At 63.2% G+C, this 45,444-nt stretch carries 45 protein-coding genes, 1 tRNA gene and 1 pseudogene; 25 read left to right on the plus strand and 22 right to left on the minus strand.

Annotated features, from left to right (window positions below; all coding sequences use genetic code 11):
* Positions 1 to 5: 5 nt before the first annotated feature.
* On the plus strand, positions 6 to 104 hold the full coding sequence (locus V7M64_RS14850) for a SnoaL-like domain-containing protein (protein WP_333680165.1): 99 nt from the start codon (positions 6 to 8) through the stop codon (positions 102 to 104).
* A 143-nt stretch (positions 105 to 247) separates the two neighbouring features.
* Here the strand turns inward: V7M64_RS14850 and rpoD are convergent, their stop codons facing one another.
* Complete coding sequence (gene rpoD, locus V7M64_RS14855; protein ID WP_333680106.1) at positions 248 to 2,113, minus strand: RNA polymerase sigma factor RpoD; 1,866 nt, start codon at positions 2,111 to 2,113, stop codon at positions 248 to 250.
* Between the two features lie 163 nt (positions 2,114 to 2,276).
* Entirely contained in the window at positions 2,277 to 2,717 is a 441-nt protein-coding gene (gene dtd, locus V7M64_RS14860; RefSeq protein WP_333680108.1) for a D-aminoacyl-tRNA deacylase, read from the minus strand.
* A gap of 200 nt (positions 2,718 to 2,917) precedes the next feature.
* Between dtd and V7M64_RS14865 the strand changes: the two genes are divergently transcribed.
* The gene (locus tag V7M64_RS14865; RefSeq protein ID WP_333680109.1) at positions 2,918 to 3,796 is read left to right on the plus strand and encodes a lipid A biosynthesis acyltransferase; all 879 of its coding nucleotides are present in this window, start codon (positions 2,918 to 2,920) and stop codon (positions 3,794 to 3,796) included.
* A 541-nt stretch (positions 3,797 to 4,337) separates the two neighbouring features.
* Here the strand turns inward: V7M64_RS14865 and V7M64_RS14870 are convergent.
* The 4 genes from V7M64_RS14870 to V7M64_RS14885 all read right to left on the minus strand — a co-directional run bounded on the left by V7M64_RS14870 (position 4,338) and on the right by V7M64_RS14885 (position 8,350).
* On the minus strand, positions 4,338 to 4,667 hold the full coding sequence (locus V7M64_RS14870) for a tetratricopeptide repeat protein (RefSeq protein ID WP_333680111.1): 330 nt from the start codon (positions 4,665 to 4,667) through the stop codon (positions 4,338 to 4,340).
* Positions 4,664 to 6,397, minus strand: coding sequence for a glycosyltransferase family 39 protein (locus V7M64_RS14875; protein ID WP_333680113.1), 1,734 nt, complete (start codon positions 6,395 to 6,397; stop codon positions 4,664 to 4,666). Before V7M64_RS14875 ends, V7M64_RS14870 begins: the two co-directional genes overlap by 4 nt.
* 107 nt (positions 6,398 to 6,504) lie before the next feature.
* Complete coding sequence (locus tag V7M64_RS14880) at positions 6,505 to 7,530, minus strand: CDP-glycerol glycerophosphotransferase family protein (protein ID WP_333680114.1); 1,026 nt, start codon at positions 7,528 to 7,530, stop codon at positions 6,505 to 6,507.
* Position 7,531: 1 nt separating this feature from the next.
* Entirely contained in the window at positions 7,532 to 8,350 is an 819-nt protein-coding gene (locus V7M64_RS14885) for a glycosyltransferase family 2 protein (RefSeq protein WP_333680116.1), read from the minus strand.
* A 226-nt stretch (positions 8,351 to 8,576) separates the two neighbouring features.
* Here V7M64_RS14885 and V7M64_RS14890 point away from each other — a divergent pair, with 226 nt between their 5' ends.
* Genes V7M64_RS14890 through V7M64_RS14900 form a run of 3 tightly spaced genes read left to right on the plus strand, consistent with a single transcriptional unit; the run spans position 8,577 to position 11,517 of the window.
* Positions 8,577 to 9,476: a glycosyltransferase family 2 protein gene (locus V7M64_RS14890; protein ID WP_333680118.1), complete on the plus strand. Its 900-nt coding sequence runs from the start codon at positions 8,577 to 8,579 to the stop codon at positions 9,474 to 9,476.
* The gene (locus V7M64_RS14895) at positions 9,473 to 10,681 is read left to right on the plus strand and encodes an O-antigen ligase family protein (RefSeq protein WP_333680119.1); all 1,209 of its coding nucleotides are present in this window, start codon (positions 9,473 to 9,475) and stop codon (positions 10,679 to 10,681) included. Before V7M64_RS14890 ends, V7M64_RS14895 begins: the two co-directional genes overlap by 4 nt.
* On the plus strand, positions 10,678 to 11,517 hold the full coding sequence (locus V7M64_RS14900) for a glycosyltransferase family 2 protein (RefSeq protein WP_333680121.1): 840 nt from the start codon (positions 10,678 to 10,680) through the stop codon (positions 11,515 to 11,517). Before V7M64_RS14895 ends, V7M64_RS14900 begins: the two co-directional genes overlap by 4 nt.
* Before the next feature lie 27 nt (positions 11,518 to 11,544).
* Here V7M64_RS14900 and V7M64_RS14905 read toward each other — a convergent pair whose 3' ends face one another.
* From V7M64_RS14905 to def, 5 genes are all read right to left on the minus strand, one after another.
* Positions 11,545 to 12,507 carry a glycosyltransferase gene (locus V7M64_RS14905; RefSeq protein WP_333680122.1) on the minus strand — a complete coding sequence of 321 codons (963 nt, stop codon included), beginning with the start codon at positions 12,505 to 12,507 and terminating at the stop codon, positions 11,545 to 11,547.
* Positions 12,494 to 14,206 (minus strand): glycosyltransferase family 39 protein, encoded by a 1,713-nt coding sequence (locus V7M64_RS14910; protein ID WP_333680123.1) that lies wholly within the window; start codon positions 14,204 to 14,206, stop codon positions 12,494 to 12,496. The genes V7M64_RS14905 and V7M64_RS14910 overlap by 14 nt, the downstream gene beginning before the upstream one ends.
* Positions 14,207 to 14,382: 176 nt before the next feature.
* On the minus strand, positions 14,383 to 15,678 hold the full coding sequence (gene rsmB / locus V7M64_RS14915) for a 16S rRNA (cytosine(967)-C(5))-methyltransferase RsmB (RefSeq protein ID WP_333680124.1): 1,296 nt from the start codon (positions 15,676 to 15,678) through the stop codon (positions 14,383 to 14,385).
* Entirely contained in the window at positions 15,675 to 16,601 is a 927-nt protein-coding gene (gene fmt / locus V7M64_RS14920; RefSeq protein WP_333680125.1) for a methionyl-tRNA formyltransferase, read from the minus strand. The genes rsmB and fmt overlap by 4 nt, the downstream gene beginning before the upstream one ends.
* Positions 16,598 to 17,107 carry a peptide deformylase gene (gene def / locus V7M64_RS14925; protein WP_333680127.1) on the minus strand — a complete coding sequence of 170 codons (510 nt, stop codon included), beginning with the start codon at positions 17,105 to 17,107 and terminating at the stop codon, positions 16,598 to 16,600. Before def ends, fmt begins: the two co-directional genes overlap by 4 nt.
* Before the next feature lie 189 nt (positions 17,108 to 17,296).
* Here def and V7M64_RS14930 point away from each other — a divergent pair, with 189 nt between their 5' ends.
* The 6 genes from V7M64_RS14930 to purD all read left to right on the plus strand — a co-directional run bounded on the left by V7M64_RS14930 (position 17,297) and on the right by purD (position 25,938).
* Positions 17,297 to 18,445, plus strand: a complete 1,149-nt coding sequence (locus tag V7M64_RS14930) for a LysM peptidoglycan-binding domain-containing protein (RefSeq protein WP_333680129.1) — start codon at positions 17,297 to 17,299, stop codon at positions 18,443 to 18,445.
* Between the two features lie 87 nt (positions 18,446 to 18,532).
* The gene (gene dprA / locus V7M64_RS14935; protein ID WP_333680131.1) at positions 18,533 to 19,678 is read left to right on the plus strand and encodes a DNA-processing protein DprA; all 1,146 of its coding nucleotides are present in this window, start codon (positions 18,533 to 18,535) and stop codon (positions 19,676 to 19,678) included.
* Between the two features lie 136 nt (positions 19,679 to 19,814).
* Positions 19,815 to 22,283 carry a DNA topoisomerase I gene (locus V7M64_RS14940; RefSeq protein ID WP_333680132.1) on the plus strand — a complete coding sequence of 823 codons (2,469 nt, stop codon included), beginning with the start codon at positions 19,815 to 19,817 and terminating at the stop codon, positions 22,281 to 22,283.
* Positions 22,284 to 22,452: 169 nt separating this feature from the next.
* Positions 22,453 to 23,025, plus strand: coding sequence for a Sua5/YciO/YrdC/YwlC family protein (locus V7M64_RS14945; protein WP_333680134.1), 573 nt, complete (start codon positions 22,453 to 22,455; stop codon positions 23,023 to 23,025).
* A 140-nt stretch (positions 23,026 to 23,165) separates the two neighbouring features.
* The gene (locus V7M64_RS14950) at positions 23,166 to 24,536 is read left to right on the plus strand and encodes an AMP-binding protein (RefSeq protein WP_333680167.1); all 1,371 of its coding nucleotides are present in this window, start codon (positions 23,166 to 23,168) and stop codon (positions 24,534 to 24,536) included.
* Between the two features lie 118 nt (positions 24,537 to 24,654).
* Positions 24,655 to 25,938 carry a phosphoribosylamine--glycine ligase gene (gene purD, locus V7M64_RS14955; RefSeq protein WP_333680136.1) on the plus strand — a complete coding sequence of 428 codons (1,284 nt, stop codon included), beginning with the start codon at positions 24,655 to 24,657 and terminating at the stop codon, positions 25,936 to 25,938.
* Between the two features lie 45 nt (positions 25,939 to 25,983).
* Here the strand turns inward: purD and V7M64_RS14960 are convergent, their stop codons facing one another.
* On the minus strand, positions 25,984 to 26,403 hold the full coding sequence (locus V7M64_RS14960; protein ID WP_333680138.1) for a hypothetical protein: 420 nt from the start codon (positions 26,401 to 26,403) through the stop codon (positions 25,984 to 25,986).
* A gap of 46 nt (positions 26,404 to 26,449) precedes the next feature.
* Positions 26,450 to 26,818 (minus strand): DUF2784 domain-containing protein, encoded by a 369-nt coding sequence (locus V7M64_RS14965; RefSeq protein ID WP_333680139.1) that lies wholly within the window; start codon positions 26,816 to 26,818, stop codon positions 26,450 to 26,452.
* Positions 26,819 to 26,899: 81 nt separating this feature from the next.
* Between V7M64_RS14965 and V7M64_RS14970 the strand changes: the two genes are divergently transcribed.
* Positions 26,900 to 28,774 (plus strand): MFS transporter, encoded by a 1,875-nt coding sequence (locus V7M64_RS14970; protein ID WP_333680140.1) that lies wholly within the window; start codon positions 26,900 to 26,902, stop codon positions 28,772 to 28,774.
* Positions 28,775 to 28,837: 63 nt separating this feature from the next.
* Here V7M64_RS14970 and V7M64_RS14975 read toward each other — a convergent pair whose 3' ends face one another.
* The 8 genes from V7M64_RS14975 to V7M64_RS15010 form a co-directional block, all read right to left on the minus strand.
* The gene (locus tag V7M64_RS14975; protein ID WP_333680141.1) at positions 28,838 to 29,707 is read right to left on the minus strand and encodes a beta-lactamase induction protein; all 870 of its coding nucleotides are present in this window, start codon (positions 29,705 to 29,707) and stop codon (positions 28,838 to 28,840) included.
* 74 nt (positions 29,708 to 29,781) lie between these two features.
* Positions 29,782 to 30,735, minus strand: a complete 954-nt coding sequence (gene nudC, locus V7M64_RS14980; protein ID WP_333680143.1) for an NAD(+) diphosphatase — start codon at positions 30,733 to 30,735, stop codon at positions 29,782 to 29,784.
* Positions 30,736 to 30,755: 20 nt separating this feature from the next.
* Positions 30,756 to 31,124 carry an iron-sulfur cluster insertion protein ErpA gene (gene erpA, locus V7M64_RS14985; RefSeq protein ID WP_333680145.1) on the minus strand — a complete coding sequence of 123 codons (369 nt, stop codon included), beginning with the start codon at positions 31,122 to 31,124 and terminating at the stop codon, positions 30,756 to 30,758.
* Between the two features lie 74 nt (positions 31,125 to 31,198).
* The gene (locus tag V7M64_RS14990) at positions 31,199 to 31,630 is read right to left on the minus strand and encodes a polymer-forming cytoskeletal protein (RefSeq protein ID WP_333680147.1); all 432 of its coding nucleotides are present in this window, start codon (positions 31,628 to 31,630) and stop codon (positions 31,199 to 31,201) included.
* Positions 31,617 to 32,378 (minus strand): DUF6776 family protein, encoded by a 762-nt coding sequence (locus tag V7M64_RS14995; protein ID WP_333680148.1) that lies wholly within the window; start codon positions 32,376 to 32,378, stop codon positions 31,617 to 31,619. The genes V7M64_RS14990 and V7M64_RS14995 overlap by 14 nt, the downstream gene beginning before the upstream one ends.
* 232 nt (positions 32,379 to 32,610) lie before the next feature.
* Positions 32,611 to 33,081: a bacterioferritin gene (gene bfr / locus V7M64_RS15000; RefSeq protein WP_333680149.1), complete on the minus strand. Its 471-nt coding sequence runs from the start codon at positions 33,079 to 33,081 to the stop codon at positions 32,611 to 32,613.
* 137 nt (positions 33,082 to 33,218) lie between these two features.
* The gene (locus V7M64_RS15005) at positions 33,219 to 33,419 is read right to left on the minus strand and encodes a (2Fe-2S)-binding protein (protein WP_333680168.1); all 201 of its coding nucleotides are present in this window, start codon (positions 33,417 to 33,419) and stop codon (positions 33,219 to 33,221) included.
* Between the two features lie 67 nt (positions 33,420 to 33,486).
* The gene (locus V7M64_RS15010) at positions 33,487 to 34,029 is read right to left on the minus strand and encodes an RNA pyrophosphohydrolase (protein WP_333680150.1); all 543 of its coding nucleotides are present in this window, start codon (positions 34,027 to 34,029) and stop codon (positions 33,487 to 33,489) included.
* 186 nt (positions 34,030 to 34,215) lie between these two features.
* On the opposite strand from V7M64_RS15010, the gene V7M64_RS15015 reads away from it, so the two are divergent.
* Positions 34,216 to 34,292 (plus strand) — tRNA-Met (locus tag V7M64_RS15015).
* 104 nt (positions 34,293 to 34,396) lie between these two features.
* On the opposite strand, the gene V7M64_RS15020 is transcribed toward V7M64_RS15015, so the two are convergent.
* Entirely contained in the window at positions 34,397 to 34,567 is a 171-nt protein-coding gene (locus V7M64_RS15020) for a hypothetical protein (RefSeq protein WP_333680151.1), read from the minus strand.
* Positions 34,568 to 35,219: 652 nt separating this feature from the next.
* Between V7M64_RS15020 and tal the strand changes: the two genes are divergently transcribed.
* From tal to V7M64_RS15080, 12 genes and pseudogenes are all read left to right on the plus strand, one after another.
* Positions 35,220 to 36,293, plus strand: coding sequence for a transaldolase (gene tal / locus V7M64_RS15025; protein WP_333680152.1), 1,074 nt, complete (start codon positions 35,220 to 35,222; stop codon positions 36,291 to 36,293).
* Positions 36,290 to 38,605 carry a glucose-6-phosphate isomerase gene (pgi, locus tag V7M64_RS15030; protein WP_333680153.1) on the plus strand — a complete coding sequence of 772 codons (2,316 nt, stop codon included), beginning with the start codon at positions 36,290 to 36,292 and terminating at the stop codon, positions 38,603 to 38,605. The genes tal and pgi overlap by 4 nt, the downstream gene beginning before the upstream one ends.
* Entirely contained in the window at positions 38,602 to 39,648 is a 1,047-nt protein-coding gene (gene gnd, locus V7M64_RS15035; protein WP_333680154.1) for a phosphogluconate dehydrogenase (NAD(+)-dependent, decarboxylating), read from the plus strand. Before pgi ends, gnd begins: the two co-directional genes overlap by 4 nt.
* A 5-nt stretch (positions 39,649 to 39,653) precedes the next feature.
* Positions 39,654 to 41,090, plus strand: a complete 1,437-nt coding sequence (zwf, locus tag V7M64_RS15040) for a glucose-6-phosphate dehydrogenase (protein ID WP_333680155.1) — start codon at positions 39,654 to 39,656, stop codon at positions 41,088 to 41,090.
* 49 nt (positions 41,091 to 41,139) lie between these two features.
* Entirely contained in the window at positions 41,140 to 41,502 is a 363-nt protein-coding gene (queD, locus tag V7M64_RS15045) for a 6-carboxytetrahydropterin synthase QueD (protein WP_333680156.1), read from the plus strand.
* 155 nt (positions 41,503 to 41,657) lie between these two features.
* Positions 41,658 to 42,053, plus strand: a complete 396-nt coding sequence (locus V7M64_RS15050; RefSeq protein ID WP_333680157.1) for a phasin family protein — start codon at positions 41,658 to 41,660, stop codon at positions 42,051 to 42,053.
* 208 nt (positions 42,054 to 42,261) lie between these two features.
* Complete coding sequence (locus V7M64_RS15055) at positions 42,262 to 42,627, plus strand: hypothetical protein (RefSeq protein WP_333680158.1); 366 nt, start codon at positions 42,262 to 42,264, stop codon at positions 42,625 to 42,627.
* Positions 42,628 to 42,630: 3 nt separating this feature from the next.
* Complete coding sequence (gene atpB, locus V7M64_RS15060; RefSeq protein ID WP_333680160.1) at positions 42,631 to 43,431, plus strand: F0F1 ATP synthase subunit A; 801 nt, start codon at positions 42,631 to 42,633, stop codon at positions 43,429 to 43,431.
* Positions 43,432 to 43,477: 46 nt separating this feature from the next.
* A complete protein-coding gene (gene atpE, locus V7M64_RS15065; protein ID WP_324145793.1) occupies positions 43,478 to 43,771 on the plus strand; it encodes a F0F1 ATP synthase subunit C in 294 nt (97 codons plus the stop codon).
* Positions 43,772 to 43,859: 88 nt separating this feature from the next.
* Positions 43,860 to 44,330 carry a F0F1 ATP synthase subunit B gene (locus V7M64_RS15070; RefSeq protein WP_333680162.1) on the plus strand — a complete coding sequence of 157 codons (471 nt, stop codon included), beginning with the start codon at positions 43,860 to 43,862 and terminating at the stop codon, positions 44,328 to 44,330.
* A gap of 3 nt (positions 44,331 to 44,333) precedes the next feature.
* Complete coding sequence (locus V7M64_RS15075) at positions 44,334 to 44,870, plus strand: F0F1 ATP synthase subunit delta (RefSeq protein ID WP_333680164.1); 537 nt, start codon at positions 44,334 to 44,336, stop codon at positions 44,868 to 44,870.
* Positions 44,871 to 44,894: 24 nt separating this feature from the next.
* A pseudogene (locus V7M64_RS15080) lies at positions 44,895 to 45,444 on the plus strand (F0F1 ATP synthase subunit alpha); the annotation flags it as partial.

Genomic DNA, 45,444 nt, shown 5'->3' on the forward strand with positions numbered 1-45,444 from the left:
CCACGATGAAGGGACGCGGCCGCCAGGATATGCGCGAGATCTGCGTGTATCACGTCAAGGGCGACAAGATTGTGCAGGAGCAATTTTTTTATGACGTGCATTGAGCGCGCGGTGGCGGTTTGATCCGTGCGAGTTTGTTGCGAGGTTGCTTCACCCCACCCAGCCCCCTACTGCACGTAGGGGAGAGGGCGTAATAAAAAAGCCCCGCCAGTGCGGGGCTTTTGGTGTGCTGCTAACAGCGCGCTGCTCAGTCGATATCGAGGAAAGAGCGCAGCTGTTCCGAACGGCTCGGATGGCGCAGCTTGCGTAAGGCCTTGGCTTCGATCTGGCGGATGCGTTCGCGTGTGACGTCGAACTGCTTGCCGACTTCTTCCAGGGTGTGGTCGGTGTTCATGTCGATGCCGAAGCGCATGCGCAGCACCTTGGCTTCGCGCGGGGTCAGGCCCGCCAGCACGTCGCGCACGGTTTCGGTGAGGCCGGTGTCGGTCGCCGATTCCACCGGCGAGCCGGCGTTCTGGTCTTCGATGAAGTCGCCGAGATGCGAATCCTCGTCGTCGCCGATCGGCGTTTCCATCGAGATCGGTTCCTTGGCGATCTTCAGCACCTTGCGGATCTTGTCCTCGGGCATCTCCATCGCGACGGCCAGTTCCTCCGGCGTCGGTTCGCGGCCGTACAACTGCAACATCTGGCGGCTGATGCGGTTCAACTTGTTGATGGTCTCGATCATGTGCACCGGGATGCGGATGGTGCGCGCCTGGTCGGCGATCGAGCGGGTGATCGCCTGCCGGATCCACCAGGTGGCGTAGGTCGAGAACTTGTAGCCGCGGCGGTACTCGAACTTGTCGACCGCCTTCATCAGGCCGATGTTGCCTTCCTGGATCAGGTCGAGGAACTGCAGGCCGCGGTTGGTGTATTTCTTGGCGATGGAGATCACCAGGCGCAGGTTAGCCTCCACCATTTCCTTCTTGGCGCGGCGGGCCTTGGCTTCGCCTACCGACATGCTGCGGTTGATCTCCTTGATGTCGGTGAGCGGCAGGAACAGCTTCTTCTCGATATCCAGCAGCTTCTGCTGCTCGCCGTCGATCTGCTCGCGGTAGGTCTTGATGTTCGGCGACCACTTCTGACGCTTGCGGCCGAGCTCTTCGGCCCAGGCGAGGTTGCCCTCGTTGCTGGGGAAGGCTTTCAGGAATTCGCCCTTGGGCATCTTGACGTGCTTGACGAAGATCTCCATCAGCACGCGCTCGTGATGGCGGATGCGGCCCACCACTTCGCGCAGGCGGCGCACGAAACTGTCGATCAGCGCGGAGGGGAGCTTGAGCTTCAAGAACTCCTCGGCCATCTGGTCGCGCAGCTTGGTCACCTTCTTGTCGTCGATGTCGGTGGCCTTGGCGGCGGCTTTCTGGAATTTGCCGTAGTGGTCGCGCAGCAGTTCCATGCGGCGCTTCACTTCTTCCGGATCGGGACCGCTGGGGCCGGCTTCTTCCTCTTCTCCGTCGCCGGCGGCCGCTTCGTCTTCGTCCTCGTCCACCTCGGCGTCGCTTTCGGCGGCGGCCAGCTCGGCTTCGGCCTGGGCGGCATCGGCGGCTTGTTCAAGGTCGGCAAAGCCGGCCAGGATTTCGCTGAGGCGGCGCTTGCCGTCCAGATGCTGGTCGTATTCCTCCAGCAGCAGTTCGATGGTCAGCGGGAAGCTGGCCAGGGCGGTCTGGACCTGGGTAAGGCCTTCTTCGATGCGCTTGGCGATGGCGATTTCGCCTTCGCGGGTAAGCAGTTCCACCGTGCCCATTTCGCGCATGTACATGCGTACCGGGTCGGTGGTGCGGCCCACTTCGGAATCGACGGCGGAGAGCAGCGCCACGGCTTCTTCGGCGGCGGTTTCGTCGTCGGTGGCGACGCCGGGCGCGTTGTCGGCGAGCGGATCGGCGTCGGGGGCGGCATCGTGTACGTCGATGCCGACGCCTTTGAGCACCGCCATGATGTCTTCGATCTGCTCCGGATCGACGATGTCGTCAGGAAGGTGATCGTTGATTTCGGCGTAAGTCAGATAGCCCTGCTCCAGGCCTTTGGAGATAAGGGCTTTGATTTCCGACTGTTGCTCGTGGGCTTTGTTATTCATACCGTCCGCCGCGGGATAGGAACCAATCAGTATAGCGATGTGATGCTTTTTTGACCAGTTTTCAAGTGAAAGATTCGCTGCCGTTCGCACGCAAAAATCGCGCCAAATCGCGGTTTTTGGCGTAAATGGAAGCATTCATGTAAGTGGCTTGCATGCCTGGCACCTAGCGCACCTCGAGCCAGAAGGTGACGGGGCCATCGTTGATCAGATGTACCTGCATATGGGCACCGAAACGTCCCATTTCCACCGTTGGATGCGCGCCGCGCGCCAAGTCGACCAGCCGTTCAAACCAGGTGCGGCCGTGTTCGGGCGAGGCGGCGCTGGTGAAGCTGGGGCGCATGCCCGAACGCGTGTCAGCGGCCAGGGTGAACTGGCTGACCAGGAGCAAGCCGCCGCCGGTGTCGGTGAGCGAGCGGTTCATCTTGCCGGCATCGTCGGAGAACATGCGGTAGCCAAGCAGCCGTTCCACCATCCGCTTGGCCTGGGCTTCGCCGTCGCCGGGCTGCACGGCCACCAGGGCGAGCAGGCCGGCACCGATGGCACCCACGGTTTCGTTGTCGACGTCGACGCGGGCGCAGAGCACGCGCTGGATAAGGGCGATCATGGATAAAGTCGGGCAGGAAGGAGGCGATAACTCTGCAGGGCGATCGGTGTTGGGTAAAGCGGTGCGTCCCGGCACGGGCGGGCGATGGTTGCCATGGATGGGTTCAACGGCCGGGAGCGCCGGGGCTTGAGGATTTCGGTCGCTCGATGGCGGCTTGCCCTTTACCCTTACGCGTTCGCTCGCCACACGCGCCATTGTCCATGCGTCCTGACATCTACGTCGTCTACCTGTTTCTGCGCCTGTTCGGCTTGCTGCCCTTGCGCTGGCTGCACGGCGTTGGCGCACTGATCGGGCGGCTGGCGTTGCGGCGTGGCGGCAGGATGGCGCGTTATACGTCGGTGAACTTAGGGCTCGTGAAGCCGCAGCTCGATGAACGGGCTCGAGCTTCGTTGGTACGCGAGGCAATGATCGAAGGCGGCAAGTCGATCACCGAGATCGTGAAAATATGGGGCGCGGGCGCCGAGCGCGCACTCGATCTGGTGAGAGAGGTGCGCGGCGAGGCGCTGTTCGATACGGCGCTGGCTTCGGGCAAAGGCGTGATCATCGCCGCGCCGCATTTGGGCTGCTGGGAGCTGCTCAATTACTGGCTATGCCGCAAAACGCCGATGGCGATTCTTTATCGACCGCCGCGCATCGCCGCGGTGGAGGCGCTGTTGCGCAAGGTGCGCGGTGCATTGGCGCCGGAGCAGGTGCGGGCGGAAGGCGCCGGTGTGCGCACCTTGTATAAGCGGCTGGCCGGCGGCGGCACGGTGGGCATCCTGCCGGACCAGAAACCGCGCGCGGGGGAAGGCGAGTTCGCGCCGTTCTTCGGGCGCGAGGCGATGACGATGGTGCTGCTGCCGCGCTTGGCGGCACGCACCGGCGCCACCGTGTTGTTTGCGTTTGCAGAGCGCATGCCGCGTGGCGAGGGATATCGCATCCACTTCCTGCCGGCACCGGAAGGCCTGGATGACGCGGATCTGCCGCGCGCCTGCGCGGCGCTCAATCGTGGGGTGGAGAACTGCGTGGCGCTCGCGTTCGCGCAGTATCAATGGCACTACAAGCGCTATTCGGCGGATAACCGGCCGAGTCCGTATTGAAGGTATCGAGGCGACGCTACTTTTTCCGCTCCATTGCTTCGGCGTCATTCCGGCGAAAGCCCACTGCTGTCCGGCACGTATTTTGCGCTGCTTCGCAGGCAATCCACATGGCCGTCATTCCCGCGAAAGCGGGAATCCATTTTCAGGCATGCACCAGGGCAAGATGGATTCCCGCTTTCGCGGGAATGACGGCCCTAAGGGATACGGCGATTTTGAGTCTTGCCCTCGGTAGATGAACACTAAGCTGCGTCATATCCATGTCTTGCTGCGGATTCGCAAAACCGTGCCGCACACTAAATGCGCTTTCGCGAGAATGACGGCCATAGAGCTGCTGGCGCTTTTCGAGTCGCGGCATCGACAGGCGACGCTAAGTGCTTGTGATCCATCATGTCGCCATGGATTTCGCAAAACGCATGCCGGACAGCAATGAGCGAAAGCTGGAATGACGTCGTTTTGGCCTTCCCGCTAGATCGGCGGAAAATTCCCCCGGACAGCAGTGGGTTGTTGCCGGAATGACGACGAGGCCATGACGGACGCCGGGCTAACCTTCGCCTTTTTGCTCAATACGACGCAGGAACACCGTCATCTCCTTTTCGGCCTGCTTGTCACCCCGCTGCCGTGCAACGGCAATGCCTTGTCGCCACGCATCGGCGGCGCCCGCCTCGTCCTGCATGGCCAGGCAAGCCTTGCCCAGCAATTTCCAGGCAGCCGAATAAGCCGGATCAAACGACACCGCGCGCCGGAATTCCGCCGCCGCCGCCGCGTGATCGCCCGCATTGAGCAACGCATTGCCCAAGGAAAACCGCAGCAGCGCGCCATCGCGCGGGCCACCGCACTGCGCGCGCAAGCTGTCGATCAACGAGGTATTCACGACTGCGGAATGCCAGGCGACGGCGTGGGCGCGGGAAAAACACGCGGCGGTTGCGCGGGTTCCGCCGGTGTGCGGCCCGCCTGCAGCATGGCCACCGTCGGCGCCGACCACACCACCACCCAGGACGAGCGGAACGGTTGTGCCAGCAAGGCGTAGCGCAACGCGGAGGCGTCCAAGTTGTTGGGATGGGTGATGATCAGGCCGTCAGGATGGTGCTTGGCGAACACTTGCAGCGCCACGCCATCGCGCAATTCGGCGATCGGTCGAGTCAATCGTCCGGCGAAGTGGAACTGGCCTTCGTAGTTACCTTCGTAAGCGACGGCATGCCCTTGCGCCTGCGCGGCGGAAATCAGTGCGGTGGTGGGGCTCAGGTCGTATTTGTGCCACAGCGTCAGCGTGAACAAGGTGTTGAGTGCCAGCGCGCCGAGCAGGCCAGCTACGGCCAGCCGACGCATCTCGCCGCGTCCGCGTACCAGCAACAGGCAACCGAGCAACAGGAAGGCAACGCTGAAAGTACGGCTGTACGGCGCGGCGCCATCCACCCACTCGTTATGGAGCGAGTGATTGAGCGTGAGATACGGCAGCGCAAACAATGCACCCGCAAACAGGATGCTGCCGATGCCGAGCGGCCAGCTACCCAGCCAGCCGTTCTCGGCGAGCTTGGCGTGTCGTTCGCGCAGGATGGCGATGGCGCCGGCGAGCAACAGCATCCAGCCACCGAACTCCGGCAACAGGTAGTACCACTGCTTGCCGCTGACCACGGAGAACAGCACGAAGGAAGGCAGCAACCAGCACAGCGCAAAGCGGATGCCGGTTTCGAATGGCTTGCGCAGCGTACCGATCGCCACCCAGGCGCGCGGCCAACCGGTGAAGGGGAACAACAGCATCGGCAGCCACACCACATACCAGCCGAACCAATGCGGATGGCTCTGCACCGATTGCGCTTGCGGCGTACCGTTCACCACGCGTCCCGCCGTCTGGGTGAAGAACAAGCGATGCCGATACGCCTCGCCACCGGCGAAGCCGGCCGGAATCGCCCACGCCAGCAACATGGCGAAGCCAAGCAGGACGGCCAGCACGCCACGCCCGTACCAGCGTGCGCGATGTTCACGCGCCCAATCGTTCCACAGCGGGCCAAGCAGCCACGGAAACACGATGTGCAGCAGCATCACCGGCCCTTTGGTCAGCAATCCTGCGCCGATCAGCAAACCGAACAGCAGCCAGCGCGGTTCGGCACGGCGCTGCGTGGGCGTCAGGCACAGCAAGGCGCCCAGCACGCAGTTGGCCAGCAGCACTTCGTACATGATCTGCAGGCCGAACAGGAACGCATACGACAACGCCAGCAACATCCATGGCGCCGCCTTTTCCACCCAGGGACGAGCGGGAAACAGGCGACGCGCGAGGATCGACAACTGCACCAGCTGCACGCCGCCGAAGATCACCTCCAGCACGCGCGGCCATACGTCGGTGACGCCGAACACGAACCAGCCGGCGTGGATCAGCCAGAACAGCAACGGCACCTTTTCGCTATATGGCTCGCCATTGATGTGTGGTACCAGCCACTGATGCCCCTGCCACATCTCCCACGCCACGGCGAGCGTGCGGGTGGAAAACAGCGGCATCGGCCCGTGCGAGAAGATCGCCAGCAGCGCTGCCACCACCCACAGCGGCAACCAGGGCCACAGGCTGCGCAAGGCTTCGGAGCGGCGGTAGGTGTTGGGTGTCGGCACGATGGCGTCGTCGTCTTGAAGATGGCGAGATTCTAGCCGGATCGAGCGCCGCGGCTCGTATCCGCGGCTTCCAGGTCCGGTTGCGCCTCACCGACTTAGCTGGAGCGTCAGGCCGGCCCCCAATAACCAATCCGCTTGCGCAGCTTGAACTTCCGCCACCAGTTGCGCGGCTTGGGCTTGCGATTGCGCCCACCCTTGGCAATGAACGCATCGATCGCATCCACCACGCGCTCGCTGGAGCGCCCGTCGTGGTACGGATGGATCGCTTCGCCGAAGTCCTTGATCGCCTGCATCAACGCAGGCGGACGCGACAGGGCACGCTGGATCGCCGGCTCGAATTCGGCAGCATCGTGGATATCGATCAGCTGCGGTCCGGGCGCACGATTGTTGAACGTCACCACCGGTTTGCCGGTGAGCAGGAATTCGCTCAAGGCCGAAGAAGTATCCGAACACATCATGTCGACCTGCGGAAACAGCTCGAGGATGTTGTCGTTCTCGGCGAAAGTCAGGTACTCGTTCTGCAGCGCCTTGTATTTCGCCACGGTGTTCGGATCCATCTTGGGATGGAAGGTGACGATCCAGCGCCAACGACCGTCGCGCGACAGGCGCTTCACTTCTTCGTACAAGGCTTCTGCCGCGCTCCATGATGGCGAGAACGTAGAGTGGTACAGGATCACCGGCGGTGTGCGCACCGGCGGCAGCGGACCGCTGATCTCGCGCATGAATGGATCGAGCTTGGGCCAGCCGGTTTCGGTGACGCTGAAGTGGCCGAGCTTTTGCGCCAGCTCTGCAAACGCCTTGGTATCGCGCGGGCCGGTGGTGCAATACAGATCGAAAAAGCCGCGGATGTAAATGTGCCGTGGCTTGCCGGCATTGAAGCCGTGGAACACTTCCACCTTTACGCCCGGAAAGAAGTGCGGCAGATGATTGCCCGGCGTAATCACCGCGATGGGTTTCCACTGGCGCACGTCTTTCACGCTGAGCAGGCGCTCGCCTTCGACCAGGTCTTCCGCGCCGGGGCCATCGAAGAACCAGGCGGTTTCGCCGCCGCGCGCGCGGATCGCTTCCTGCAGCGGGCGCAGGATGGCCAGCGCATAGCGTTCCGAGCCGTAGAGCAAGTAATGCTTGGCCATCTCAGTGATCCAATCCGCTACGGGTCAGTGCTGCCGCAGCGGTATCGCGGGAAGCGGGGTTCATGCGCATTTCGTAATAGCGCATGCGTTTGTAGGCGGCATAGCTGGCGGCGGTTTGCGCAATCGCGTAGCCGCGCCAGCCGTCCAGAAACCCCAGGCGCAATACATAGTCCTTGAAGAACGCCAGCGCAAACACGAACGGCGTCTGCCACATGCGCGTGGATTTGTTCTTGTCCATCCAGTCGCGGCACTTCAGTTCGGAATACAGCAGTACCTTGAGCTGCTTCTCCACCAGGCTGGGATTGTTGTCGTGCAGGAACGGCGCGTGAAAGGTTGCCGACGTGCCGTTGAACTGCAGCGATTCGTGCACGCGTACATCGCTCCAGCGAGCACGGTCGCGATGGTAGAAGCGCGCCATCTTCTCGCCGACCGCAGGGCGGTACCAGCGCATCGGCTTGCCCATGTAGATCAGGTGCCGGCGCAGGATCACCGCTGCCGTATCGCTTTCCATCAAGGCGGGCAGGCGGCGTTGCAGTTCGTCGGCCAGTCCCGGCGTGAGGTACTCGTCTGCATCCAAGGCAAGAATCCAGGGATGGCTGCAGTGGGTGGCGGCGAGGTTGCGCTGCGGACCGAAACCCAGCCAATCCTGGTGCACCACGCGCGCGCCATGCGCGCGGGCGATCGCCACCGTGTCGTCGGTGCTGCCGCTATCCACCACCAGCTTTTCCGCAGCGAAGGGCACACTGTCGAGGCAGCGCGCGATTTTTTGCGCCTCGTTGCGGGTGATCACAACGAGCGTGAACGGGAGTAGGGACGCCATCGGCGCATTCTAGCGGGCAACCCCGTCGCCCTGGGGCGTGAGGCGCGTTACGGCCGGCGGCTTGCCCGTTCCGGACACATTTCGTTCCGGCGCGGCGGGGTACGTTAAGATGCGCGCCACGCGAACGGCGGAACAGACTGGCCCCTCGTGCGCTCGAAACTTGCCCGGCCGCATGGCGAAATAATGCATCGGCGTTCGTGATTCTTTTCTGGATGTGTAGATCGTCATGCCCAAATCTGCCGTGGCCAGCGTGACCGTCATGGTCTCCACCTATAACTGGAAGGAGGCCCTGGCTCTCTCGCTACGCAGCCTGGCCGGGCAAAGCCGCCTGCCGGATGAGGTGGTCGTGGCCGATGACGGCTCGCGCGAGGACACTGCCGAGTTGCTGCGCGGCATCGCCAAGACCTTCCCCGTGCCGTTGCGCCATGTGTGGCAACCGGATGAAGGTTTCCGCAAGTCGCGCATCCTCAATCGCGCCATTGCGGCCGCACGCAGCGACTACATCATCCAGCTCGACGGCGACATGCTGGCGCATCCGAACTTCGTGGAGGATCACCTGGACCTGGCGCGCCCGGGACGTTTTTTGCAGGGCACGCGTATCCGCACCACCGTGGCGGAAACGGCGCGCCTGATCGGCGGGGGTCAACCGCGCTTCGGCTGGTTCGTTGATGCGTATTTCCGGGACGAGAAAGACCGCAGCACGTGGCACTTCGGGCGTCGTCACCACACCTTGCGCCTGCCCTGGCTGGCGAAGATCAAGTCACGCTCCACTGGCCATCCGATGGGTTGCAACGTCAGCTTCTGGCGCGAGGACCTGATCCGCGTCAACGGTTACGACGAACGCATGCACGGCTACGGCAGCGAAGACCTGGAAATCGACATCCGGCTACGCAACGCGGGCCTGCGCCGGGCGCAGATCAAGTTCGCGGCATTGGCGCTGCACCTGGAGCACAAGTCGGTGTCGAACATGGATCCGGCCGATCCGGAATTACCCAATAACAAGCTTTTGTTTGCCAGCAAGGAACATCACCTCGTGCGCAGTGAATTCGGTCTCGACGCCCATCTGGCAGATTTCGTCCGCTCACCGGCGATGGATCTGCGCGCGCCACGGAGCGAGCACGCATGACGGCAGCTTCGCGCGACACCACATCGCAGGAAGCGTGGACCGAAGCCGGCGACAGCACGGCGGTGAGCTGGATCCGGCGCCTGCTGATGGTGGGCATGGCGTGGCTGATCATCGGCATGGCGGTGATGCCGGCCGGTGTTTCCTACAATCCCAGCAGGGCCTACCAGGCCGTGCTGGCGCTGACGATGTGGTTGCCGACGCTGGCGCTGATCGCCATGCGCCCGCGGCGCTTGCTCGAGTTCTGCACCCTGCCGCAGATGCCGTGGGCGATCGTATTGCTGGCCTGGGGCTGGATCTCGCTGTCGTGGAGCCACGCGCCGCATCGTGGCGACGAGGCCGCGCGCAATCTCAGCGTGCTGTTGTTCCTGATCGCATGCCAGTGGGTTTTCGCTGGCCGACAAGATCGCACGCGCTGGCTGCTGACCGGTTGCAGCTTCGTGTTCGCGGCGATGGCGGTGGTGAACATGGTGAGCTTCGCACTGCACCCGCCCACCGACGGGCGCCTGATCGGCATCGGCGTGATGGCCAACGCCAACCTGGCGGCGGCCGGCATGGGCGCCGCGCTGATCTGGCTATGGCCCTGGCGCGTCGAGCATTGGGGCTGGCTGGTCGGCAAATGGATGGCGATCAGCGTGCTGGCCCTGTTTGTGTTGCTCACCTTCACGCGCAGTGCGTGGGGCGCGCTGTTCGTGGCATTGATGGCGATGGTGGTGTGCCGCGGCGATCGGCGCGCCTGGATCTATGCCGGCGTGATCTGCCTGTTGGGCGCACTCGGCGTAGCGCTGGGTTTTGAAGTGCTGATGGAGCGCGGCTGGTCGCTGCGGCCGCAGATTTTCGCCAGGTCGCTGGAGATGTTCCTGCAGCATCCCTTGCGCGGACTTGGGCAGGGCACGCCGTTCACCATCGAGGCCGGCAACGAAACACTCGATCATGCGCACAACATGTTTGCGCAGCTGGTGATCGAACTGGGTGCGCCGGCCTTGCTGCTGTGGACGGGCATCTGGTTGGCGCTGGGCTGGCGTGCCTGGCGTCATCGGCGTGACGAGCTCGGCCTGCTCGTGTTCGGCTTGTGGGTGTTTGCATCGGTGGCCGTGCAATTCGATCTGCCGCACCTGCTCGACAGCCCCCGCCCCGGCTGGCTGATCACCTGGCTGCCGCTGGCCTTGAGCACCATGCTGGGCCGGCGCGCGATGCGCCGACCATGAAAGTCTCGCTGATCATCATCACCTACAACTGGCCGACGGCGCTGGCACGCACGCTGGAAAGCGTCGCGGCGCAAACGCGTTTGCCGGACGAGGTGCTGATTGCCGACGACGGTTCCAGGCCGGAAACGGCAGCGGTGATTGCACGTGCGCGTGAAAATTTTCCGGTGCCGTTGAAGCACATCTGGCAGGAAGACCTGGGGTTTCGTGCCGCACGTGCGCGCAATCGCGGCATCGCGGCGAGCACGGGCGATTACATCGTGCTGCTCGATGGCGACATGATGGTCCACCGGAATTTCGTGGCCGATCACGTGATGCTGGCAGAGCCTGGTTTCTTCCTGCAGGGCGGTCGCCTGAAAGCCAATCACGCCGAAAGCCAGCGCCTGCTCGCAGGCGGTAAGCCGGTGTATGCGCCGTGGGTGAAAGCGAACTTCCACGAGTTCGATGGCACCAGGCGGCTCTATGCGTTCCGTGCGCCGGTGCTCGCGCGCTGGAAATCGCGTTCGCGCAACGGCGGTCGCGTGATGAGCTGCAACATGAGTTTCTGGCGCGGCGACCTTTTGCGCGTCAATGGTTTCGACGAACGCATGGAAGGCTATGGCGCGGAAGATCGCGATCTGGCGGTGCGGTTGGAGAACGCCGGTTTACGTCGCCGTGCGTTGAAGTGGTGCGCCTTGGCGATGCACTTCGAGCACAACTCTCGCGCGCAGGAAGATGTAAACGATCCGAGCTTGCCGAACAATCGATTGCTGCAAGAGAGCATCGAGCGAAAGTTGGTGCGCTGCGAGCTGGGGATCGACCGGCATCTGGCGGAGTTTGCGCAATCGCAGGGCATGTAGGCGGGGGTTTGGCTGCGATCCACCAACTTATGCGTGCAGCGCTTCCCGCAAGCGATCGGCAAATCCCGCGTGATTGCGCTCATACCAGGCGCGCGCCGCATTGCCGACGTGCTCGGTGGTTGCCGCATCCATGTTCAAGCAACGTTCGATCGCCGCTTCCATCGCCACTTCCGTAAAGCCGTACGTGGTCGCCAGGTCCTGCTTGCCCAGCACATGCGCAGCGACCAATACGCCGTGCGCGCCGGTCACCAATTCATTCATCGGTTCGGCATCCAACGTCACTACCACGGCGCGGCAACTCATGGCCTCTACCAGGTAATGGCCAAAGCCTTCGGTTTGCGAAGGACACAGATGGAAGCGGTGCGCGTTCTGCAGTCGACGGTATTGGGCATCGCCCAGATGCTCGCGTATCAGCGTGACGTTCGCGGGCGGCGGTTCGATCTCCACATGTTTGCGGCGCCATGCCACCGTCAACATCGGCCACTCCGGATGCTTGCGCCATAACGCCAGCAATGCTTGCGTGCCTTTGTTGCCGCTGCGTCCCGGGCCATGAAAAAAAGCGTGCTGGCGCGGAATGCTGGCGTCATGCCGATCTGTGCTGGTAAAGCCGACATAGCGCGTGTTCGCACCGAGTGCCTGGAACAGACGCTCGGCATGCCGGGTTTTCACCCATACGGCGTCCACCAGCGGCAACGCGGCTTTGTCTTGCGGCCGGAAATATTCCGGATTGGGAACCAATACATTGCGTAGTGCGGCGCGGATGAATTCCGGGCGAATGCGCTCCAGCATCACATTCACCTCGAACGCGGGCGGCTTGCGTGCCAGTTGCACGCGCGTGAGCCATTCGGCGAATCGTCCGCGGTGCGGCAGGCCGGTGAGGTGGGTGGAGCATCCCGCGCGATGCAGCGCATCGGCCAGCAGCGGCAGGTCGCGGCTGAGGCCGGCGCCGTTGTCGCGTGCGATCAGTTGGCAGCGCTCAGGATGCGGCATCTTCCGGCTCCGGCGTTTCGTCGGAATTCTTCGGGACGCAGTTCGGGATCACCGCGTCGGCCTTGAACAGCCACCAATCGCGACGATTCGCATGGCCGACGTTGATGGCCTTGCTGCGCTCCACGCAGTTGCCCATCGCCGGCTCCTGCACGAACAGCCAGCGCGTCGCCGGCGCCGCGGCCTGCCACTGCGTGCCGAGCACGAATTGCAAGGAGGTCGGTGCGCTGAAGCCGAAGTCGGTCGCGTGGCGATCGAGCATCAGCATGTTCTGCTCTTTCCAGTCGACCAGGCCGATTTCGTCGTGCGGACCCAGGTGCGCGCTGACGCGATCCATCAAGCCGGCCGACGAGCTGCTGGCGTTGAGCAGCGGATAAGCCCACAGGCCCCACACCAGCCACAACGCGACCATGCCACCAGCCACGGCGTAGTGCACGCGGCGCAGGCGGAAGATCGCCAGCGCCAGCCACTGCGCGGCGCCGATCACGATGCACATCCACCACAGGCTGTCCGCCGACCCTTCGAAGCCGCGTTCGTAGGCAAGCCTGGCGGCAAATGCGGGATGTGTGGCCAGCGCATACACGCCAAAGCCCAACATGCAGCCGCCAATCAGCAGCAAGAAAATGACGCCAAGCGTGCGCAGCCAGCGCTTGGCAAGCATCTCATCCAGATAGGGCGCGGTGATCAAGGCCAGCATCGGCACGATCGGCAAGATGTACACGTCGCGCTTGCCGCCCGAGGCGCTGAAGAACAGGAACACCAGCACGATCCAGCCCAGGGGCAACAGGATGCGCGCATCTTTCGATTTCAGCGCTTGCCACCAGCGCGGCAGCGTACCGGGATAGGTGAGCGACAGCGGCAGCCAGTTGTAGACCATCAACGGCAAGTAGAAGAACGGTCCATGCAGGTGATGCCAAGCATTGGCGTAGCGATGCGCGGTCTGCTTGAACAGGATGTTGTGCACGTACGCCGCATAAACCGGATCGCCGGCATGCGCACGTGCGGCCAGCAGCATGGGAACCAGCCACAGATCGATGGCCAGCAGCAGGAACACCAGGCCAAGCAGCCAGCGCCACCATGTGCCGTCATCGATGGCGGCAATGCCGTTCCAGCGCCGCAGCACTGTCCATACGTAAGGCAGCAGCATCAATACGGCGAGAAAGCCCACGCCTTTGGTGATCACGCCAAGGCCGGCGCAAAAACAGCCGAACCAGTACAACCGCCAGTCCGGCCCGCACAGCAGGTGACGCAGCAGGCCCCAGTTCGCCGCGGTGATGAAGAACACCACCAGCGGATCGATCTGCGCACGCTTGGCCTGGAACACGAACTGGATGCACATCAGTGCGCCCCACGCTGCGTATCGGCCGACTCTTGGATTCCACAGGCGCTGGCCGAGGTCGTAGATGCACCACAGCGTACCGAGCGCAGCGAGGATCGACGGCAGGATGAAAGCAACGCGCCAGCTGCGCACCACCTCGAAGCTGGCCGCTTCCAGCCACATCAGCATCGGCGGCTTGTCGGCGTAGAGCTCGACGCCGCGATGCGGGAACAGCCAGTCGCCGCTTTCGACCATTTGCTTGGCGGCGAGCGTGTAGCGGGGTTCGTCGGAAGGCCAGGGATCGCGCAGGCCGATGCCGACGCTGAGGATCAGGATGGCGAAGAAGGCGAGGAGCCAGAAATTCCGGCGGTCTGAACTCTGCACCCTCTCCCCTCCGGGGAGAGGGTTGGGGTGAGGGGCTGCACTGGCCATAGATCCCATATCTTTCGCGATGTTCTAAAAGGTCTGGCGAGAACCGATGACGGTTTGCCGCAAGATTCGCCGCTCACCCCAGCCCTCTCTCCGGAGGGGAGAGGGAGCGGTTCACGCAAGGGTGAAGGTCAGCGACGTTCAAGCACGGCATAGTACATGCCGTCGAGATCGCCATCGCCGGGCAGGATCTGCCAGCCGACGGCGGCAGCGCGGCCATCCGGCAATGACACCGGTGCGACATGCACGTCGTCGCGGCCAGCCAGGAACAGCGCGATCACCGCCTCATTCTCCGCGCGCAACAGCGAGCAGGTGACGTAGACGAGTTTTCCGCCCGGGGCGAGCAGCGGCCATAGCGCGGCAAGAATCCGCCGCTGCTGCGCGACCAGCGCCGCGATATCGCTGGCGCGCCGATGCAGGCGCACGTCGGGGCGGCGACGCAGCACGCCGGTGGCGGAACAGGGGGCGTCGATCAGGATGCGATCGTAGGGTTTGCCGTCCCACCAGGCGGAAGGATCGGCTGCGTCGCCAATGCACAGTTCCGCCTGCAGGCCGAGCCGTTCCAGGTTCTGGCGAATGCGCGTGGCGCGCGCGGCGTCGAATTCGACGGCCGTCAGCGCAATGTCCGCCCGTTCCAACAGATGGCAGGCTTTGCCGCCTGGCGCGGCGCAGGCATCCAGTACGCGTTGGCCATCGCGCACATCGCCCAGGTCTGCCGATACTTGCGCGGCACCGTCCTGCACGGCGAACAGGCCTTGCGCAAAACCGGGCATGCGCGTGATGTCGCTGCTGTGCGGCAGCACGATGGCGTCTGCCAGCCAGGCATGCGCATCGGCGCCGTAGCCGGCGGCGCGCAGTTGTTCGATCAGCGCATCGCGTGAGGTGCGGCGGCGATTCGCACGCAGCATCAGCGGCGGTTCGCGATCGCTATCGGCAAGCACGGCATCGGCCTGCGCGGGCCAATCGGCACTGATGGCCTGCACCAGCCATGGCGGCATGGCGTAACGCGTTTGCGGCTGTGCATCCAGTTCGGCGAGCAAGGTGGTCCGCTCGCGTTGCCAGCGGCGCAGCACGGCGTTGACAAGTCCAGCCAGGCGGGGGCGATTGAGCGCGCGCGTGGCTTCGACGGTAGCGGCGACGGCGGCGTAATCCTGCAATTGCAGGACTTCCAGCTGCACCAGGCCGAGCACCAGCAATGCGTGGATGTCCGGCTCCTTGCGGCGCAACGGCTTGTCGAGCAGGCGGTCGAGTGCCGCGTCGAAGCGCAACCACCAGCGTGCGCCGTCGCTCAGCAATGCCGTCAGCAAGGCGCGATCGCGCGGATCGCGCAGCTTCGGCGTACGTTGATCCAGCGCCTCGCGCAGCGACACGCCGCGCAGTGCAATATCCGCCAGCGCTTGCGCGGCGAGGGCACGCGTGTCGTTCATTGGGCGCCGCGCAGTTCGGGACGGGCGTTGAGGTAGTCGGCGGCGGTGATGCGTTTGCCGCCGGCGCGTTGCAGGACGGTGACGCGCAGCGCGCCTTCGCCGCAGGCGATGTCGATGCCGACGCGTTGTGCCGCGATGACGCTGCCGGGTGCAGCGCCATGTTGCTGATCGATAGCGTGTGCGGCCCAAATGCGTACGTTCTCGCCGGCGACATCGCCCTCTGCCACTGGCCATGGATCAAAGGCACGCACTTGTCGTTCGAGTGCCAATGCCGGACGCGAAAAATCGAGCCGCGCTTCGGCCTTCTCCAGCTTGTGTGCGTACATCACGCCTTCGTCCGACTGCGGCGTTGCCTGCCAGGTCTCGCCCGCAAGCGCGCGGCGCAAACCTTCGGTAAGTGCGTCGGCGCCCAGCAAGGACAGTCGGTCATGCAGCGAGCCGCCGGTGTCCTCGCGCGTAATCGGTGTACGACGTTCGAGCAACACCGGCCCGGTATCGAGGCCGGCTTCCATCTGCATCAGGTCGACGCCGGATTCGCTGTCGCCGGCGAGAATCGCGCGTTGGATCGGTGCGGCGCCACGCCAGCGCGGCAACAGGCTCGCGTGTACGTTCCAGCAGCCCAGGCGCGGTATCGCCAGCACCTTGCGCGACAGAATCAAGCCGTAGGCGACGACCACCATCAGGTCCGGCCGATAGCCTTCCAGCGTGGCGCGCGCTTCGGCGGTCTTCAGCGTTTCCGGCTGCTCGACCGGGATGTTCGCCGCCAGCGCCGCCTGCTTCACCGGGCTTGGCGTGAGCTTGCGCCCGCGGCCGGCGGGGCGATCGGGTTGCGTATAGACGGCGACGACCTCGGCGCCGCTGGCGCGGCAGGCTTCGAGACAAGGGACGGAAAATTCGGGAGTGCCCGCGAAGACGACTCTCACGCGCTCGCAGCCTGCTTGCGCTGTTTCTCCAGGCGCTTGAGCAGGATCGAACGCTTCAGCGGCGACAGGTAGTCGACGAACACCTTGCCGGCCAGGTGATCCATCTCGTGCTGGATGCACACGGCGAGCGGGCCTGCCACTTCCAGTTCGAAGGTTTTGCCTTCCACGTCCTGCGCGCGCACTTTCACCTTCAGCGCGCGGGTGACGTCGGCAAAGATGCCCGGGAAGGACAGGCAGCCTTCCTGGTACACCTGGGTGCCGTCTTTCTCGAGGATCTCGGGATTGATCAATGCCAGCGGCTGGTTGCGTTGCTCGCTCATGTCGGCCACCAGCACGCGCTTGTGCACGTTCACCTGGGTGGCGGCCAGGCCGACGCCATCGGCGTCATACATGGTCTCGAACATGTCATCGACGAATTGCTTCAATGCCGCGTCGAACTCGGTGACCGGTGCGGCCTTGGTGCGCAGGCGCGGGTCGGGGAATTCAAGAATGGTCAGGACAGACATGGATAGGCACCTCGGACGCCGGAAATGCGGGCGAATTGGTAAAAAGCCACCCGGCCGCGGTCTAGAATGTGGATATTGTACGTGCTTCAACGTGCTGTCGGCGCACGATTTTGCCAACTGGCGCGGTGTTGCTTGAGTTAATGCTTCGGTTACACTCGCCCGAGCGTAGGGGGAGGGGGAATCCCGTTTATGATCAGAAAGTCCATCGGGCTGCTGGCCGGCATGCTGGTCACCGTGGCCGTCTATGCGGCCGGCGCTCAACTGCGTGCCGATCACCCCGACAGCTATACCGTACGTCGTGGCGACACGCTGTGGAGCATCTCCGCGCGCTTCCTTTCCAAGCCGTGGTTGTGGCCGGAAATCTGGCAGGCCAATCCGCAGGTTCGCAATCCGCACCTGATTTATCCGGGCGACGTGCTCGATCTCTCCTTCGTCAATGGTGGTCCGTCCTTGCGCCTGGAGCCCGCGGTGCATCGCGAAGGCGAGGCGATCCCGGCGGTGCCGCTCGACCAGATCAAGCAGTTCCTGAAAGACACGCGCGTGGTCGATCCGAGCGAGGTGAAGGATGCCCCGTACGTGATGGGCTTCGAAGAGGCCGCTCTCGACGGTACGCCGGGCAAGAACATCTACGTGCGCAAGCTCAACGCGCAGCCTGGCCAGCGCTGGGCGATCGTGCGTCCGACGCACGTGTTCCGCACCTACGGCGGCGATGAGGCCGAGCAGAGCGGCAACATGGCGGCCAACGTCGCTGATGCCGACGTGGCGACCACCGACACGCCCTGGATGGAAGAGTGGGCCACCGATCTGGGCAATGTCACACCCAACCATGCCTTCCGCGGCAAGACGCTGGGCATGGAAGTGGCCGTGATCGGCCAGGCGGAAGTGCTGCGCGGGGGTGACCCGGCTACCTTGCTGCTGCTCAATTCGACCATGGAGATTCGCGCCGGCGACCGCCTGATGCCGGTCGACGAGAACCCGTACGACCCGTATTACTACCCGCATCCGCCGAAGACCCTGCCGGAAAACGGTCGCGTGATCGCCTACGCGCAGGAGCACCTGGCCCAGGTCGGCCCATACGACGTGGTGGTGCTGTCAGTCGGTTCGAAAGATGGCGTGGACAACGGCACGACCTTCTCGCTGTGGCAGCCCGGCGAAAAAGTGCCGGACGACGTGAACCACAGCAGCTGGATGCGCGACAGCCACACCTGGGTGAAATTGCCCGACGAGTACGTCGGCCACGTGATGGTGTTCCGCACCTTCGATCGCGTGAGCTACGGCCTGGTGATGGATGGCTTGAAGCCGGTACAGAAGGGCGCGCGCATCAGGTTGCCGGAATAAGGCCGGCGTTCTCCACGAAACAAAGCTCACACGACGGCGCGGACATCCCGCGCCGTCGTCGTTTCCGGGCTCGCGTAGACTCGCCGCATGAACGAACAAGCGGAACTGCGCGACTGGTTGGTGGCCCTGCGCACGCCTGGATGGGGGCCGGGCGGATTGCGCGAGCGCCTCGTTGCCGCGAACGGGCGCATCGGCGAAGTCGTCGCGCAACTGAGGCGTCATCCCTCGGCGGTGGACCCCAAGGCGAAGGCATGGCTGGAACAGCCCGACGAGGCGCGCATCGCGGCCGACCTGGCGTGGCTGGGAGAGCCGGGCCACCGGCTATTGCGCTGCACGGAGGCGGACTTCCCGCCGCAACTGGAAACCATTCCGCAGCCGCCAGCCGCGCTGTTCGTGGCCGGCGATGCCAGCCTGCTGCTGCATCCGCAGGTCGCGATCGTAGGCGCGCGCAGCGCGAGCATGGCCGGCAAGAGCCATGCCCAGGCCTTCGCCCGTTACCTGGCGCAGGCCGGCTTCGTCATCACCAGCGGCCTGGCTGACGGTATCGATGGCGCCGCACACGAGGCGGCACTGGCCGCCGAGCGGCTCACTGTCGCGGTGATCGGCACCGGCCCGGACCTGGTCTATCCGCGCAAGCATCGCCAGTTGTCCGCGCGGATCGAGGCGCAGGGCGCGCTGGTCAGCGAGTTCCCGCCTGGTACGGCGGCGCGGGCGGACCACTTTCCGCGCCGCAACCGCATCATCGCGGGCCTGTCGCTGGGTACGGTGGTGATCGAGGCGGGATTGCAGTCGGGCTCGCTGATCACCGCCCGGCTGGCCGGCGAGCAGGGGCGGGAGGTGTTCGCCTTGCCCGGTTCCATCCATAATCCGCTCGCCCGCGGATGCCACCGCCTGATCCGGGATGGTGTGCGGCTGGTCGAGAGCGCTTCGGAAGTTGCAGAAACCTTGGTCCCCGCCGCTCGCGCGCTGGGAGCCGAGCTGGCCTTGCGCCTGGAGCAGTCGCCGCCGGCTGCGACGGCGAGCGCCAGGAAAGCGGCAGGCGGCTGGCGCGACGATCCGGCGTATCGGCAGCTGCTGGACGTGCTCGGGCACGATCCCCTGGCCCTGGATGAGCTGGCGGACCGCACCGGGCAGCGCGCCGCCGAATTGTCATCCATGCTGCTCATGCTGGAGCTGGAAGGATGTGTGGAAGGGTTGCCGGGAGGCCGTTACCAGCGGCTGCCGGGCCTCTAGGGGGCCGCCCGAAAGGCGGGCTACACCGCGTTTTCACGTACGCCAGCTTGACAGCCATCAAGCCGGCGTGCTCCTAACTATAAATAGACGGCCGTTCAGGAACGGCTGCGGAAGGACTTCGGGAACCCCACGCCACATGGCAAAGAATCTGCTCATCGTCGAGTCGCCGGCCAAGGCCAAGACGATCAACAAGTACCTCGGCAAGGACTTCCAGGTCCTGGCCTCCTACGGCCACGTGCGCGACCTGCTGCCCAAAGAAGGTGCGGTCGACACCGAGCACAACTTCGCCATGAAGTACGAGGTGATCGAGCGCAACGAGAAACATGTCGACGCGATCGCCAAGGCAGCCAAGGCGGCCGACGACATCTATCTGGCGACCGACTTGGATCGCGAGGGCGAGGCGATCAGCTGGCACATCAGCGAGATCCTCAAGGAGCGCGGCCTGGTCGATGGCAAGAAGCTGCATCGCGTGGTGTTCTCCGAAATCACGCCGCGTGCGATCAAGGCCGCCGTGGCCGCGCCGCGCAAGCTCTCGCATGACATGGTGGACGCGCAGCAGGCGCGCCGCGCACTGGATTACCTGGTGGGGTTCAATCTCTCGCCGGTGCTGTGGCGCAAAGTGCAGCGCGGCCTGTCCGCCGGTCGCGTGCAGAGCCCGGCACTGCGCATGATCGTGGAGCGCGAGGAAGAGATCGAAGCCTTCGTGGCGCGCGAATACTGGACGGTGGAAGCGCAGCTCAAGCATGCCGAAGGCGACTTCAGCGCGCGCCTCACCAAGCTCCACGGCAAGAAGTTCGAACAGTTCGACCTCACCAACGAGGCCGATGCGATGGCTGCCCGCGCCGCGCTGAAGGAAGCCGCGCACGGCCAGCTCACCGTCAGCGAAGTCGGCAGCAAGGAACGCAAGCGCCGTCCCGCGCCGCCCTTCACCACGTCCACCCTGCAGCAGGAGGCCGCGCGCAAACTCGGCTTCGGCACCACCCGCACCATGAAGATCGCGCAGGGCTTGTACGAAGGCGTGGGCCTGGGCAGCGAAGGCAACGTCGGCCTGATCACCTACATGCGTACCGACTCCACGGCCTTGTCGAGCGAAGCGTTGGATGAATTGCGCCAGTTGATCGCGCGCGATTTCGGCAGCAAGGCGGTGCCCGATCACGCGCAGGTGTATCGCACCAAATCCAAGAACGCGCAGGAAGCGCACGAAGCGATCCGCCCGACCTCCGCCATGCGCACGCCGCGCGAAGTCGCCGCGTTCCTCAATGACGACCAGCGCAAGCTGTACGAGCTGATCTGGAAGCGCACCGTCGCCTGCCAGATGATCCACGCGACCTTGAATACGGTCTCGGTGGACTTCGACCTCAAGCACGTGAAGGGTGGCGACGCCGCGTTCCGCGCCACCGGCACCACGGTGGTCGATCCGGGCTTCCTCGCCGTGTACGAAGAAGGCCGCGACCAGAAGAGCGCCGAAGACGACGACGAAGGCCGCCGCCTGCCGCGACTCAGCAAGGGCGAGCAGGTGCCGCTGCGCGACATCCTGGCCGACCAGCACTTTACCGAACCGCCGCCACGCTATTCCGAAGCCAGCCTGGTGAAGGCGCTGGAGGAATACGGCATCGGCCGTCCGTCCACCTACGCCAGCATCATCCAGGTGCTGCAGAACCGCGAATACGTATTGTTGGACAACCGCCGCTTCCGTCCCACCGACGTGGGTCGCGCGGTGAGCAAGTTCCTTACCCAGCACTTCACCCAGTACGTCGACTACGACTTCACCGCCCGCCTGGAAGACGAACTCGATGCGGTGAGTCGCGGCGAAGAGGCGTGGGTGCCGCTGATGCGCCGCTTCTGGGAACCGTTCAAGCAGCAGGTGGAAGAAAAGACCGAATCGGTCGATCGCAGCGAAGCCACCGGCGCGCGCGAACTGGGCACCGATCCGAAGAGCGGCAAGCCGATCTCCGTGCGCCTGGGCCGCTATGGGCCCTATGCGCAGATCGGCGACAAGGACACCGACGAAAAACTGCAGTTCGCAAGCCTGCGTCCTGGCCAGAGCATGCATACCATCACGCTCGAAGAAGCGCTGGAACTGTTCAAGCTGCCGCGCAAGCTGGGGCATGCCGAAAACGGCGACGAGGTAAGCGTAGGCATCGGCCGCTTCGGCCCGTTCGTGAAGCAGGGCAGTACGTATGCCTCGCTGAAAGCCGAAGACGACCCCTACACCATCGAATTGCCGCGCGCGTTGCAGATCGTGCAGGAAAAACTCGAGCTGCTGGCCAACCGCGTGATCAAGGATTTCGGCAATGGCGTGCAGGTGCTCAACGGCCGCTACGGTCCGTACATCACCGACGGCGACAAGAATGCGCGCATTCCGAAGGATCAGGAGCCGAAGGAATTGACCGAAACGCAGTGCCTGGAATTGCTGGCGGCGGCGCCGGTGAAGAAGGGGCGTTTCGGCAAGAAGTCTGCGGCAAAGAAGGCGCCTGCCGCGAAGAAGGCTGCGGCGAAAAAGACGGCAACCAAGAAGGTGGCGCCCAAGAAAACCGCGACGAAGAAGACGGCAACTAAGAAGACGGTTGCGAAGAAAACGGCAGCCAAGAAAGCTGGGGCTTAAAGCTTGCGTTGATCCGCTCTCCTCTGGGAATGAAAACTTGCCCAGGCCGTCACCCCGGCGGGGCTCAGTGTCTTGGTGGGGCCACAAAAAGTCGCCAGGTCCCCGGCGTTCGCCGGGGTGACGAATCTACGTTTTCCAAAGTTCTTCCGGGTGAGCACGAGAAAGCCAGATGCCCAAGCACTACACCCTCGCCGAACTCGATGACGCCGCCGATGCGTTGCGTAACAGCGGCGTCATCGCCTACCCCACCGAAGCCGTCTTCGGGCTTGGCTGCGACCCGCACAATCGCATTGCCTTCGAACGTATCTTCGCGCTCAAGCAACGCCCGGCCACGCAGGGCGTGCTGTTGATTGCCGCCGATTTCGCACAGGTCACACGCTACGTCGACATGGCGAAGGTGCCGCAGGGCGTGCTGGCGCAAGTGCGGGCCAGCTGGCCTGGCCCCTTCACCTGGGTGTTTCCGCGCAGCGCCGACGTACCGCAATGGGTGGCCGGCGAGCACGAAGGCATCGCGCTGCGCGTCACGGCGCACGGTCCGGCCGCCGCGCTGTGCCGTGCCTTCGGTGGCGCATTGGTTTCCACCAGCGCCAATCCGCATGGCCAGCCGCCGGCGCGCGATCCGGCCACCCTCACGTCATATTTTGGCGACAGGCTGGATGGCATCGTGGAGGCTCCGCTAGGTGGCGCATCCCAGCCCACCACCATCCGCGATGCACTCACTGGCGCTATCATCCGAAGCTGAATCCCGTAGAACACGGCTACGACGCAGTGAGCGCCGATTCAGCCGTCGACACGAGGATGAGGGGCAAATTCCCGAATACCGGTACGACCGGCCAACCTGGCCGGTGAGGGGTTTGCATGGCAGCAACCAGGAGTCTGCGTGTGGCGATCGTCTACGACACCTATCGGCGCGATGAAGCGGGACGGCTGCTGCCCCTGTTGAAGGTGGACGACCCGCAACGCGTGGTGGCGTTGCACGAAGGCCAGGCGATCACCGCCGCGCAATTCGTTGCCCATGTGGAGCGCGTCGCCGCACAACTGCCCGAAGCGCCTGCGGCCGTGAACCTGTGCGAAGACCGCTATGCCTTCCTGGTCGCCTTTTGTGCCATCGCACTGCGCGGCCAGGCCAATCTCTTGCCGCCATCGCGCGCGCCGCAGGCGGTAGAAGAAGTGATGGCCGCGTACCCAGGCTGCCACGCCGTTGGCGATCAAGCGCTGCATCCGGCGCCGCAACGCTTCCATGTGCTGCCGCCGCTACCGGTGGCCGAAGCCGTCGCCATGGAAACCGCCTGGCCGGCGCTTCCGGCTCTGCAAACGGTGGCGGTGGGCTACACCTCCGGTTCCACCGGCACGCCGCATGCGAACGCCAAGAGCTGGCGCAGTTTCCACGCGAGTACGGGCGGCAATCTGCGCATGCTGCAACAAGTGGTGGGTGAGCACTTCTCGGTGGTGGCCACTGTGCCGCCGCAGCATATCTACGGCGTGGAAATGTCGATCCTGCTGCCGTTGCTGGGCGACGTGCAGGTGCACTCGGGCCGTCCGTTCTTTCCGGCCGATATCGCCACCGCCCTGGAAGACATGCAGGCACCGCGCGTACTGGTCACCACGCCGGTGCACCTGCGCGCGCTGGTTGCCTCCGGCGTGAACCTGCCGCCGTTGGCGGCGATGCTCTCCGCCACGGCGCCGATGCCGCCCGAGCTGGCAACGCAGGCCGAGCAGCGTTTCCATGCGCCGTTGCTGGAAGTGTTCGGCTCCACCGAAACCTGCGCGTTCGCCTCGCGCCGCGTAACGGCTGACGAACGCTGGTCGCTGTACCACGGCGTCCATCTCCATCCGCAACCGGATGGCACGCAGATCGAAGCGCCGCAGCTCGACGTACCCACCGTGCTGGCGGACATCGTGAGCTTGCATGATGACGGGCGCCGCTTCGAACTGCGCGGACGCCATGCCGATCTCTTGGAGATCGCCGGCAAGCGTGCATCGCTGGGCGATCTCACCCGGCGACTGCTCGCCATTCCTGGCGTGGAAGACGGGGCGGTGTTCCAGCTGGACGAGGCCGACGCGATCGGCGTACGGCGCATTGCGGCGCTGGCGGTAGCGCCAGGCCTTGATGAGCACGCGATCCTGGATGCCCTGCGCGTATCGATCGACCCGGTATTCCTGCCGCGTCCATTGCGGCGGGTGGATCGCCTGCCTCGCAACGAAACCGGCAAGCTGCCGCGGGCCGCGTTGCTCGAGATGCTGCACGCCTGATGCTCGCGGCACTCGTAGCTGGGACGACAATCCCAGCTTCCAGCCTTCCTGATGCTGTGATCGCCATCCCAGCCTACAATGCGCGTTCTTGTGTGGTTTTCAGGTAGTGGGAGCAGGCATGAAGGTTCTGGTGATCGGCAATGGCGGCCGCGAGCACGCGCTGGCGTGGAAACTCAAGCAGTCGCGGCGCGTGAGCGAAGTGATCGTGGCGCCCGGCAACGCCGGTACGGCGCGCGAGCACGGCGTGCGCAATGCCGAGGTCGCCGTCACCGATATCGATGGCCTGCTCAAGCTCGCCAAGGCTGAAAAAATCGAGCTGACCGTGGTCGGCCCGGAAGTGCCGCTGGTGGCCGGCGTGGTCGACAAGTTCCGCGCCGCCGGCTTGCGCATCTTCGGACCGCGCGCGATCGCCGCACAGTTGGAAGGCTCCAAGGCCTTTGCCAAGGATTTCCTGCTCCGCCACAACATTCCCACCGCGCACTACGCGGTCTTCACCGAGCTCAACAAGGCGCTGGCCTATGTGCGCGAGCGTGGCGCGCCGATCGTGATCAAGGCCGATGGCCTGGCTGCGGGCAAGGGCGTCGTGGTGGCACTCACCTTGAGCGATGCAGAGCTTGCGTTGCACGACATGCTCGGTGCACACGCCTTCGGCGATGCGTCGGCGCGCGTGGTGATCGAGGAATTCCTGGACGGCGAGGAAGCCAGCTACATCGTGATGAGCGACGGTTCGCATGCCTTGCCGATGGCCAGCAGCCAGGACCACAAGCGGCGTGATGACAACGATCTGGGCCCCAACACCGGCGGCATGGGCGCGTACTCGCCGGCGCCCGTCGTGACGCCGGAGGTGGAAAAGCGCATCCTCAAGGAAGTGATCGAACCGACACTGCGCGGCATGGCCGCCGAAGGTGCACCATTCATCGGTTTCCTTTACGCCGGCCTGATGATCGACCAGCACGGCGCGCCCAAGGTGATCGAATTCAACGTGCGTTTTGGCGATCCGGAAACGCAGCCGATCATGCTGCGTCTGAAATCCGATTTCGTCGACCTGATCGAAGCCGCGCTGGATGGCGAGTTGCACCGTACGCACGTGCAATGGGATGCGCGTCCATCCATTGGCGTGGTGATGGCGGCGGGAGGCTATCCGGCCCAGGTGAAGACGGGCGAGGTGGTTCACGGCTTGGATGCGGATTTTGGCGCGGAGGTAAAGGTCTTCCACGCTGGTACCAAGCTCGATGCGCAAGGCCATGTGATCACCGCAGGCGGTCGTGTGCTGACCGTTTGTGCGCTGGGCAAGGACATTGCCGCAGCGCGCGAACATGCCTACGACGGCATCAAAAAGATTCGCTTCGATGGTGCGTTCTGCCGCAAGGACATTGCGCACCGCGCGCTGCGGCGAAACTGACGCCCTGTCGCGCAAGTGTGCGGGGTTACGCCGCGCTGGCCCAGCCTACGGAAACCGCACGTCCGCGATCCAGTTTCGCTTGCGTCGCGACAAACGGTCGTCGGTGCTTTCGCCATCGACGTTTGATGAATCCTTGCGCAGCAGCGAGGCATCCACGTTCTCGAAGGTATTGACGTTCACCACCGCATAGGTGCGGCCATCGATCGCGCTGGTCACCAACGGCACCGCGCCGCATCGTGTGCAGACATGAAAATCGGCCGTTTGCGTGCCGAATGCATAGCGCGATACCAGTGCGGGATTCTTTTCCTTCACTTGCAACACACCTGATCGGTGCGAGGTCCATACACCACCGTGCTTGAGGCAGAACGTACAGGTGCAAGCGCGTGCCGGAATCTCCTGAGGGTCAGGCGCCCAATCCAGCGTGAAGGTGATGTTTCCGCAATGGCAGCTTCCAACAATCAGCATGGGATGCTCGTTGAGTGATGCGTCATGCGCGAGCATACGCCATGGGTCAAGGGCGCAGCCTGGGCCGCCTGTGCAGCAACCAGGCGTAGATGGAAACATTCGCGACCAGCACGATTGCACCAAGCACGTATTGAACAGGCCGGGTCAATCCGTCCGGATAGATCGTGGCGGTGAGGTAATGCCCGATGCAGTCGCCTTGATAGGCAGCCGCTCCCGCACGCGTGCGAAAATAGTTTTCGATCGACGTCAGCGGGCATATCCATCCGCTGGCCTCGACCCATATGCCCCATGCCGCGGCCGGCCATTGCAGCCAGGGAATCCAGCGCCACTTCAGCGCCAACAGCGCGCCAAGGCAGACGAACAGGATAAAGGCCAGATGGAAGGCCAATACGGCGTCGGCTAGAACCAGGACCATGGGAATGGTTGCGGACGCCCCGCTCGTGATCGCAATGGTTTTCACGCTACGCTACTGCCGCCCCGTTTGCCAAGGATCCGCATGAGCCAGTTCGCCCTGCTAGGCAGTCGACGTTTTGCGCCGTTTTTCTGGACCCAGACGCTGGCGGCCTTCAACGACAGCGCGTTCCGCAATGCGATGGTGATGCTCGCTGCATTCCAGATGGGCTTGTCGGATCACGACGTGGGTTTGTACACCAACCTGGCGCCGGCACTGTTCATCCTGCCGTTCTTCCTGCTTTCCGCGAGCGCGGGACAACTCGCGGAGAAGTTCGAGAAGACGCGCATCATCCGCTACGTGAAGCTGTTCGAGATTGCAGCGATGGTGTTGGCCGCATATGGCTTCATGACCCACCACCTGGTGCTGCTGCTGATCGTGTTGTTCATGATGGGTGTGCATTCGACCGTGTTCGGGCCGATCAAGTACGCGATTCTGCCGCAGGCGTTGAAGCAGGGCGAGCTGGTCGGCGGCAACGGCCTGGTGGAAATGGGCACGCAGATGGCGATCCTGATCGGCATGACCGCCGGCAATCTGCTGATGCTGATGGCAGGCATCGGGCCGCATCTGTCTGCCGCCTTGACCATTGGCGTGGCGGTGATCGGCTATGTCACCAGTCGCCTGATTCCGCCCGCGCCGGCGACGGCGCCGGATCTGAAGTTCAACTGGAATCCGGTCACCGAAACGGCGCGGGTGTTGAGCATCACGCGCGAGGATCGGGCGGTGTTCAACGCCGTGCTGGGCATTTCGTGGTTCTGGTTTTTCGGCACGGTTTTGGTGGCGCAGCTGCCGCTATATACGCGCATCAACCTGGGCGGCGATGCCACGGTGAATACGCTGGTGCTCACCTTGTTCTCGATCGGCACCGGTATTGGCTCGCTGATGTGCGAAAAGATGTCCGGCAAACGCGTGGAAATCGGCCTGGTGCCGCTGGGTGCGTTCGGGCTTACCGCTTTCGGCGTGGACCTGTTTCTGGCGCGTCCTGGCGCGGCGGCGGTACGCGGCATGGACTGGCTGGCGTTTTTGCATGCCGCGGGTAGCTGGCGCATCGTCTTCGATCTCACCTTGATCGGTGTGTTCGCCGGCTTTTACGTGGTGCCGCTGTTTGCGTTCGTGCAGTCGCGTGCGCCGAGCAGCCGTTTGTCGCGTGTGATTGCGGGCAACAACATTCTCAATGCCTTGTTGATCGTGCTTGCTTCACTGTTCGGATTGACGCTGGAACGGCTGGGCGTGGGCGCGGCGCATATCTTTTTGTCAGCGGCCTTGCTCAACGTGCTGGTAGCGGCATACATCTTCACGCTGGTGCCCGAATTCCTGATGCGCTTCATCACGTGGGTGTTGGTGAACACCTTGTATCGCATACGCGTGGACGGCATGAAACATCTGCCGGAAGAAGGGCCGGCCCTGCTGGTCTGCAATCATGTGAGCTTCATGGATCCGCTGATCCTGATGGCGAATCTGCGCCGCCCTGCGCGCTTCGTGATGTATTACAAGATATTCAAGATTCCGGTGTTGCACTTCGTGTTCAAGACGGCGAAGGCCATTCCCATCGCGGGACAGAAGGAAGACCCGGCGGTATTGCAGCAAGCGTTCGACGCCGTGGATGCGGCGCTGGCAGATGGCGAACTGGTATGCATTTTTCCCGAAGGTGGTCTGACCAAGGATGGGGAAATGGCGACGTTCCGATCTGGTGTTGAAAAGATCTTGGCGCGGCGTCCGGTACCGGTCGTGCCGATGGCCTTGCGTGGCCTGTGGGGCAGCGTGTGGAGCCGGCGCGATTCGATGCTGCGGCGTGCGCGTTTGCCGCGCCGGTTCCGCGCGCGGGTGGAGTTGGTGGTGGATGCTCCGCGGCCGGCGGATGCTGTCAACGCAGCGACTCTGGAAGAGCGTGTACGAACGTTACGCGGTGAGATGGCGTGACGTTCGGCGAGATCTCACAGGCCGTCATCCCCGCTTTCGCGGGATGACGGCCTTGGGAGCGGATCAATGCAACCAGCTTCCCATCACGATCAGCGCAACAACGCTCAACCATGCCAGCAACGCTCTCAATAGCGCATCGCGCAATCGGCGCAGCTCGTGCAGCGCATCGGTGCGTTCTTCCACAAACCCATCGCCACCTTCGATATCCGTCAACACATCCGCTCGCGCCGCAGCTCCGAGAAAATCCGGATTGGACAGATACCAGCTATTGGGCGCCGCCTGCTGGTGCCAGCGACGCCACGCGCCGATCACCGCATCCCAGTGCCCGACGAGAGCAAGCGTGAACACCAGCAATTGCGCTGGCAACCAATCCAATGCATTGGCGACGTAGCGCGCCTTGGTGCGAGCCGGGGCGTCCAGCGCCAGCGAGGCATCGTGGCCCAGTTGCCGTGCCAGGCGATAGAGCAGGGCGCCGATCGGGCCGAGCACGAAGAACCAGAACAGCACGCCGAAGCGCCGGCGCAATGCGGCATAGGCAGTCGCTTCGCCAAGATCCGCCGTGCGCCAGGCTACCGTTTCGCCATCGTCCGACAGCACCTGCGCGGCGGCTTCGCGGCTGCTTTGATCGGGCGCCTTGAGAATGGCAACCAGGTCGGCTTCGAACGGGTGTGGCCCAAGCGAAAACAGCAGCACGGCCAGCGAGAAGAGCAGCAGCAGAAGCGCAGAAAGCGGCAGTCGATGCAGCAGCCAGATCGCCAGCGCGCAGACGACGACGGGTACCAACAAGGTGATCACTACGCGTCCGGCGCCGCTGGTATCGCCCAGCTGGTGGACCCAGCGCCGGAAGCCGGCATCGCCGCGCCAGCAGGCGAGCTGCGGCTGCAAGTGCAGCAATCCCAGAGCGATCAGCGCGGCAAGCAGGTGAATGGCCATGAACTTAAGGACTCCCGTGGATGGCTGCGATTGTATGCGAGTGATGTGGCTCGTTCACGAGCCAGCGTGGCCACTCAGCGCGTTACCAGTTCATCCAGGTCCAGGCCTGCGCGCTGCTGCAGCCAGTGCGAGAGCAACTGGTATGACACGGAAAGCCGCGTCGGCGTCTTCAGGCTGCCGTCGGCCAGCGCGTCGATGATTTGCTGCGGCGTGAACCAGCGCGCGTCTTCCAGTTCGCCATCGCGCAACCGGATGGTGGGAGACAGTGCAGCGGCCGTGAAGCCGACCATCAGCGATGCCGGCATCGGCCACGGCTGCGAGGAGTGGTAATGCACGTCGCCCACGATCACGCCGGCTTCTTCGGCGACTTCGCGCCGCACCGCGTCTTCCAGTGCTTCGCCCGGTTCGACAAAACCGGCAAGGGTGGAATAGCGCCCCGGCGGCCAGCCGGCTTGGCGTCCAAGCAGGCAGGCGCCCTGGTGTTCGACGATCACGATGATGGCCGCATCGGTGCGCGGAAAGTGCAGGCGGCCGCAGTCGCCATTCGTGCATTGCGCACGGTGGCCGGAGGAAACCAGTTGCACCGGTGCACCGCAGCGTGCGCAGAAACGGGTTTCGCGTTGCCAGTGGGCAAGCCCTTTGGCATAGGCGAACAGGCCGGCTTCATCGGCGGGCAGCAGCAGGCCCGCTTCGCGCAGCCCCATGCGCCTTGCATCCAACGCGGCTTCAAGCGCAGCAACGTCATCGTTCTCGTCGAGCAGCAGCATGAAATGGGGCTGCCCGTCGACAATGCCCATCAGGCTCCAGGATGCGTGCGATAGCAGGTGCGCCCGTTCGCTGGCATCGAGCCAGCGTAGGGTTTCTTCTTCATGGTGCAAAAAGGCGTCGCCGGCGGCGTCCAACAGCAGATAGCGCGCATCGGGCGCCATGACCTTGGCCGCAACCCAGTCGACGGCGTCGCGCTGTTCGGCAACGCGGTCGAGAATCAGGCTGAGTCCGGCGAACGTGTTCAGTTTCGTCGCAATCATCCGGACCGGCCGAGGTGTATTTAGGTGGAGAAGGAAGAGCCGCAGCCGCAGGTGGTCTTGGCGTTCGGGTTGCGGATGACGAACTGCGAACCGCTGAAGTTCTCGGTGTAGTCGATCTCCGCGCCGGTAAGGTATTGCAGCGAGAGCGGGTCGACCAGCAGGGTGACGCCTTCGCGGGCAAGCGCGAAATCGTCTTCCGCCTGCGTTTCATCGAAGGTGAACCCGTATTGGAAGCCTGAGCAACCGCCGCCGGTGATATACACGCGCAGCTTCAGCTCAAGATTGCCTTCTTCCTGGATGAGTTCATGCACCTTGCGCGCGGCGGCCTCGGTAAAGACGAGCGGCGCGCCGGCTTGGCGGTAATCGGGAATGGCTACGATGGTTTCCATAGCGCGAATATATGGGGCCGTGGTTCTGCGGGCTCAAGCATATCAGCTGGAGCCCGGATCCCGCGCCGGGTTGTTCAGGCGGTTGCTGCTTCGTTGCGAACTTCCGGGGCTGGCAGTTCGCGATGGACATGTTCCTCGCCCTGGTGGGCGATGCGGCCGTTTACCTGCGCGCCGGCCGCCATCTCCAGCGAGCTGTAGCGAACGTCGCCCACCACGCGGGCCTGCGCGGCCAGTTCCAGGCGCTCGCTGGCGTAGATGTCGCCATGCACGTGGCCATTGATCATCGCGTGCGGTACGCGTACCTCGCCCTGCACCTGGCCGTGTTCGCTCAGCGTGAACACCGCATTCGGCCCCTCGCCCAGCACCGAGCCCTCGATGCGGCCCTCCACGTGCAGCGTGCCGGTGAAGCGGATGTCGCCGCGGATGATGGTGCCTTGCGAGATCAGGCTGGTCTCGGCATGGCGGGAGGAGGACGAGGTGGGTTCGTTACGTTTACGGCTGAGCATCGGATTCCCCTTGGGTGATCGTGACAGGGCTGGAGAGGGCGTCGCTCCAGGTGACGGCGCGGCTGACCGGATCGCCGTTCTCGGGCCTGACCGTGACGTGCAGGCTGGTCGGGCGGAAATCGGCAGGCAGCGCGATGGTGGCGTGCAATTGCTGGAAGTAGCGAAAGCGGAACGGGATGCCGTTCTTCTCGGCAGCGTCGCCTAGCGTGGCCCAATCCAGCTGCACCACCTTGTTGTTGCGCAGGCCTTCCACCGTGACGACGGCGGTGCCGTGGGTGTCGTCGTCGCGCTTGACGTTTTGCGTGAGGCTGATGGTGAGGTTCCACGCGGACGCATGCGTGACCGGCTGCAGGGAAACCTCTTGTACCTTCAGCCCTTCGCGTTGCGCATCGCCGCCGACGAGGCGCGAGTAGAAACCGAGGTCGGCGCGCAGGCCGCTGATTTCTTCATCGCGCTGGGAAATGGTTTTGCGCAGCGCTTGGTTGGCGACGTCGCCCACTTGCTGCGAGCGCTGCACGTTGGCGACCTGCTGTTTGAGCTGTTCGTTCTCGGCGGTGAGTGCGCGCACCGCACGCCGGTCCGTCAAATTGGGGCCGACGCTTTTCCATGCACCGCTCAGCAACGCGGTAATGATCGCCACCAGGATCAAGCTGCCGAGCCACGCCAATCCCAGCCACAGCATGCGGCGACGCTGGCTGACAGCGTCGTGCGGACGAACCACGTAGCGGGGCGGTGGACGGGAAGCCATGCGTGGCTCTGGCGGGCAAACGGTGGATATAGCCCGTCCGTGATGACACCGTCAAGAAAGCAGGAGCCGCTTTGTGCGGCAGATCGCCCTGCTGCGCGATCAGCGAATAGCTTCTTAACTTTTCTGCGCAGAAACCTGTCAGTGCAGGCCGCATGGTTCGTTCATGCATCAAGCACACAGGCGCTTGATGCATGCGTAGGCGAGCAAAGGAACATGCTGACGTTTTCTTGCCTTAACTTTCCATCTTCGATTGCAGGTAGCGCTCGGCACCGATGTCCTTCACCAGGCTGAGCTGCGTTTCCAGCCAGTCGATGTGCTCTTCTTCAGCAGAAAGGATGTAGCGGAACAGATCGCGGCTGACGTAATCGGCCACGCCTTCGCTGTGTGCAATCGCGGCGCGCAGGTCTTGCACGGCAGCCAGCTCCAGATCGAGATCGCATTGGATGCACTCGAGCGCGTTCTCGCCGATGCGCAGCTTGCCCAGGTGTTGCAGGTTGGGCAGGCCTTCCAGGAATAGGATGCGCTCGATCAGGCGGTCGGCGTGCTTCATCTCGTCGATCGATTCCTTGTATTCATGCTCGGCGAGTTCTTGATAACCCCAGTTCTTGTACATGCGGGCATGCAGAAAGTATTGGTTGATCGCGGTCAGTTCGTTGTAGAGCACCTTGTTGAGGAACTCGATGACCTTGGCGTCACCCTTCATGGTTGTTCTCCGTAACGGGGGTTTGATGCGGAACTATACGAGCTCGTTGCGAGCGGTGTCGCAATGAGAATGATTCATCACGAAAAACGCCATCGCCGAGTGGCGATGGCGTTCGGACAAGCCAATGGGACGCGCGCTCAGGCGGTGACGAAAACGGGGAGGTCCAGCGTGACCTGTTCGACCGCTGTCGCGAGCGTGGCCCGGGCTTCGGTTTCACAGCAGCCGCAGCAATCGGAGCACCCGGTACGAGCCTGCAGCTCGGCAAAGCTGCGGACGCCATCCGCGGCGGCGCGGCGAATGTCGTGATCGGTAACGGCGTTGCAGAGGCAGATGTACATGGCGCGCATTTCAACGCGAATGCGAATGATTGTCAACTAGAGTTCGACCGCCGCCAAGGGCGCCAGTTCAGGCAGCGCAGCGGCCCCGGCCGGGCCGGTTTTGCGAGTGCGGTTGCGGCCCGAGCTGGATGCTCAGCGCGGTTTCCACCAATGGCGCGAAGTGGCGCAGGGCGCGGTGATAGACATCGCGCTTGAAGTTCACCACATGGGCGGCCGGATACCAGAAATCGACCCAGCGCCACAGGTCGAACTCGGGCTTCTCGCAGGCATTGAGACAGAGTGCGTCTTCGCCGCCGACCAGCTTGAGCAGGAACCAGACCTGCTTCTGGCCAATACACGTAGGATGCTGATGGTGGCGGATGTAGCGGCTGGGCAGCTTGTAGCGCAGCCAGCCGCGAGTGCTGGCGAGCACCTCCACATGCCCGGGCATAAGGCCGGTTTCCTCCTCCAGCTCGCGGTACATGGCTTCCAGCGGGGTTTCGTCGCTGCGCATGCCGCCCTGGGGGAACTGCCAGCCGTCGCGATGGACACGACGCGCCCAGAACAGCCGGCCGTCTGCGTTTAGCAGCACGATGCCAACATTCGGACGGTAGCCATCTGCGTCGATCATCCAACCTCCTCGGGCCCTGTTGCCGCAGTCTATGCCAGACGTCAGCATGCGTGACCCTGGATCGATTCAACCACAGCCCACAAAGCCGGAGCAAGCCGACTACTTGAACCACAAGGGCAGCCCGATTAAACTGCCGCGCCCCGCCTGATTAGAAGCCCGTTCCGGATCCCGGAGGGCGCACCCCTTGGCTATGTAGCTCAGCCGGTTAGAGCACAGCACTCATAATGCTGGGGTCGGTGGTTCGAGTCCACCCATAGCCACCACATCCTTTTCGCATCACGCCGCACACTGATCGTCTCTAACGATCGGCGCCGACTATCTGGCTTGTGATGTCCCCATGCGGAGCGGCGACTGCTCAAGAACTTCGTCATGCCGGCTCTTTCAGGGCCAGGCGGTCCTTGTATGCCAGCTCGGTTTCCAGATACAGGCCCGACCAAGGGTCCAACACGTAACCCTCTGCGGGTTCGGTGGAGATACGACGGGCTTCGGGGTCTTCATCCACGTGGAAAAGCGGCAGGTCGTACATCGTGGGATTCATGAACATGCCTCGATGGTGCGTCGCGGAAGTTCAGGCTACTGGCGCCCTTGTTCGCATCTGGTTAAGCAGTTTGCAATCTTTGCGAACGCGAAATTTATGAGTCCTCGTGTGCGTGCTCATGGACTTTGTGGCGTAAAGCGTTCCAGCATACCGATCTGGATTCGCAAAGAAGCATTGCCATCCGTTGCGCTCGTGACCGCCTTAAGTCGCGCGAGGTGCATTTATTTTTGCGGAGCACGTCTATACGTAAGTTGCGACAGCGGCATGCACGATCTTCCGGGATTAATGTCATTTCCAATCTGTGCGTGTTGCATGCCATGTGGCGCTACAGACGACATGGATGGGGGGAGCGTGCGTGGACAGGTGGATTGTGCGCGCTAAAGCGTTTTGCTTGCATGCTTCTGCGAGCGTTTAGCAAGCGACGCAATGCATAGCCATGCAGCGATGGGGGTGGTCTGCTGCTGGCACTAAAGTAAGTCCCCGACGTCACTGCGGCCGGGTACCGGAGCCGCGCCCTACGGGCGTATAGTTCCGATGGTCATCAGACCGTGACATCCGTCTTGCTACCCTGCCAGGTGACGCCGCGGCGGGGTCAAAACTCTGCCGTTGCGGCCGATCGAATACCCGCCTCATTTCACGAAGGAGTACTGCAATGGAACAACCGACCCGCACGCTCCATGGGCTCGGACAGAGTCTGTGGTTGGACAACATCACCCGCGGCATGCTGGGTGACGGCACCTTGCTCGGCTATCGCGAGCAGAAGCACGTGACCGGCCTCACCTCCAACCCGACCATCTTTGCCCAGGCCATCAAGGCTGGCAAAGACTACGATGCATCCATTCGCGGGATCGGCAACACCGATCCGGAGACGGTGTTCTTCGGCTTGGCCATCGATGACCTGCGTCGCGCGGCGGCGATTTTCGAGTCGGTGTACCAGCAGACGCATGGCGTGGACGGCTGGGTATCGCTGGAAGTGTCGCCGCTGCTGGCGGACGACACGCAGCGCACGATCGAGCAGGCGGTAATGCTGCACAAGCAGGCCGCGGTGCATAATCTCTTCATCAAGGTGCCGGGTACGCCGGCTGGTGTGCCGGCGATCGAGGAACTGATTTTCCGCGGCGTGCCGATCAACGTCACGCTGCTGTTCTCGCCCGAGCAATACCAGGCGGCTGCCGAAGCATGGTTGCGCGGCCTGGAACGCCGTCACGCGGCGGGCCTGGACCTGGACATCGCATCGGTCGCCTCGGTGTTCATCAGCCGCTGGGACGTCAAGGTGGCGGACAAGGTGCCGACCGACTTGCACAACAAGCTCGGCTTTGCCGTCTGCGCCCGGATCTATGCGAAGTACCGCGAACTGATCGATTCGCCACGCGTGCAGCGCTTGCAGAACGCCGGCGCGCGTGTGCAGCGCCTGCTGTGGGCCAGTACCGGCACCAAGGATCCCAAGGCGAGCGATGTGATGTACATCGAAAACCTGATCGCGCCGCTCACCGTCAACACCATGCCGGAAAAGACCCTGCTGGCGTTTGCCGATCACGGCAAGGCGGAGCGGCTGATGACGCTGGACGATCCCAGCGCGGCCAGCACGCTGGCGCAGTTCGAAGCGCATGGTATCCAGGTCGAGCCGCTCGCCAAGGTGTTGCAGCAGGAAGGCGCCGATTCCTTCGTGAAGTCCTGGCACGAACTGGTCGATACCGTGAGCGAGCGCATAGGGGCCGTTGCATGAGCGCATTGCGCGAGAAGGCGGCGTGGCAGGCACTCCAAGCACACAGCCAGGAACTGGCAACACAACATCTCCGCGACATGTTCGCAGCCGATCCGGGCCGCGCCGAGCGCTATCGCGCCGAGGCCGCGGGCTGGCGGCTCGACTATGCCCGTCATCGCATCAATGACCAGACGCTTGAGGATCTGTTCGCGCTGGCGCGCGAATGTGGCGTGGAAGCACGCCGCGATGCCATGTTTGCCGGCGAGAAGGTCAATACCACCGAACAGCGTGCTGCCTTGCACGTCGCCTTGCGTGCACCGGCGCGCAAGGTGATCAAGGTCGATGGCGTCAACGTGGTGCCCGAGGTGCATGCGGTGCTCAAGCGCATGCGCGAATTGGCCAGCGCCATTCGCGAAGGAAGCTGGCTGGGGTTTACCGGCCGGCCGATTCGCAACATCGTCAATATCGGCATCGGGGGTTCCGATCTGGGACCGGTGATGGCGTACGAAGCCTTGCGTCACTACACCGATCGCAAGTTGACGGTGCGCTTCGTCTCCAATGTCGACTACACCGATTTTGCCGAAGCGGTGCACGACCTGCGTCCGGACGAAACACTCTTCATCGTCGCGTCCAAGACGTTCACCACGCTGGAAACCATGACCAATGCGCACAGTGCGCGCGATTGGTTAATGAAGGCGGCCCATGGCGACAAGGGCGCGGTGGCAAAGCACTTCGTCGCGCTGTCCACCAACGCAAAGGCCGTGGAAGAGTTCGGCATTTCCACCCAGCAGATGTATGGCTTCTGGGATTGGGTCGGCGGCCGTTATTCGATGGATTCGTCGATCGGCCTGTCCACCATGATCGCCATCGGCCCGGATGCGTTCGCCGACATGCTCGCCGGCTTTCATGCGATGGACGAGCATTTCCGTACCGCGCCACTGGAACGCAATCTGCCGGTGATCATGGGGCTGCTGGGCTTGTGGTACACCGACTTCTTCGACGCGGAAACGCAGGCGGTGCTGCCGTACGAGCAATACCTCAAGCGCTTTCCGGCTTACCTGCAGCAGCTCACGATGGAGTCGAACGGCAAGCACGTCACCATCGATGGCGCGCATGTGGATGTCGCCACCGGCCCGGTGTATTGGGGCGAGCCGGGCACGAACGGGCAGCATTCGTTCTATCAGCTCATCCATCAGGGCACGCGGCTGATTCCTTGCGATTTCGTCGGCTTCGGCCAATCGCTGAATCCGTACGGCCGCCATCATGATTTGCTGCTGGCAAACATGATTGCGCAAGCCGAAGCGCTGGCCATGGGCAAGACGCTGGAGCAGGTGCGGGCGGAAGGCATCGACGAGAGCCTGGCGCCGCATCGCGTCTTCGAAGGCAATCGTCCTTCCAGCCTGCTGCTGGCCGATCGCCTTACGCCGCACGCGCTGGGTGCGCTGGTGGCGCTCTACGAGCACATCGTGTTCACCCAGGCGGCGATCTGGGACATCAATCCATTCGACCAATGGGGTGTGGAGCTCGGCAAGCAGCTTGCGTTGCGCGTGGTGGATGAGATCGAATCGCCGCGTAAGGCGCTCCATCATGACAGCGCCACCAATGCAGCGATTGCCTGGTACCGCAAGGCGCGCCGCAAGACGGAAGAAACCAATGCTGCACCAGCAGTGGCATCCCAACAGAAGGTGCTGGTCATCGATGTCGGAGGCACCCACGTCAAGGCAATGGTGAGCGGTAACAAGCGCGAAGTGGAGATCAAGTCCAGCCGCAAACTCACGCCGGCCGACATGATCAAGCAATTGCGTCCGGCCATGCGCGGCTGGAAATACGATGCGGTGACCATTGGCTATCCCGGTCCGGTCGTGCACGAGCGCATCGCGCGCGAACCCTACAACCTCGGCAAGGGCTGGGTCGGTTTCGATTTCGGCAGCGCGCTTGGCCGTCCGGTGAAGCTGATCAATGACGCTGCCATGCAGGCACTCGGCAGTTACGAAGGGGGCCGTATGCTGTTCCTCGGCTTGGGAACAGGATTGGGTTCGGCCTTCATCGTCGACGGCATTGTCGAGCCGATGGAGCTGGCGCATCTGCCCTACAAGAAAGGCACCTTCGAAGACTACGTCGGTGCGCGTGGCCTGAAGAAGATGGGCAAGAAAAAATGGCACGCACACGTGTTCGACGTGATCGAACAACTGCAGGCCGCGCTGGAGCCCGATTACGTGGTGCTCGGCGGCGGCAACGTGCGTCATCTTGATGAACTCCCTGCCAATGTGCGGCGTGGTGACAACCACAATGCGTTCGCAGGCGGATTCCGTGCATGGGAGAACAGGACATGAGTGCCGGGACAGCACAGAAGTTGCAACTGGGTTTCGTCGGCTTGGGCCGCATGGGCCTGAACATGGTGCGTCGCATGCTGGAGGCGGGCGTCGATTGCGTGGTGTTCGACACGCATGTCGATGCACGCCAGGAAGCGGCCAGCCATGGTGCGACGGCGGCGGCATCGATCCAGGACCTGGTCGCCAAGCTGGACGGACCGCGCGCGGTGTGGCTGATGTTGCCCACCGCCGTGGTGGATGTGGTGCTCGACCAACTCGTGCCCTTACTAAATGCAGGCGACACCGTGATCGATGGCGGCAATTCGCACTACGTGGAAGATTTGCGTCGTGCCGAAGCCCTGGGCAAGCATCAGGTGATGTACGTGGACGTCGGCGTGAGCGGCGGCGTGTGGGGGCGCGAACGCGGCTATTGCCAGATGATCGGCGGCCCCGAACTCGCCTTCAAACGGCTGGAGCCCGCGTTTGCCGCGCTGGCGCCGGGGGTTGATGCCGCGCCGCGCAGCGAGACTCGCAGCGGCGATCCCTCGTCGGCCGAAAAAGGTTATCTCTATTGCGGTCCGAACGGCGCCGGGCACTTCGTCAAGATGGTTCACAACGGCATCGAATACGGCTTGATGGCAGCGTACGCGGAAGGCCTGAATGTGTTGAAGGGCGCCAATGCCGGCAAGCAGAAGCGCACCGCCGACGCGGAAACGGCGCCGCTGGAGCGCCCTGAGCTCTACCAGTACGACTTTCCGATTGCCGACATCACCGAACTGTGGCGCCGCGGCAGCGTGGTCGGTTCATGGCTGCTCGATCTCACCGCCGCGGAAATGGCGCGTGATCCAGAACTGCAGAGTTACGCCGGACGCGTTTCCGATTCCGGCGAAGGGCGCTGGACGGCGCAAGCTGCGATCGATGAAGGCGTGCCGGTGCCGGTGCTGACGGCCGCGTTGTTTGGCCGCTTTACTTCGCAGGGCAACGACCTCTACGCCAACAAAGTCATGTCGGCGATGCGGCATGCCTTTGGCGGACATCAAGAGAAGACCGGCAACAAGGACTGAAAAATATGGCCACGACGCTGGTGATTCTGGGCGCAAGCGGCGATCTCACCAAGCGCTTATTGATGCCGGCGTTGTATCGCCTGCATGCATTGGGTTTGACGCGTGACCTGCGGATCGTGGGTTACGCAAAGGAAGGTTGGAGCCGCGAGCATTTCGAGCGGCATATCCAGAAGGCACTGCAATCCTTTGCGCCGGACTACAAGCCGGCGCAGTGGAATCGCTTTCGCCAGCAGCTCGATTACTTAGGCGGGGAGCTGGACGCTGGACATTTGTCCGCACTGAAGGACAGGTTGAGTCCGGCTACGTTGTTCTACCTGGCGCTGCCGCCGCCGTTGTTCGGCGTGGCCGCTACGGCGCTTGGCCAGGCAGGCTTTGCCAAGGCGCCTCGCAACGGCTGGCGGCGCTTGATCGTCGAGAAGCCGTTCGGTACCGACCTTGCTTCCGCTCAAGCCTTGCGTCAGGCGATGCATGCGCATTGGGAAGAGGAGCAGATCCTGCGCATCGACCATTTCCTGGGCAAGGAAACGACGCAGAACCTGATGGTGTTCCGCTTCGCCAATCGCTTCATCGAGCCGATCTGGAATGCGCAACATATCGCTCAGGTGCAGATCACCTATGCAGAAACGCTGGGCGTGGAAAAGCGTGCGGCCTACTACGACAAGGCCGGTGCGCTGCGCGACATGCTGCAGAACCACTTGATGCAGTTGTTCAGTCTGACGGCGATGGCACCGCTGGCGGAGTGGGATCCGGAAGTACTGCGCAATCACAAGGTCGAGGTGTTGCGCTCGACCGTGCCGATCACGCCGGCCACGGTCGAGGCACACGCCGTGCGCGGGCAATATCGCGCTGGCCAGATCGGGCGCAAGAAAGTTCCGGCTTATCGCAGCGAACCGGACATCGCACGGGGTTCCTGCACGGAAACCTTTGCGGCGCTGCGTTTGGAAATCGACAACTGGCGCTGGCGTGGCGTGCCGTTCTATTTGCGTAGCGGCAAGCGGCTGGCGACCAATTACTCGGAAATCGCCGTGCAATTCCGCGAAGTGCCTGGCGCTTTGCCCAAGGCGGTGCACGCGGGCAACAACTGGATGATCTTCCGCATTCGGCCGACGGAACAGATGGATCTGCTGGTGACGGCCAAGCGGCCGGGCCTCGATCTGGCTGGCCGGCCCGTGGTGCTGACTGCGCCTTACGCCAGTCCGGAAGATCGCGAATTTTCAGCCTACGAACAGTTGCTCACCGACGCCATCGGTGGCGATCGCACGCACTTCTTGCGGTTCGACGAAGTGGAGTGGGCGTGGAAGCTGCTGATGCCTGTGCTCGATGCGTGGCAAAGCGGCCCGCCGGATTTCTACGCGGCCGGTTCCGAAGGTCCGGCGAGCCAGCAGCGCCTGCTTGATCCGGGTCACGTGTGGCGCTCGATTGCACGGAACGGCCAGGTCTAGAAGACGGCGCATGCGAAAGGGTGCATGCGGGAACAGGTAAAATGCTCGCATGCACATCTTCAAAGTTTTCCAGATCGAAGCCGCCCATCGCCTGCCGAATGTGCCCGAGGGGCACAAATGCGCGCGGCTGCATGGCCATTCCTTCCGCATCGAAATCCATGTGCGGGGCGAGCCTGATTCCAAGCTGGGGTGGGTGATGGATTTCGCCGACGTCAAGACCGCCTTTGCGCCGCTTTATGAGCAATTGGACCACCACTATCTCAACGACATCGAAGGCCTCCAGAATCCCACCAGTGAAACGCTGTCGCGCTGGATCTGGCAGCGCCTCGAGCCCACCTTGCCGGGACTGGACAAAGTAGTCGTCCATGAGACGTGCACGTCCGGGGCGAGCTGTTCGCGGGATAGTTTTTGACGCGTCGCAATATTCACGAATCCGTCACTAACCTCGCGCGGGAATTGAAATTTTTGTGACAGCAGAGTCTCTTAACAAAAAACATATTGCAGCGCACAAAATGCTCTGCTAGGCTTTGATCCACACTCCTTAATCCCCCCGCGAGGGACAAAGCCATGACACAGCAACTGAACACCCAGATTTTCGCTTATGCCAAGCAGCTGTCCGACAACGCCTTCAAGGCTCATGCCCTGGCCATCAAGGGTTTGGAGCAGGTTGCAGAACTGCAGCTCGCCGCGTTGGAAAAGCAGGCGCAGGTGACGGCTGACTTCATTGCACAGGCAGTTGAAGTGCGCGACATCGACGCGCTGCGCGGCCTGTGGGAAAAAGGCGCCTCGTTGAGCCGTGAGCAGGCCGAGAGCGCGGTGTCCGTCACCAAGGAAGTGGTCGCTGTGGCCCAGAAGACGGCCGAATCGCTCAATGCCCTGGTCCAGGAACAGCAGAAGGCCGCCAACGAGGCCGTAGCCGCTCCGGTCGCCGCGATCAAGAAAGCCGCGGCTGCCGCCAAGTAATTCTCTCCGGCATAGCGCAGCTCCCCTTGCGGTATGCCCTCGGGGCCGGACGTATCGCGTCCGGCCCTTCTCTTGTCTGCAGCGTCCCCGAGACCACGTGTCGCACGAACTCGTCTTGCTGGCTCAAAAGCTGCGCTGATATACTTTTTTAGATTGGATCGTGACCCGTGGCGGGTTTGATTGCCTAGCGACACCGCGGGAACCTCACGTGCTCAACAGTCTTGCTTCTGGCCGACGTCTTGCCCTGCGATTGCTGCTATGGCAGCTAGTCGTTGCGGTCATCGTGGGCCTCGTTTTCGCGGCGCAGGGGCGCCGGGAGGCGATAGCGGCGGCGGCTGGGGCAGTGATCGTGGCGGCAGGTACTGCGCTGCTTTCACTGAGGGTTTTCAGCCAGGTGAGCGGCGCCGGTATGGCGCTTGGGCGTCTGCTGACGGGCATGATCCTGAAATGGATGGTGATCATCGGGGGGATGATCGCGATCATGTTTCAATGGAAATTGCCGCCGCTGGCTGCCATTACGGGGCTGGCGGCTGCGTACGCGGTTAATCTGCTGGCATTCAGATTTAAGGGTTAAGAGATGGCAAGCGAGCCGCAGGGCGGTCTTACCGAATACATCCAGCACCATTTGACGCACCTGAATTTCCAGGTCAGCCCAAATGGGTTTTGGTCGTTCCATCTCGACTCCGTATCGGTGTCGTTGGTCCTTGGCATCATCTTCTGTTTGTGGTTCTGGCTATACGCGCGCAAAGCCACCGCAGGGGTGCCGGGCAAAGGCCAGGCGTTTCTTGAAATCGTGCTTGAGTTCGTGGACGGCCAGGTCAAGGACGTCTTCCATGGTGACCGCCGCTTTCTCGGCCCGTTGGCTCTGACGGTCTTCATCTGGGTATTCCTGATGAATGCCATGGATCTGTTGCCGGTCGACCTGCTTCCCTGGATCACCGAAAAGTTCGGTGTTAGCCATTTCCGCGCCGTGCCGACCGCCGACGTCAATATGACATTCGCGATGTCCCTCACCGTGCTGCTGTTGGTGATTTTCTACAGCTTCAAGGCCAAGGGCTTTGGCGGCTACATGCACGAACTGTTTACGGCGCCCTTCGGCAAGTGGTTCGCGCCCTTCAACTTCGCGCTGAATCTGGTCGAGCTGGCGTCCAAGCCGGTTAGCCTGGCCATGCGACTGTTCGGCAACATGTACGCAGGCGAGCTGGTGTTCATGCTGATCGCCGGCCTGTTCAGCGCAGGCAGCTGGCTGCTCTTCGGCATGGGCATCATCGGCTACACGGTGTGGGGCATCTTCCACATCCTGATCATTTCGATTCAGGCCTTCATTTTCATGGTGCTCACCATCGTGTATATCTCGATGGCTCACGATCACCATTGATTTCGTTCACCTTCGTTAGAACTACTGCTTTCTTTTTCTTGAGGAGATCATCGTGGAACTAGTTGCTCACATTGCTCAGGTCCAGGGCTTCACCGCCATCGCTCTTGGCTTGATCATCGGTTTCGGCGCACTGGGCGCTTGTATCGGTATCGGCATCATGGGTTCGAAGTTCCTCGAAGCCGCCGCTCGCCAGCCTGAGCTTGTCCCGCTGCTGCAAGGCCGCATGTTCCTGCTGGCTGGTCTGATCGACGCGGCGTTCCTGATCGGCGTGGCGTTGGCGATGTACTTCGCCGTGGCGAACCCGCTTCTTTCGAAGCTGGCTGTTGCCGCAGGCCACTAAGCCGCGTGGAGCCTGGCGCTGCACACGCGGCGCCAGGATCCTCAGGGTGTTGAGCCCATAACACTACGTAGGTACAGGTAACGCAGCGATGGAATTCAATGCCACTCTGATCGGCGAAATGATCGCCTTCGCCATTCTGATCTGGTTCTGCGTGCACTTCATTTGGCCCCATATCACCAAGGCCATCGAAGAGCGCCAGCTGAAGATCGCCGAAGGCCTCAATGCGGCCGAGCGCGCGCATGCCGAATTGCGGGAAGCCGACAACAAGGCGGCCGGCGAGATCAAGCAGGCTCGCCAGCAGGCGAGCGAGATCATCGATCGCGCGCAGCAACAGGCCAACCAGATTCTGGACAAGGCCCGTGCCGATGCCGTGGCGGAAATCAACCGTCTGAAGGCAGCCGCGCAGGACGAGATCGCCTCGATGGCGCAGCGTGCACGTGAAGATCTGCGCGAGCGCGTCGGTGCACTTGCCGTGCAGGGTGCCTCGAAGATCGTGCAGCGTGAGATCGACGCGACGACGCACAAGGCGTTGCTCGACCAGCTTGCCACCGAGATCTGATCGATGGCAGCCCAGTCGATTACCCTCGCCCGTCCCTATGCCCGCGCCGCCTTCGAGTTGGCGCGGGCCGAGGGCACTCTCGGCGTCTGGTCGCAAGCGTTGGCATTTGCCGCGCAGGTGGCCCAGGACGCGCGCGTGGCTGCGCTCACCAATGACCCGCGGATGCAGCCGTCACAGCTCGTCGCACTGCATCTGCCCGAGGGCACGCAAGCGGATAACGCCTTCGGCAAGTTCCTTACCGAACTGGCCGAGCGGCATCGCTTGTCACTGCTGCCGGAAGTGGCCGCTCTGTATGAAACCTACAAGCGCGAATCCGAGTCGCAACTGCTGGTGAAAGTAACCAGCGCGATGGCGCTGGATGCCGCACAGGCCGAGCAGATCAAGGCCTCGCTCAAGCGCCGCTTCAAGCGCGAGATTGAACTGGAAACCCAGGTCGATCCTTCGCTGCTGGCGGGCGTGGTGATCGATACCGGCAGTGAAGTGATCGACGGCTCCGCCCGCGGTCGCCTGCAGCGCCTGGCCAGCGCGCTTACAAATTAAGCATACATATTTAGGATCACGACCATGTCCAGCACCACTCTCAATCCGTCCGAGATCAGCGAACTGATCAAGAACCGCATCGAGCAGTTCAAGCTCGGCGCGGAAGCCCGCAACGAGGGCACGATCATCAGCGTGTCCGACGGCATCGTGCGCATCCACGGTCTGGCCGACGTGATGCAGGGCGAAATGATCGAACTGCCAGGCAACGCGTTTGCACTGGCGCTGAACCTGGAGCGCGACTCCGTCGGCGCCGTGGTGCTGGGCGAATACCAGCATCTGCGCGAAGGCGACGTCGCCAAGACCACTGGTCGCATTCTCGAAGTGCCGACGGGTCCGGAACTGCTTGGCCGCGTGGTAGACGCGCTGGGCCATCCGATCGACGGCAAGGGGCCGATCAATGCCAAGACCAGCTCAGCGATCGAAAAGGTTGCGCCGGGCGTGGTGTGGCGTAAGTCGGTCGATCAGCCGGTGCAGACCGGCTACAAGTCGGTGGACTCGATGATCCCGATCGGCCGTGGTCAGCGCGAGCTGATCATCGGCGACCGCCAGACCGGCAAGACCGCGCTGGCCATCG

Source organism: Dyella sp. (genome assembly GCF_036746095.1).
GTDB lineage: Bacteria > Pseudomonadota > Gammaproteobacteria > Xanthomonadales > Rhodanobacteraceae > Dyella_B.

Coding starts and splice junctions, on each gene's coding strand:
- zwf (WP_333680155.1), top strand. CDS start 39,654: ATGGCCACGACGCTGGTGATTCTGGGCGCAAGCGGCGATCTCACCAAG.
- gnd (WP_333680154.1), top strand. CDS start 38,602: ATGAGTGCCGGGACAGCACAGAAGTTGCAACTGGGTTTCGTCGGCTTG.
- V7M64_RS14995 (WP_333680148.1), bottom strand. CDS start 32,378: ATGGCTTCCCGTCCACCGCCCCGCTACGTGGTTCGTCCGCACGACGCT.
- atpB (WP_333680160.1), top strand. CDS start 42,631: ATGGCAAGCGAGCCGCAGGGCGGTCTTACCGAATACATCCAGCACCAT.
- V7M64_RS15020 (WP_333680151.1), bottom strand. CDS start 34,567: ATGAATCCCACGATGTACGACCTGCCGCTTTTCCACGTGGATGAAGAC.
- nudC (WP_333680143.1), bottom strand. CDS start 30,735: ATGATTGCGACGAAACTGAACACGTTCGCCGGACTCAGCCTGATTCTC.
- V7M64_RS14945 (WP_333680134.1), top strand. CDS start 22,453: ATGCCCAAGCACTACACCCTCGCCGAACTCGATGACGCCGCCGATGCG.
- V7M64_RS14890 (WP_333680118.1), top strand. CDS start 8,577: ATGCCCAAATCTGCCGTGGCCAGCGTGACCGTCATGGTCTCCACCTAT.
- V7M64_RS15075 (WP_333680164.1), top strand. CDS start 44,334: ATGGCAGCCCAGTCGATTACCCTCGCCCGTCCCTATGCCCGCGCCGCC.
- rpoD (WP_333680106.1), bottom strand. CDS start 2,113: ATGAATAACAAAGCCCACGAGCAACAGTCGGAAATCAAAGCCCTTATC.
- V7M64_RS15050 (WP_333680157.1), top strand. CDS start 41,658: ATGACACAGCAACTGAACACCCAGATTTTCGCTTATGCCAAGCAGCTG.
- V7M64_RS14975 (WP_333680141.1), bottom strand. CDS start 29,707: ATGGCCATTCACCTGCTTGCCGCGCTGATCGCTCTGGGATTGCTGCAC.
- def (WP_333680127.1), bottom strand. CDS start 17,107: ATGTCTGTCCTGACCATTCTTGAATTCCCCGACCCGCGCCTGCGCACC.
- V7M64_RS15010 (WP_333680150.1), bottom strand. CDS start 34,029: ATGATCGACGCAGATGGCTACCGTCCGAATGTTGGCATCGTGCTGCTA.
- V7M64_RS14965 (WP_333680139.1), bottom strand. CDS start 26,818: ATGGTCCTGGTTCTAGCCGACGCCGTATTGGCCTTCCATCTGGCCTTT.
- rsmB (WP_333680124.1), bottom strand. CDS start 15,678: ATGAACGACACGCGTGCCCTCGCCGCGCAAGCGCTGGCGGATATTGCA.
- V7M64_RS15005 (WP_333680168.1), bottom strand. CDS start 33,419: ATGTACATCTGCCTCTGCAACGCCGTTACCGATCACGACATTCGCCGC.
- V7M64_RS14880 (WP_333680114.1), bottom strand. CDS start 7,530: ATGGCCAAGCATTACTTGCTCTACGGCTCGGAACGCTATGCGCTGGCC.
- pgi (WP_333680153.1), top strand. CDS start 36,290: ATGAGCGCATTGCGCGAGAAGGCGGCGTGGCAGGCACTCCAAGCACAC.
- V7M64_RS14970 (WP_333680140.1), top strand. CDS start 26,900: ATGAGCCAGTTCGCCCTGCTAGGCAGTCGACGTTTTGCGCCGTTTTTC.
- erpA (WP_333680145.1), bottom strand. CDS start 31,124: ATGGAAACCATCGTAGCCATTCCCGATTACCGCCAAGCCGGCGCGCCG.
- V7M64_RS14895 (WP_333680119.1), top strand. CDS start 9,473: ATGACGGCAGCTTCGCGCGACACCACATCGCAGGAAGCGTGGACCGAA.
- V7M64_RS15070 (WP_333680162.1), top strand. CDS start 43,860: ATGGAATTCAATGCCACTCTGATCGGCGAAATGATCGCCTTCGCCATT.
- V7M64_RS14990 (WP_333680147.1), bottom strand. CDS start 31,630: ATGCTCAGCCGTAAACGTAACGAACCCACCTCGTCCTCCTCCCGCCAT.
- V7M64_RS14885 (WP_333680116.1), bottom strand. CDS start 8,350: ATGGCGTCCCTACTCCCGTTCACGCTCGTTGTGATCACCCGCAACGAG.
- V7M64_RS14905 (WP_333680122.1), bottom strand. CDS start 12,507: ATGCCGCATCCTGAGCGCTGCCAACTGATCGCACGCGACAACGGCGCC.
- V7M64_RS14940 (WP_333680132.1), top strand. CDS start 19,815: ATGGCAAAGAATCTGCTCATCGTCGAGTCGCCGGCCAAGGCCAAGACG.
- tal (WP_333680152.1), top strand. CDS start 35,220: ATGGAACAACCGACCCGCACGCTCCATGGGCTCGGACAGAGTCTGTGG.
- V7M64_RS14900 (WP_333680121.1), top strand. CDS start 10,678: ATGAAAGTCTCGCTGATCATCATCACCTACAACTGGCCGACGGCGCTG.
- V7M64_RS14960 (WP_333680138.1), bottom strand. CDS start 26,403: ATGCTGATTGTTGGAAGCTGCCATTGCGGAAACATCACCTTCACGCTG.
- dprA (WP_333680131.1), top strand. CDS start 18,533: ATGAACGAACAAGCGGAACTGCGCGACTGGTTGGTGGCCCTGCGCACG.
- V7M64_RS14865 (WP_333680109.1), top strand. CDS start 2,918: ATGCGTCCTGACATCTACGTCGTCTACCTGTTTCTGCGCCTGTTCGGC.
- V7M64_RS14850 (WP_333680165.1), top strand. CDS start 6: ATGAAGGGACGCGGCCGCCAGGATATGCGCGAGATCTGCGTGTATCAC.
- dtd (WP_333680108.1), bottom strand. CDS start 2,717: ATGATCGCCCTTATCCAGCGCGTGCTCTGCGCCCGCGTCGACGTCGAC.
- bfr (WP_333680149.1), bottom strand. CDS start 33,081: ATGAAGGGTGACGCCAAGGTCATCGAGTTCCTCAACAAGGTGCTCTAC.
- purD (WP_333680136.1), top strand. CDS start 24,655: ATGAAGGTTCTGGTGATCGGCAATGGCGGCCGCGAGCACGCGCTGGCG.
- V7M64_RS14930 (WP_333680129.1), top strand. CDS start 17,297: ATGATCAGAAAGTCCATCGGGCTGCTGGCCGGCATGCTGGTCACCGTG.
- queD (WP_333680156.1), top strand. CDS start 41,140: ATGCACATCTTCAAAGTTTTCCAGATCGAAGCCGCCCATCGCCTGCCG.